The sequence below is a fragment of the Pseudomonas sp. REB1044 genome (assembly GCF_038813925.1).
Taxonomy (GTDB): Bacteria; Pseudomonadota; Gammaproteobacteria; order Pseudomonadales; family Pseudomonadaceae; genus Aquipseudomonas; species Aquipseudomonas boreofloridensis.
In genome coordinates this window covers 4,409,161-4,466,831 of sequence record NZ_CP046139.1, presented here as the reverse complement: position 1 = coordinate 4,466,831, position 57,671 = coordinate 4,409,161, and the positions used below count along the sequence as shown (strand labels likewise).

The following is a 57,671-nucleotide window of genomic DNA, read 5'->3' as shown; positions in this document are numbered from 1 at the left end:
AAATGTCCGCAAGTGCTGATCAATGTCCGCTATGGCGCAGGCGGTGCCGATCCGCTGGAAAACTCAGCGGTGCAAGAGGCCAGTGCCAAAGTGACCGAGGCGATGGCCGGTCGTGGTCGCGTGCTGTTGCGCAAGTCCGGGACTGAGCCGCTGGTGCGGGTGATGGTCGAGGGCGATGATGAAAACCAGGTGCGTGGCCACGCCGAGGCCTTGGCCAAGGTCGTCGCTGAAGTTTGTGCCTGAAAGACGCTTGCCAGCGCGATTCTGGTTGGGTAAGATCTGCGCCCACTTTGACCGACGAGGTAGAGCATGCGTCGCCCCATGGTAGCTGGTAACTGGAAGATGCACGGTACCCGCGCCAGCGTCGCTGAGCTGAGCCTGAACCTGAAGAATCTGGTTCTTCCGAGCGGTATCGAAGTGGCGGTGTTTCCTCCGGCGTTGTTCATCGGTCAGGTCATCGATGAATTGAGCGAGACGGAAATCATCGTCGGAGCACAGAATTCTGCAGTACAGCCCGAACAGGGTGCGTTGACCGGTGAAGTTGCGCCGAGTCAGTTGGCTGAAGTGGGTTGCAAGTTGGTGTTGATTGGGCACTCTGAGCGTCGTCAGATCATTGGCGAAACGAACGAAATCCTGATTCACAAGTTTGCAGCCGCTCAAGCAGGTGGATTAAAACCTGTGCTTTGTGTAGGGGAAACTCTCGCGGAGCGCGAGGCTGGCAAGACACTAGAAGTTGTAGGGCGGCAACTAGGTAGTATCATCGATGCCTTGGGTGTTGCGGTATTTGCCAATGCGGTCATCGCCTATGAGCCTGTATGGGCCATCGGCACGGGTTTGACGGCTTCGCCGCAGCAGGCTCAGGATGTGCACGCCGCCATCCGTGCTCAGTTGGCGTCGCTGGATGCCGAAGTTGCAGCGAATATGCAGCTTCTCTACGGCGGTAGCGTGAAGGCGGCCAATGCGGCCGAACTGTTCGGCATGCCGGATATTGATGGGGGCTCATTGGTGGAGCATCCCTGAACGCAGACGAATTCGGTGCAATTTGTCGCGCCGCAGGAAACTGAACATATGCTGGAAACAGTCGTAGTTGTTTTTCATCTGTTGGCTGCGCTGGCGCTGGTGGCGCTGGTACTGATGCAACAGGGTAAAGGTGCGGAAGCAGGTGCATCTTTCGGCGCAGGCGCTTCAAATACTGTGTTCGGAAGCCAAGGTTCTGCTACCTTCCTGAGTAAGTTTACTGCTATACTTGCCGCCACTTTCTTTTTGACTGCACTTGGGTTAGGATACTTCGCCAAGCAGCAGGCACACCAGCTGACTCAAGCTGGTTTGCCAGATCCAGCGGTGCTGGAAGTCAAAGAGCAAAAGCCGGCAGTAAATGATGATGTACCGGTGCTCCAGCAGCAGAAGAGTGAAGCCGCCCCAAAAGGTGACGTCCCTCCTCCAGCAGAAGAGCAGAAGTGACGGGTTTCAAGTTGTAATATTGCCGAGGTGGTGGAATTGGTAGACACGCAACCTTGAGGTGGTTGTGCCCATAGGGTGTAGGGGTTCGAGTCCCCTTCTCGGTACCAATTGAAGCATGAGAGCCCGCTTTGAGCGGGCTTTCTTGCAGGTGGAGGTCGGATTGACCCAGCATAGGGTTCGGTCTTATACTTCCGCCCCAGCTTTGTCGCGGGGTGGAGCAGCTTGGTAGCTCGTCGGGCTCATAACCCGAAGGTCGTTGGTTCAAATCCAGCCCCCGCAACCAGTTTCAGCGGAGCCCCTTTTCAGGGGCTTTTTGCTAGCTGAACAGTTCTTCGCGTCGTTGTTCAACGGCGCTTTCAGGGATGGGCGCTTTGCCCATTTTTTATTTGCACAGCATGCACGAGGGGGTTCAGGTGTCGAGCAAGCTAGAACAGTTGCAGGCCTTGTTGGCCCCGGTTGTCGAGGGTCTGGGCTATCAGTGCTGGGGGATCGAATACGTTTCCCAAGGCAAGCATTCGGTACTGCGCATCTATATCGACAAGGACGGAGGAATTCTGGTGGACGACTGCGAAGCGGTCAGCCGTCAGGCCAGTGCCATCCTCGACGTGGAAGACCCGATCAGCAGTGAATACACCCTTGAGGTTTCCTCTCCAGGCATGGATCGCCCGCTGTTCACGTTGGAACAGTTTGCTTTGCATGCCGGCGAACAAGTGAAGATCAAGCTGCGCACGCCTTTCGAAGGGCGTCGCAACTTCCAGGGCCTTCTCCGCGGTGTCGAGGATCAGGACGTGGTGGTCCAGGTGGATACCAATGAATTCCTGTTGCCGATCGACTCGATCGACAAGGCCAATATTATTCCCAGTTTTGACTGAGACGTGCCGGGGCCGGTGGACATTCCGGGCCTAATGGCTTGCGCAAGGCGAGGCGTACGATGAGCAAAGAAGTACTGCTGGTTGTTGAATCGGTATCCAACGAAAAGGGTGTACCGCCCGGCGTCATTTTCGAAGCGCTGGAAGTGGCTCTGGCCACTGCAACCAAGAAACGTTTTGAAGACGAAGTCGATCTGCGTGTGGAAATCAACCGCCACACCGGTAGCTACGAGACCTTCCGCCGTTGGACCGTGGTCGACGAAAATGACCTGGACGATCCGGCGATCGAGACCTGGCTGGACAAGATCAAGGACACGCATCCCGAAGCCAAGATCGGCGACGTGATCGAGGAAAAGATCGAGTCGATCGAGTTCGGTCGCATCGCCGCCCAGACCGCCAAGCAGGTGATCGTGCAGAAGGTCCGCGAGGCCGAGCGCGCTCAGGTGGTCGACGCTTACCGTGAGCGAGTCGGTGAGATCATTTCCGGCACCGTCAAGAAAGTGACCCGCGACAACGTCATCGTCGATCTGGGCAACAATGCCGAGGCGCTGCTGGCGCGTGAAGACATCATTGCGCGGGAAACCTTCCGTGTCGGCGTGCGCTTGCGTGCGCTGCTCAAGGAAATTCGTACCGAAAACCGCGGTCCGCAGCTGATCCTGTCGCGTACTGCGCCGCAGATGCTGATCGAATTGTTCCGCATCGAGGTGCCGGAAATTGCCGAGGGGTTGATCGAGGTGATGGCGGCGTCCCGTGATCCGGGTTCGCGTGCCAAGATTGCCGTGCGCTCCAAGGACAAGCGCATCGATCCGCAAGGCGCCTGCATCGGTATGCGCGGTTCGCGTGTGCAGGCTGTTTCCGGTGAATTGGGTGGCGAGCGCGTGGACATCGTCCTGTGGGACGAGAACCCGGCGCAATTCGTCATCAACGCCATGTCGCCAGCCGAGGTCGCTGCGATCATCGTCGATGAAGATGCCCATGCCATGGACATCGCCGTCGCCGAGGACAACCTGGCCCAGGCCATCGGTCGTGGCGGTCAGAACGTTCGCCTCGCCAGTCAGTTGACGGCCTGGACCCTGAACGTAATGACCGAGAAGGACATCCAGGCCAAGCAGCAAGCTGAAACGGGTGACATCCTGCGTAACTTCATCGAGGAACTGGAGGTCGACGAAGAACTGGCACAGGTGCTGGTCGACGAAGGCTTTACCAGCCTCGAAGAAATTGCTTACGTACCGTTGGAAGAAATGCTCAACATCGATGGCTTCGACGAGGATATCGTCAACGAGCTGCGTGCTCGTGCCAAGGACCGTTTGTTGACCAAGGCCATCGCTACCGAAGAAAAACTGGCAGACGCCCATCCGGCCGAAGACCTGCTCTCCCTCGAGGGTATGGACAAGGATCTGGCGGCGGAACTGGCGGTGCGCGGCGTGGTTAACCGCGAAGACCTGGCCGAGCAGTCGATCGACGACCTGCTCGACATCGACGGCATCGACGAAGAGCGTGCCGGCAAGTTGATCATGGCCGCCCGAGCCCACTGGTTCGAGTAATTAGGCGCGGCCTGAGGAGAGAAGTGCATGACGCAAGTCACGGTGAAAGAACTGGCCCAAGAGGTCGAGGCACCGGTAGAGCGCCTGCTGCAGCAGATGCGTGAGGCAGGTCTGCCGCACACCGACGCCGGTCAGGTAGTGACCGACAATGAGAAGCAGACCCTGCTGACTCATTTGAAAAGCAGCCACAAGAGCAAGGCGGAAGAGCCGCGCAAGATTACCTTGCAGCGCAAAACCACCAGCACCCTGCGTGTCGCCGGTAGCAAGAGCATTAGCGTAGAAGTACGCAAGAAGAAAGTATTCGTGCAGCGCAGCCCGGAAGAAATCCAGGCCGAGCAGAAGCGCGAGGCCGATGAGCGCCGCGCCGCCGAGAATGCTGCACGCGAGAAGGTCGAGGCCGAGACGCGTCAGCGTAACGAGGAACAGGCGCGTCGCCAGACCTCCGAGGCATCGGCTGCTGCACCTGCTGCGCGCACCGAGCCGACACCTGCCGCTGCTCAGCCAGTGGTCGCGGACGCCCCGGTGGCCGATGACGCGGCTGCCCGCGCCGCCGAGCGCAAGAAAGACGAAAACCGCCGCAACGAAAGCCGTGGCCGTGACGACGATCGTCGTAGCGGTGCGGGTGAGCGTCGTGGCGAGGCCCCTCGCGTGTCCATCAAGGTCAAGGTCAAGGAGAAGGAAAAAGCCCCGACTCCACGTGCTGCCCCGCGCACCACGGACGAAGAGAGCGATGGCGCACGCCGTGGCCGTGGCGGCAAGGGCAAGCTGAAGAAGCGCAACCAGCATGGCTTCCAGAGCCCGACCGGTCCGGTCATCCGCGACGTCAGCATCGGCGAGACCATCACCGTCTCCGAGTTGGCGCAGCAGATGTCGGTGAAAGCCGCTGAAGTGGTCAAGTTCATGTTCAAGCTGGGCACTCCGGTCACCATCAACCAGGTGCTCGACCGTGAAACCGCGCAGCTGGTCGCCGAAGAGCTGGGCCACAAGGTCACGCTGGTCAGCGACACTGCCCTGGAAGACTCCCTGGCCGAATCGCTGAAATTCGAAGGTGAAGTCGAGTCCCGTGCGCCGGTCGTGACCGTCATGGGTCACGTCGACCACGGTAAGACTTCGCTGCTCGACTACATTCGTCGCGCCAAGGTCGCGGCGGGCGAGGCGGGTGGTATCACCCAGCACATCGGTGCCTACCACGTGGAAACCGACCGCGGTATGGTCACCTTCCTCGATACCCCGGGTCACGCTGCGTTCACCCAGATGCGTGCCCGCGGTGCCAAGGCTACCGACATCGTTATCCTGGTGGTGGCAGCGGACGACGGCGTGATGCCGCAGACCCGCGAAGCCGTTCAGCACGCCAAGGCCGCCGGTGTTCCGCTAGTCGTCGCGGTGAACAAGATCGACAAGCCGGGTGCCGACCTCGATCGCATTCGTAACGAGCTGGCCGTCGAAGGCGTGACCTCCGAGGACTGGGGTGGTGACACGCCATTCGTCAAGGTTTCGGCGAAGATGGGTACCGGTGTCGACGAACTGCTCGAAGCCGTCCTGCTGCAGGCCGAGATTCTCGAGCTGACTGCCACCCCGACCGCACCTGGTCGTGGCGTCGTCGTCGAGTCGCGTCTGGACAAGGGTCGCGGTCCGGTGGCCACCATCCTGGTTCAGGACGGTACGCTGCGTCAGGGCGACATGGTCCTGGTCGGTTCCAACTATGGCCGCGTGCGTGCCATGCTCGACGAGAACGGCAAGCCTGTGAAGCAAGCCGGTCCATCGATCCCGGTCGAAATTCTCGGTCTGGACGGTACGCCGGAAGCCGGTGACGAACTGTCGGTGGTGGCTGACGAGAAGAAGGCGCGCGAAGTCGCCCTGTTCCGTCAAGGCAAGTACCGTGAGGTCAAGCTGGCCCGTGCTCACGCCGGCAAGCTGGAAAATATCTTCGAGACCATGGGTCAGGAAGAGAAGAAGACCCTCAACATCGTGCTCAAGACCGACGTACGCGGTTCGCTGGAAGCCCTCCAGGGCTCGCTGGGTGGACTGGGCAACGACGAGGTTCAGGTTCGTGTCATCGGTGGCGGCGTCGGTGGTATCACCGAAAGCGATGCCAACCTGGCGCTGGCTTCGAATGCAGTACTGTTCGGTTTCAACGTGCGTGCCGATGCGGGTGCTCGCAAGATCGTCGAGCAGGAAGGTCTGGATATGCGTTACTACAACGTGATCTACGACATCATCGAAGACGTCAAGAAAGCCCTGACCGGCATGCTGGGCAGCGATGTTCGCGAGAATATCCTGGGCGTTGCCGAGGTCCGTGACGTGTTCCGTTCGCCGAAGTTCGGCGCCATCGCTGGCTGTATGGTCATCGAAGGTACCGTGTACCGCAATCGTCCTATCCGCGTTCTGCGCGAGGACGTGGTGATCTTCGAAGGCGAACTGGAGTCCCTGCGTCGCTTCAAGGACGATGCCTCCGAAGTGCGTAATGGCATGGAGTGCGGTATCGGCGTGAAGAGCTACAACGACGTCAAGGTCGGCGACAAGATCGAAGTCTTCGAGAAAGTCCAGGTTGCTCGAACCCTTTAAGGTGCGGGTCTGGCCCAAGCCCCGCCGCTCTGCGGCAGGGCCGGCCTCTGCAGGCAGCGCCCGGTCAGGCATACCGTCTGACCGGGCGTTTGCCGCTTCAAGATACAGGTAGCAAGAATGGCAAAAGAATACAGCCGTACCCAACGTATCGGTGATCAGATGCAGCGCGAGCTGGCCGATCTGATCCGCCGTGAAGTCAAGGATCCACGTGTCGGCCTGGTGACCATCACCGCCGTCGACGTCAGCCGTGACCTCGGTCACGCCAAGGTCTACATCACCGTCATGGGCCAGGATGGCAGCGATGCCGTGGCTCAGACGCTCAAGGCCCTGAACAGTGCCGCCAGCTTCCTGCGGCTGCATCTGGGGCGAGCCATGCAACTGCGCAGCGTGCCGCAACTGCATTTCCATTTCGACGAAAGTGTCAGCCGAGGTGTTCACCTCTCTGCACTCATCGAGCGTGCGGTGGCCGAAGACCGCCTGCACCAGGATGTCGACGAGCCGGACACCAAGGAGTAAGCGGTGGCCCAGGTCAAACGCATCCGCCGCAACGTCAGCGGCATCATCCTGCTCGACAAGCCACTTGGCTTCACCTCCAATGCGGCCCTGCAGAAAGTGCGTTGGTTGCTCAACGCGGAAAAGGCCGGCCATACCGGTAGCCTCGATCCGCTGGCCACCGGCGTGCTGCCGCTGTGCTTCGGCGAGGCGACGAAGTTTTCCCAGTACCTGCTCGACTCCGACAAGGGTTACGAGACGGTCATGCAGATGGGGCAGACTACCAGCACCGGCGACGCTGAGGGCGAGGTCCTGCAGACACGCGAGGTGACCGTTGGTCGCACGGACATCGAGGCTGTGATACCGCGATTTCGCGGCGAGATCCGCCAGATTCCGCCGATGTATTCGGCGCTCAAGCGTGATGGTCAGCCGTTGTACAAGCTTGCCCGCGCCGGAGAGGTAGTGGAGCGCGAGGCGCGTTCTGTTACTATTGGCCGCTTGGAACTGCTCGAGTGTGAAGGCACGCGGGCGCGCTTGTCGGTCGGTTGCAGCAAAGGCACTTATATCCGCACGCTGGTGGAGGATATGGGTGAGGTGTTGGGCTGTGGGGCGTATGTCGCAGAACTGCGGCGAACCCAAGCCGGACCGTTCATGCTGGCACAGACCGTGACGCTCGAAGAACTTGAGCAAGCTCATGCCGAAGGTGGCAACGAAGCGCTTGATCGCTTCCTGCTGCCCTCGGACAGCGGGTTGCAGGACTGGCCGCTGGTGCTGTTGTCCGAGCACAGCGCGTTCTATTGGCTGCACGGCCAGGCAGTACGTGCACCGGATGCGCCGCAGTTCGGCATGGTGCGCGTACAAGATCACAATGGTCGCTTCATCGGTATCGGTGAAGTGAGCGAAGACGGGCGTATTGCGCCGCGTCGACTGATTCGGTCGGAATGACCGATACCGCCAGGACGGACTTCGGTCAGGTCGGGCGGGAACGAGGGTGGCTGTCAGTAGGCACGGTCACACCTTCTTTTATCCATACAGGGATTTAACGCCCTGGCCTATTGGACCCCGCTTGCGGGATCCGTTTATCAGGAGAAGCCACATGGCCCTCAGCGTCGAAGAAAAAGCTCAAATCGTTGCCGATTACCAGCAAGCCGCCGGCGATACCGGTAGCCCGGAAGTGCAGGTTGCTCTGCTGACCGCCAACATCAACAAGCTGCAAGGCCACTTCAAGGCCAACGAAAAAGACCACCACTCCCGTCGTGGTCTGATCCGTATGGTCAACCAGCGTCGCAAGCTGCTGGATTACCTGAAGGGCAAAGACACCACCCGTTACAGCGCCCTGATCGGTCGCCTGGGCCTGCGTCGCTAATAGCGGCCCGGCCAGTGGTGTGCGTGGCGTGTCGCAAGTTTGGGAAGCGTTGCCTGGCAGCGCGAACCCCGGACACGCCAGGCGTATCTTCGAGGTTGGCAGCCTGATGCCGTCGTGCGGATTATCCGCCCGACGCTCAGGCTCCCAGCCTCGTGTTGTATCTGGACGGTCGAAGGAGACGATACTCCCTGCCGCCCGAGCATTCGCAAGACCCCGTTTTCCAAGTTCCCCCAAGAGCCACTGAAAAGGTAGGAAACCGTGAACCCGGTAATCAAGACGTTCCAGTTCGGTCAGTCGACCGTCACTCTCGAAACGGGCCGCATCGCCCGTCAGGCCACCGGCGCCGTGCTGGTCACCGTCGACAACGATGTCACCGTGCTGGTGACCGTGGTCGGTGCCAAGCAGGCCGATCCAGGCAAGGGCTTCTTCCCGCTGTCCGTGCATTATCAGGAAAAGACCTACGCTGCCGGTAAGATCCCAGGCGGTTTCTTCAAGCGCGAAGGCCGTCCTTCCGAGAAGGAAACCCTGACCTCGCGTCTGATCGACCGTCCGATCCGTCCTCTGTTCCCCGAAGGGTTCATGAACGAAGTGCAGGTAGTCTGCACCGTGGTTTCCACCAGCAAGAAGACCGATCCGGACGTTGCGGCGATGATCGGTACCTCGGCTGCCCTGGCCATCTCCGGCATTCCGTTCGAAGGTCCGATCGGCGCTGCGCGCGTAGCCTTCCACGAGAGCACCGGTTACCTGCTGAACCCGACCTACGAGCAACTACAGGCTTCGAGCCTGGACATGGTCGTGGCCGGTACCGAAACTGCGGTGCTGATGGTCGAGTCCGAGGCCAAAGAGCTGACCGAAGACCAGATGTTGGGCGCTGTGCTGTTCGCCCACGACGAGTTCCAGACCGTGATCAAAGCGGTCAAGGAACTGGCCGCCGAAGCGGGCAAGCCGACGTGGGACTGGCAGCCGGTCGTTGCCAACACCGAGTTGCTCGACCGCGTGCGTGGCGAGTTCGGCGAGGCCATTTCGCAGGCCTACACCATCACTCAGAAAGCCGATCGCTACAACCGCCTGGGCCAACTGCGTGATGAGGCCATTGCCCGTCTGTCCAACGACGAAACCGGCCCGACTGCCGGTGCGATCAAGGAAATCTTCGGCGAGCTGGAATACCGCACCGTCCGCGAGAACATCGTCAACGGCAAGCCGCGCATCGACGGTCGTGACACCCGCACTGTGCGTCCGCTGAATATCGAAGTCGGTGTGCTGCCCAAGACTCACGGTTCGGCGCTGTTCACCCGTGGTGAAACCCAGGCCCTGGTCGTTGCGACCTTGGGTACTGCGCGCGACGCACAGCTGCTCGATACCCTCGAAGGCGAGAAGAAAGACGCCTTCATGCTGCACTACAACTTCCCGCCGTTCTCGGTCGGTGAGTGCGGTCGCATGGGCGGCGCTGGTCGTCGTGAAATCGGCCACGGCCGTCTGGCCCGTCGTGGCGTGCAGGCCATGCTGCCGAGCGACAGCGAGTTCCCGTACACCATCCGCGTGGTGTCGGAAATCACCGAATCCAACGGCTCCAGCTCCATGGCGTCGGTGTGCGGTGCATCGCTGGCACTGATGGACGCCGGTGTACCGATGAAAGCGCCAGTGGCCGGTATCGCCATGGGCCTGGTCAAGGAAGGCGACAAGTTCGCGGTCCTGACCGACATCCTCGGCGATGAAGACCACCTGGGCGATATGGACTTCAAGGTCGCGGGTACCGCCAAAGGCGTCACTGCGCTGCAGATGGACATCAAGATCAACGGGATCACCGAAGAGATCATGGAGATCGCCCTGGGCCAGGCCCTGGAAGCGCGCCTGAACATCCTCGGCCAGATGAACCAGATCATCGCTCAGTCGCGTACCGAGCTGTCGGCCAATGCGCCGACCATGATTGCGATGAAGATCGACACCGACAAGATCCGTGATGTCATCGGTAAGGGCGGCGCCACCATTCGCGCCATCTGCGAAGAGACCAAAGCGTCGATCGACATCGAAGACGACGGTTCGATCAAGATCTTCGGCGAGACCAAGGAAGCGGCCGAAGCGGCCAAGCAACGTGTTCTGGGCATCACCGCCGAGGCCGAGATTGGCAAGATCTACGTTGGCAAGGTCGAGCGTATCGTCGACTTTGGTGCCTTCGTCAACATCCTGCCGGGCAAAGACGGTCTGGTGCACATCTCCATGCTTAGCGATGCGCGTGTGGAGAAGGTTACCGACGTGCTCAAGGAAGGTCAGGAAGTCGAAGTGCTGGTGCTGGACGTGGACAACCGCGGCCGGATCAAGCTGTCGATCAAGGACGTCGCTGCCGCCAAGGCATCGGGTGTCTGAGCCTGATTGGCGTTAACTGAAAAAGGACCTCTGCGGAGGTCCTTTTTTTATGCCGGTGAAGAGCACGGCGGTACTTGCATCTTGCATGCAGTTTTTTTACGGTGCTTGCAAATTGCACGAGTCAGACAAGCGTCTTTATTTCGTAAGTTGCTGATTTAAAACGTTTTAATAGGTTTCTGAAATGTGGCACAACCCCTGCAATTACCTCTACACCTGCTGCCAGGAATCACGGCGCAGATTTTTCGATAAACAGGAGTGAACCACATGAAGAAGTTTGCCATTGCTGCCGCTACTGCTACTGCTCTGACTCTGTCCATGGCCAACGGTGTATTCGCCGCAGAAGCTACTCAGGCTCCAGTAATGCTGGCTTCCAATCAGCCGGTAGCTGATGCCAAGCAAGAAACCTCCGACACCTGGATCACCACCAAGGTGAAGGCTGATCTGCTGACCGAGAAAGGCATTCCAGGCTCCGATATCAAAGTTGAAACCGCTGACGGTGTAGTCGCTCTGTCCTCGAAGGATGGCGTGACCTTGACTTCGGCTCAGAAAGACACCGCTGTGAAGATCGCCAAGGAAGCCAAGGGTGTTAAGAGCGTTACCGCTGAAGCGCTGAAGACACATTAAGTCTTTGTGCTAGGCCCGACGGAACGGGCCAGTAGAACGAGAGCCCCGGCCATTGGCCGGGGCTTTTTGCTGTGTGGAGTACAAAGCTTGGGGCTCTGTTCAGGATTCACTCCGCATCCAGATGCATCGGTGTGATCACGCGTCCGTCAGCTTCGGCTTTGCCGAGTGTGGTATCGATGAAATACACCCGATCATCTTCGAGCTTACCTTGATCCACCAAGTAGTCCTTGATGCTGCTAGCGCGTTCCTGTGCCAGGGTGCGCAACAGGGCGGCGCTTTCTGCCCAAGACCTGATAACCGCCTCGCGCAGCTTGGTCGTGCGCTCGTCGCGACTCAGCTTCTCCCACTCGGCCGGCGGTTGCTGTTTGAGGCGAGTGCGATAGATGCCCTCGAGCATTGCCGGTTTGTCGCTGTCGTCGACCACCAGCATCGAGGCGTTGGCTGGAACCTTGTCGCCGCGGCGCTGGAGGATCTTGTACCAGATACTCTGGTATTCGCGCTCCAGGCGCTGCTGGGCAATCAACGGGCCATCGCTGGTCTGCGCGCTGGTGCCCTCGATTTCCAAGCGTAGCTCGGGCCTCTGCTTCAATGCAGCGGCCAGCTTGTCCAGATCGCCCTTGGCAGTGGTGCTCAGATCACTGGAGCCAGGCGCGAAGGCTACCGTGCCCAAGTCCTGCGAGCCGCCGCCAGCGATCAGTCCACCGATGAACTTGAACGGCGCCTGCGCTGCGCGAAGCACCAGATTGCGCATCGTTTGCCAGACAATCGGCATGACACTGAACTGAGGGTTGTTCAGGTCGCCGGAGACGGGCAGCTCGATTGAGATGCGGCCCTGGGTGTCCTTGAGCAATGCCACCGCCAGGCGAATCGGCAGGTCCACGGCATCAGGGCTGTCGACGCGCTCGCCCAGTTGCAACTGTTCGACCACCACCTTGTTCTCGGCCTTGAGTTGGCCCTTGGTGATCACGTAGTGCAGGTCGAGGTCCAGGCGCCCTTTGCGGATACGGTAGCCGGCGAATTTTCCCGAGTACGGCGTCAGCGTGGTGAGTTCGACGCGCCGGAAGCGCGTGGCGATGTCCAGACTGGCCATCGGATCGAACGGATTCAACGCGCCTTTGATGGTGACTGGCGCATAGCGGTCGACCTTGCCTTGGACATCGACTTTGGCTGGCTGCGACTGGCGATTGTCGATGGTGCCGATCTGGCCGTTGAGCTGCTGAACGGCCGTCGCGAAATTGGGTGTCAAGGTCAGGTCGGCGAAGTTGGCCGCACCGTCGTTGATGTCTATCTGGCCAATGCGGATGCCCAGCGGTTTTTCAGTGCTGGCGGTAGCCGGTTTGCGCTCGCCGCTGGACGAGCTTGGGCTGGTTTGCGGGATCAGCAGGTCGTCGATGCTGGTGGTGCGGTCTTCGTTGATGATGAAGCGCGCGTAGGGTTGCTGCAGGGTGACTTTGTCGATCGACAGGGCATTGCCATGCACGTAGGACAAGCCATCGACGTTGACCTGCTGCCACTTGACGAAGTCTCGGCCCTTGATGGTGTCGAGGGTGTGCAACTGATTGACCTGCGCCTTGCCGGTGACGCTGAAGGCCAGTGGCTCTGTACCCTTGAGGTCGACGTCGAGATCGCTGGCGAGCATGCCGCTGCGCAGTTCCAGGCGAATGAAGGGACTGATGTAGGCCTGGGCCACGCGCAGGTCGATGTCGCGGGTACTGACGTTCAGCTTGGCCGTGACTGGCGCGAGGTTGACTTGACCCGCGGCCTGCAGCTTGCCCTGACGGCCGACACCGGTGTCCAGTTTCAAGGTGAAAGGCGACTTGTTCAGGCTGTCGAAGCCTTTGAGGTCGAGATTCAGCGGGCCTACATCGAGCTCTACGGGGTCCTGTTGGCTGCGATCTGCCAGATGGATCAAGTAATCGCGTGCCTGCACGTCCTTGAGCAGTACCTGCCAGGGCTTGCTTGGCGCCGTTGCGGCTTGTTCGCGGGCAACGGGCTCGGCGGTGGCTGGCTCGGCCTTTTGCTTGGGTGTGACCTTGGCCGGCTGGCTGGCGAACAGTTTCTGCCAGTCGAGCTGACCGTCGCGCTCAAGCGCCGCCCAGGTTTCGAGCTTTTGGCTGCGGACCTTGCCAATGCTGATCCGTTGCTTGGCGAGATCGACCGAGGTGTCGCTGATTTCCAGCTTCGCCAGACGGGCCAGTTTACGGCCATCCGGCGCCTTAATGGCGAACGGTGCGATGCGCAACCAGGCGTTGTCCAGTAACAGTTCGGTCTGTTTGGACAGGTTGAGCTTGTAATGCGTGTCGAGGCTGAGCTTGCCGTCCTCGAGCACCAGCGGCACGGCGTCTCGCACATAAGGCCAGAACAGCTTCATTTTGCCGTCGGTGATTTTCAGGGTGCCTTCGGAGGCGATCGGGGACAGGCTGAGGTTGCCACTCCAGTCGATCCGACCGCCATTGGGGCCGTTGGCCACCAGTGTCATATCCGCGCTGTCGTCGGGCAGGGTGCTGAGGTTCTTAAGCTCCAGGTTCATCGAGTTGTAGAGAAACTCGATGGGCTCGCTCGGGCGCAGATCCTGGAAGTGCAGGTAGCCTTCGTTGAGCTTGATGCGGGCGATGCGCAGTGGGAAGGGGGCGCTTGGCGTTTCGTCCGCCTTGGGCTCGCTTGGCGGCAGCGTGAACAGGTGTGAGAGGTTGAGGCTGCCATCCTTGGCGAACAGCAGTTCGGTGCGCGGCTTGTCCAGCTCGATGGCGTCCAGATGCAGGGCTCCGGTCCACAGACTGTCGAGTGAAAGATTGGCATAGAGGCGCTCGAACCCGACCTGCTCCTTCCCTGGCTCGCCCACCTGCAGGCCCCACAGGGTCAATTCGAGGGTGAAAGGATTGAACTCGATGCGCTGCAGGTGTGCCGACACGGTGGCGTAGTGGGCCAACTGCTGGTTGGCGATGCGCAGAGCGACGCCGGGGAGGATGAAGAAACCCATGAGGCTGTAGAGGGCCACGATGGCTAGCAGGGCGCCGATGGCGCGGATCAATCCTTTGGGCATGTGCGGCGTCGTCTGTCGCGAACGGAGGTGCCTTGGAGTATGGCACGGCTGATCGGTTCCGAAACATCGGACAAACCCTAGATCAGGTCCATTCGCCTGCGGGCACGCTGAGCCGAGCCATTGCGCATGGCCCAGCGCAGTATCGGCGCGATCTGCTTCACCCCGAGACGTACCAAATGGCGCTTGAGCGGACTCTGATGTTGCCCGAGGAGGTCGTTGGCCCATAAAGGCAGCAGGTCGATGCCCGCCTGCAGCATGAGTGTGCCAACCGGTTGCGCCACCCGGCTGGGCGCCGGCGCAGCGAGCAGGATGTGCACGACTTCCAAGCTACGGTCATCACAGCACAATTGCGGGCGCATGCCTTGCAGATAGTCTTGCACTTGCCTGCAGGAGCGCGGCACATCGCGCGCACCTAGTCGCTCGGCGACGAGGGCGATTTCCGCGTAGTAGGCGTCCTGGTCGTCAGCGGACATCTGCGGGTTGCGGTAGCGAAGATGTGCGGCGAGGAAGCTGCTCACCTCGGCGACGTGCACCCAGGTGAGCAGGTTTGGGTCGCTGGCTGCGTAGGGGCGTCCATCGGGCGCGATGCCGACGACCTGAAGGTGAATCTTGCGGACTTTTTCGATCAGCCACTGCGCATCCTGGGTCGAGCCGAAGGTCGTGCCGGAGATGAATTGGCTGGTCCGACGCAGGCGTCCGAGCAAATCTTCACGAAAGTTGGAATGGTCCCACACCCCGGCCAGCGCCAGGGGTGGAGCAGTTGCAGCATCAGCGCACTGATGCCGCCGATCAGCATGCTGGGAAAGTCGCCATGGACCCGCCAGCTCACGCTGTGTGGGCCAAACAGGCCCGGATCGCCCTTGGGCGACTCCAGGTCGAGTTGACCGAGCGCAAGCCCGGTCATGCTCATCAGCTGAGTTTCGATACGGCGACGCAGTGCTTCCACGGGCGTGTGGATCAACCGCGGTGACGTCCGCGGAAGTAGTTGATCAGACCTTGGGTCGAGCCATCCTCTGCGCTGTCCTCAAGGCTGCCCACCAGACGCTGGTACACGCCTTTGCCTAGCTCCTTGCCCAGTTCGACGCCCCACTGGTCGAAGGCGTTGATGCCCCAGATCACGCTCTGCACGAAGACCTTGTGTTCGTACATCGCCACCAGCGCGCCCAGGCGCCGCGGGCTGATGCGCTCGACCACCAACGTGTTGCTCGGACGGTTGCCCGGGATGACCTTGTGCGGCGCAAGCGTTTCCACGTCCGCCTCGTTGAGCCCCTTGGCGCGCAACTCGGTTTCTGCTTCTTCGCGCGTCTTGCCGAGCATCAGGGCCTGGCTTTGCGACAGGCAGTTGGCGTAGAGCCACTGGTGGTGGTCGGCCACTGGGTTGAAGCTGACCACCGGCACGATGAAGTCGGCCGGGATCATCTGGGTGCCTTGGTGGAGCAACTGGTGATAGGCGTGCTGACCATTGCAGCCCACGCCGCCCCAGATCACCGGGCCGGTCTCGGTCTTCACCGGCGAGCCATCGGTCAGCACGCTTTTGCCGTTGGACTCCATGTCCAACTGTTGCAGGTGCTTGGTGATGTTACGCAGGTAGTGATCGTAGGGCAGGATGGCGTGGCTACTGGCGTTCCAGAAGTTGCCGTACCAGACGCCCAGCAGGGCGAGCAGCACCGGCATGTTCTTCTCGAACGGTGCCGTCTGGAAATGCTGGTCCATGGTATAGGCCCCGGACAGCAGTTCCTTGAAGTTGGCGGTACCGATGGCCAGGGCAATCGGCAGACCGATGGCCGACCACAGCGAATAGCGCCCGCCGACCCAGTCCCACATCGGGAAGATGTTCTCTTCGCGGATACCAAACGCCACGGCCGCAGTCTTGTTGCTGGAGACAGCAATGAAGTGACGGTAGAGCTCGGCTTCAGAACCGCCCTGGGCCAGGTACCAGGTGCGAGCAGCCTGGGCATTCTTCAGCGTTTCGAGGGTGTTGAACGATTTCGAAGAAACGATGAACAAGGTGGTCTCGGCGCGCAGCTTGGCCGACAACTCATGGAATTCGCTGCCGTCGATATTGGCCAGGTAATGGCAGCGCACGCCGCGCTGGGCGTACGGCAGCAGCGCCTCGGAGACCAACTCCGGGCCCAGGAAGGAGCCGCCGATACCGATGTTCACCACGTCGGTGATCGGCTTCTCGCTGTAGCCGCGCCACAGTCCGTCATGGATGCGTCCTACCAGTTCGGTGATCTGGTTGAGCACCTTGTGCACTTCCGGCATCACGTTGACGCCGCCGACATTGAGCTTGTCGCCGACCGGGCGGCGCAGGGCGGTGTGCAGCACAGGACGGCCTTCGGAGCCGTTGATGATCTCACCGCTGAACATGGCCTTGATTGCCTCTTCAAGGCCCACTTCCCGCGCCAGGTCGACCAGCAGGTCGCGGGTCTGCTCGGTAATCAGGTTCTTCGAATAGTCCAGGAACAGGCCGCAGCTGCTGAGCGAGAACTGCTCGAAGCGCTTGGGGTCGGCGGCGAAGGCTTCTCGCATGCTGAACCCCTGCATGGCGTCGCGGTGCTGTTTGAGCGCTTGCCAGGCGGGCAGGGCCGTCACGTCGTGGGGAGTGCGGTAATACGCCATTGCGGGTGGTTTCCTTGGGGCATGGTCTGGCTTGGACACTGGCAGTCATTGCCAGTTGCAAGAAAAGGCCATTATAGGCATTGGTCCGATGGCGGGAATGGGAGCGGTGCTGCGGGGGATGAAATTTTTGCGAGAAATGCGGCAAGGTGCTGCGAGCAGGCTCTGCGCGTTTGTCTGCGCAGAGCCTGCAAGGTCTTATGCAGCAGGCTCTTCAAGGTGCAGGTAGAGGTTGTCGATCAACCGCGTAGTGCCCAGATAAGCCGCCGCGAGAATGACCAGGTCTCGGTCGTCGATCACGGCTGGCTTGAGCGTCAGCGCATGGCGGATTTCCAGATAGTCCGGGCGCAGTCCCGCATTGATCAGGTGCGCCTGACCTTCGGCGAGCAGCGTCGAGAAATCGCGCCGACCGCGACCCAGTCCTTCGGCCAGCGCTCGCAGGACCTGATACAGCACCGGCGCCGTAGCGCGCTGGTCCGGACTCAGGTAGCCGTTGCGCGAGGACAGCGCCAAGCCGTCCTCGGCACGCACGGTCGGCTCGCCGATGATCTGGATCGGCATGTTCAGGTCGCGCACCATGGCGCGAATGACTGCCAGTTGCTGGTAGTCCTTCTCTCCGAACACCGCTAGATCCGGCTGAACCATGTTGAACAGTTTGCTCACCACGGTCGCTACACCTTCGAAGTGGCCCGGGCGGCTGGCGCCGCACAGTCCCTCTGACAGATGTGGCACGCTGACTCGGGTCTGCACGCCCATGCCATCGGGATACATCTCCTCGACCGCTGGCGCGAACAGCAGGTTACAGCCTGCCTGCAGCAGCGTTGCCTGATCGGCGACCAGGGTGCGCGGGTACTTGTCCAGATCTTCGCCGGCGCCGAACTGCAGCGGGTTGACGAAGATGCTGGCAACCACGAAGTCGGCGCGCTGGGCCGCCTTGACGACCAGAGCGGCATGGCCGCTGTGCAGGTTGCCCATGGTCGGGACGAAGGCGATACGCTTGCCTTCGCCGCGCGCGCGCGCTACTGCAGCGCGTAGTTCACGGACGGTCTTGACGGTATTCATGCGCTGAACCCATGTTCAGGTGCCGGGAAGGAGATGTCCTTGACCGCCTTGACGTAGGCCGCCAGGGCGCTGTCGATGCTGGGCTGACCCGCCATGAAGTTCTTCACGAACTTCGGCACGCGACCGCTGAGGGACAGGCCGAGCATGTCGTGCAGGACCAGCACCTGGCCATCGGTCCCGCTGCCGGCACCGATGCCGATCACTGGAATGCTCACAGCCTGGGCGATGTCCGTAGCCAGCGCGCTGGGTACGCATTCGAGCAATAGCATGGCCGCGCCTGCCTGTTGCAGGGCGAGGGCATCGGCGCGCATCTGCTGCGCCTGGGCCTCTTCGCGGCCTTGGACCTTGTAGCCGCCCAGTACATTGACTGTCTGCGGTGTCAGGCCCATGTGCGCACAGACCGGAACGCCACGGTCGGCCAGCAAGCGGATAGTGTCACCCAGCCAAGCGGCGCCCTCGACCTTGATCATGTGCGCCCCCGCACGCATCAGCGTGGCGCAGTTGCTGAACGATTGTTCGAGGGTGGCGTGGGCCATGAACGGCAGATCGGCGAGGATCAGCGCACCCTGGTTGCCGCGTTTGACACAGGCGGTGTGGTAGGCCATCTCGGCGGTGGTGACTGGCAGTGTGCTGTCATGGCCTTGCAGGACCATGCCCAGCGAGTCGCCGACCAGCAGTACTTCGACGCCGGCCTGGCTTGCGGCCTTGGCGAAGGTAGCGTCGTAACAGGTCAGCATGGTGATTTTCTCACCCTTGGCCTTCAGGCTATGCAGGGTGGTGAGGGTAACTTCAGGCATGTAGCGAGATCCTCGTTCAGGCGCTGTGAAAAACGACTGCGTACAACGCGTGTATTCATCTTCCGGAGCGGCACATCATCGTGCGTGATGTTCGGGTCACAGGGCTGTCCGGGCCTAAATGGGTAGAGAGCGGCTGACGGGCGCCGCGGGACGCCTATAGTCGTGAGCGAGGTGGGGGAAGTCAATGACCCTGTTACCGCATTGTTACGCCCTGAGTGTTACTGCCGTTACCGATGGCAGAAGTGCCCGGATTACAGGCGCTCCAGCCCCACGAAGGGGCAGGCCTGAAGCAGTTGCGCGAGGCGACGACCGTCGGCCAGGGTGAAGTCGGCGGGTACCAGTTCGGCCAGCGGGTAGAGCACGAACGGGCGGGCGTGCATATGGTAATGAGGCACTTTTAGCCGGGGGATATCGATGACGTCGTCGCCGAACAGGAGTATGTCCAGGTCGAGCGTGCGCGGTCCCCAGCGCTCCTTGCGCACTCGGCCATGGTCGTTCTCTATACCTTGCAAGGCGTCGAGCAGCGCTAGCGGCGCCAGGCGGGTGTCGAGTGCCGCGACGGCATTGGTGTAGCGGGGCTGGCCGGGCAGCAAGGATTCACTGCCATACAGGCCCGAGGCTGCGACCAGGCGTGTCGCGGGGATGCGGTCCACGGCCTGGAGCGCACTGCGCAATTGCTCGTCGGGGGCGTCCAGGTTGCTGCCCAGGCCGATGTAGGCGCGAACGGTCATGCTCAGTCGAAGCTGCCTTCGCCACCGGACTTGCGCTTGCTGCCACTGCGCTTGCGCTTGCGCGTGGTCGAGGCGCCGTCATCGCGGCTGCCCAGTTCGCGAATCATGTCGCGGCGTTCGCTGTCGTGGGCATCCTGGTAGTCGGTCCACCACTGGCCAAGGTCGTCGGTTTCCTCGCCGGCGCTTTCGCGCAGCAGCAGGAAATCGTAACCGGCCCGGAATCGAGGGTTCTCCAGCAGCATGTCGGCGCGTTTACCACTGCGCCGTGGCAGGCGCTCCTGCATGTCCCAGATCTCGCGGATCGGCAGGGTGAAGCGCTTGGGAATCGCGATGCGCTGGCACTGCTCGGCGATCAGGTCGTGGGCGGCTTCGTTCATCGCCGGGATCGGCGGCACTCCCTGACTCTGCAGGAACAGCGAGCGCGCCGGGAGGGCAGGCCAGAGCAGAGCAGCGAACAGGAAGGCTGGGGTGACCGGCTTGCCTTGCTTGACGCGCAGGTCGGTGTTGCTCAACGCCTGGCTGATCAAGGTGTGGGTGTAGCTCGGGCGTTCGTCCAGCGCTTGGGCGCTGGCTGGGAACAGCGGCTCGAACAACTGCAAATCGACCAGCATCTCGAAGGCAATCGCCCCGTGGCCGGACAGGAACAGCTTCAACACTTCCTCGAAAAGGCGTGCTGGCGGGATCTCGCGCAACAGCTTGGCCAGGTCGCGGATGGGCTGAACGGTATGTTTTTCGATGCCGAAATCCAGCTTGGCGGCGAAACGCACCGCCCGCAGCATACGGACGGGATCTTCCTGATAGCGATGGGTGGGATCGCCGATCAGGCGCAGTAAACGGTTGCGGATGTCGTGCACGCCATTGGCGTAGTCCAGGATGCGCTCGCTGACCGGATCGTAGTACAGCGCGTTGATGGTGAAGTCGCGGCGCTGGGCATCGTCTTCGAGCGTGCCGTAGACGTTGTCGCGCAGAATGCGTCCGCTGGAGTTGTGCGACGAACGGTGGGTGTCGCCTTGGTCTTCCTCGCTGTGGTGGGCACGGAAGGTGGCAACCTCGATGATTTCGCGGCCGAAATGGATATGCACCAGCTTGAACCGGCGACCGATGATCCGCGCATTGCGAAACTCGGCGCGGACCTGCTCGGGTGTGGCGCTGGTGGCGACATCGAAATCTTTGGGGGCGATGCCCAACAGCAGGTCACGCACGCAGCCGCCGACCAGATAGGCCTGGTACCCAGCGCTCTGCAGGCGCTCGACGATGCTCACGGCGTGGCGGCTGAACTGGCTGCGCTGGAGCGAGTGCTGGCTCTGATTGATCACCTCAGGCGTGGTGCGCCTGTGCTGACCACGGAGGGGAGGACGGAACGACTGGAACAGCTTCTTCAGCATGGGATGCACTGTATGAAGGAATGTTCGGCCAAGACTAGGAGAATGGCCGCATGATGGCGGGGGATTCTAGCATTTACTGTCGGGATGGTGTAGGCGGTGCCGCGAAGGGATTCTGATGGGGGTAGAAACGACAAGGGGAGCCTAAGCTCCCCTTCAAGTCGTTGCGTGCTCTTATTGTTTTTTTATCGGGCTTCTTGTTTTTGTTGAGTGCTCTGTCCACCGATATTTACGCTGTGGACGACCCCATGTTCGGGGTGAAGAGCAAACGGATTGCTTTGGTCGCTGAGTCATGCTGATCATTCGATCCAACCAGTTCAGGCGCTGCTTTAGTGCAGTGTTGTTATTCTCAGCCTGGTTGTGGGGCAAGCCCAAACACAACGCCTCTCCAAAAGAATCAGTTAGCTGCGCCTCCGCCGTCTTGTTCTTGTTATGCGTGAGTCGTTTCGTCTTGTTCTTATTCTGAATTGCCGTGCTTGTTATTGTTCTTGTACGAAAGATATAGCAGGTGCCGTGCCAACTCTGTGAGGTCCAGTGAAATCGGGGGTTTGGGCGATTTTAGGCGTGAAGCTTGTCGGCGAAATGATGAGATTTCGTTACCGTATGCCTCGGTTTGTTACGCCAGGGGCGGACGAGGTAACAGATTTTTCACGTCGGAGGGGCGCTACTGGATGGCACGGTGAAGGCGGGGGCTCTGCGGGACACGTCCGGTGCTACACGTTGGGCGTGTCCCGCGTCGCGAATGATCAGTTTTCGCTGGCCACGTTACTCTTACGTCGCGGGATGCCCAGGCGCTGGCGCCGTTCCCACAAGCATTTGCGACTGACGCCGAGTTTTCGTGCCAGTTCGGTTTCGGTCATGTGGTCCTGATGCTCGAGTACGAAATGCTGGAAATAGTCTTCCAGCGACAGGTCCTCGGTAGGTTCGTGGCTGGCGTTGCTGGTGCTGACGCCACCTGCTGCGTGAAGACCTTCGAGCATGTCGTCGTCCAGGTCGGCCAACTCGATATCGATGCCCAACAGATCGGCCGATATTTCCGGACTTTCGCTGAGGATGACTGCCCGCTCGACCGCGTTTTCCAGTTCACGCACGTTCCCGGGCCAATGGTAATGACGAATGGCCTGCTCGGCATCGGCCGCGAAATGCAGGTCGTCGCGGCCGATGCGTGCGCTCTGGCGAGCGAGGAAAGCATCGGCGATCTGGTTGACATCGCTCCCGCGCTCGCGCAGGGCCGGCAACTTGAGGGCGATGACATGCAGGCGGTAGTAGAGGTCTTCGCGGAACTGTCCTGCTTTGGCTAGGTTCTTCAGGTCACGGTGGGTAGCGGCGATCAGGCGCACATCGACCTTCTGCGACTGCACCGATCCGACCCGGCGGATCTCGCCCTCCTGAAGCACACGCAACAGGCGAGCCTGGGCCTCTAGCGGCAACTCGCCGATTTCGTCGAGGAACAGAGTGCCACCGTCTGCCGCCTCCACCAGGCCGGCGCGGCCGGCGCTGGCACCGGTGAAGGCGCCTTTTTCGTGGCCGAACAGCTCGGACTCGATCAGGGTCTCCGGGATCGCCGCGCAGTTGACGGAAATCATCGGCGCCTTGGCGCGGCGCGAGAGGTTATGCAGCGCGCGCGCCACCAGCTCCTTGCCGGTGCCGGACTCGCCCTGGATCAGCACATTGGAGTCGGTGGGCGCGACTTTGCGGATTTTACTGAACAGGTCCTGCATGGGCGCACAGGCGCCGATGATGCCGATCTCGCCATTGGCCGGGGCATTCATGGGCTTTTCGGCTGCCCCACCCTTGCTGGCGCGGCTTGGTTCGGCGGCAGGCGTGGCGCTGGCGAAAGCACTTTGGCGGTCGCGTAGAATCCGGGCGACGGCTTGCAGCATTTCATCGTGGTCGAACGGTTTGGCGATGTAGTCCACCGCGCCCATCTTCATCGAATCGACTGCCGAGCGCAGGCTGGCATAGCTGGTCATGATCAATACCGGCTTGCCTTCTCCGAGCTTGATCAGTTCGGTCCCGGGAGCGCCGGGCAGGCGCAGGTCGCTGACGATCAAATCGAAGGAGGCAATGCTGAAGCGCTCCTGGGCTTCCTGTACCGAGCCGGCTTCGCTGACCTGATACTGGTTGCGTTCCAGCAGTCGGCGTAGGGCCGAGCGAATGATGGTTTCGTCTTCGACGATCAGAATATGCGGCATTGATTCAATTCTCTCGACGGTCTCGAATGTCAGGGGACGTCGCTACGACATGCCGGGGCAGGGTCACGCGGATCCGTGTGCCACATTGCCGATCAGGATCGGCCGGGCTGTCGATGGTGATTTGCCCATAATGCTCTTCCACGATGGAATAGACCAGCGCAAGCCCCAGTCCGGTTCCTTCGCCTGGATCCTTGGTGGTGAAGAACGGCTCGAACAGGCGATCCATGATGTTTTTCGGAATGCCGCTGCCTTCGTCTTCGACGATCAGGTCCACGGTGTGTTCGCTCGCTTCGCTACGCACACGCACCGCACTGCCCGGTGGCGAGGCATCGCGGGCGTTGGACAGCAGGTTGATCAGTACCTGGGCCAGGCGCTGCGGATCGCCTTCGGCCCAATGGTCGGGGTCACACAGGTTGAAGAACTGCACCTCGAAATTGCGCCGGTTCAGGGCCAGCAGCCCGATCGCATCCTGCGCCACCTCGGCCAGGGCCACCGGTTCTTCGTTGTTCTGATGGCTGCCACCGGCGTGGGCGAAGCTCATCAGTGACTGGACAATGCGTGACACGCGCTTGGTCTGCTCAAGGATCTGGCTGGACAGCTCGATGATCTCACCGTCGTCTTCGCGTTCCTCGCGCAGGTTCTGCGCCAGGCAGGCGATGCCGGTGATCGGGTTGCCGATTTCGTGGGCCACGCCCGCCGCCAGGCGACCGATGCTGGCCAGGCGTTCGGAGTGCACCAGCTTCTCCTCCAGCGCCTGGTTTTCGGTGAGGTCTTCGACCAGCAGCACCAGGCCGCTGTTGCCCGGAGCCAGCGGTTCGTCGATCGCCGCCTTGTGCAGGTTCAGCCAGCGCGGCTGGCCGTCGAGCGCCAAGCGTTGTTTGTGCAGGTGCTCGTCAGGCAGGTTGATGAAGCCTTCGAGCAAACCGCGCCAGGGTTCAGCGATGGTGATCAGGCGCGACCCCACCACATGCTTGGCGGCGATTCCGGTCAGTTCCTCCATGGCCTTGTTCCACATCAGGATCTCTTGATCCTTGGCCAGCGAGCAGACGCCCATGGGCAGTTCCTGAAGCGTCTGGCGGTGATAGCGGCGCAGGGCGTCGAGCTCGGCGGCAAGGCCGGTCAAGCGCGAGTGGTAGTCTTCCAGCCGGCTTTCGATGAAGTGGATGTCTTCGGTGACGTAGTTCTCGTTCCCGGACTTGTAGGGCAAGAAGGTCTCGACCATGTCTTGGGCCACGCTGGGACCCATGAGTCCCGAAAGGTTGGCTTCGATGCGATCACGTAGTCGACGCAGGGCGTAGGGACGGCGCTCGTCGAACGGCAGGTAGAGATCGCGCAGGGCCTGCTCGACCTCTTTCTGTGCGGCCTTGGCCCCCAGCGGCTTGGCCAGTTGGGTGGCGAACTCCTGGGGTGAGGCAGCGTGCAGTTCGCGACGCTGTGGGCGGCGCACGTTGTCCACGGCACAGGCCTCGGCGGCGCTGACTTCCTCGCTGCTGGCATTGGTGAACAGCGATATCAAGGTAAACAGCAGGACGTTGGCGGCCAGCGAAGCGATGGCTGCCATGTGCCAACTGGTGTCGTCCAGTACGTAGATCATGTCCAGCAAGGGAATGTAGAAGCCTTGCACGTTGCCCAGCAGTGGCAGCAGCATGGTCACCAGCCAGACCAGGGTGCCAGCCAGCAGGCCCGCGATGAAGCCGCGGCGGTTGGCGGTCGGCCAGTACAGCACCGAGAGCACGCCGGGCAGGAACTGCAGGGTGGCGACGAAGGCGACGATACCTAGGTTGGCCAGGCTCTGGTGGGTATTCTGGGTCAGGTAGAAGACGAAGCCCGCGGTGATGATCGCCACGATCAGGGCGCGACGGGTCCACTTCAGCCAGCGGTAGATATTGCCCTCGGCCGGTGGCTGGTACAGCGGCAGCACCAGGTGATTGAGCGCCATGCCCGACAGCGCCAGGGTGGTGACGATGATCAGGCCGCTGGCGGCGGAAAGCCCGCCGACATAGGCCAGCAAGGCCAGCGCTTCGTTATTGGCGGCGATGCCCAGGCCCAGTGTGAAGTACTCTGGATTGGTGCTCGCGCCCAGGCGCAGACCAGCCCACAGCACCAGCGGCACCGCCAGGCTCATCAGCAGCAGGAACAGCGGCAGGCCCCAACTGGCACTGACCAGGGCGCGGGGGCTGAGGTTCTCGGTGAAGGCCATGTGGTACATGTGCGGCATGACGATGGCCGAGGCGAAGAACACCAGCAACAAGGTGCGCCATGGGCCTTCCTGCAGCGGGGTATGCAAGGCTGCCAGTGCGGTCTGGTTCTGCAGCAGCCAGACTTCCAACTCGTGCGGGCCTCCGAACACGCCGTACAGCGCATACAGGCCGATGCCGCCCAGTGCCAGCAGCTTGATCACCGACTCGAAGGCGATAGCGAACACCAGGCCTTCGTGTTTTTCGCGGGTAGCGATGTGCCGCGAGCCGAAGAAGATGGTGAACAGCACGATCAGCACACAGAAGGCGAAGGCGACCCGTGCCTTGACCGGCTCGCCGGTGAGGATGCTGATGGAGTCGGCCACCGCCTGTATCTGCAGGGCCAGCAGCGGCAGCACGCCGATCAGCATGATCACCGTGGTCAGGGCGCCGGCCCAGGTGCTGCGAAAGCGAAAGGCCAGCAGGTCGGCCAGCGAAGAGAGCTGGTAGGTGCGGGTGATCTTGAGGATCGGATAGAGCAGTACTGGGGCCAACAGAAAGGCGCCGGACACGCCCAGGTAGCAGGCAAGGAAACCATAGCCGTATTGGTAGGCTAGACCTACCGAGCCGTAGAAGGCCCAGGCGCTGGCGTAGACGCCCAAGGACAACGTGTAGGTCAGGGGATGGCGGATGACCGAGCGCGGGATCAGCCCGCGCTCGCTGATCCAGGCCACGCCGAACAGCACCAGCAGGTAGGCGGCGCTGATCAGGATCATCTGGGTCAGGCTAAAGCTCATCGGCATCTCGTTGGCTCTGCAGGATGAAGGTGACGACGATCAGGATCAGCCAGAGCAGGTAAGGGCGATACCAGGCTCCGGTCGGTTCGATCCACCAGTCCATGATGGCCGGGGAGAACAGGTAGATCCCCACGACCAGAAGCAGGACCAAGCGATAGATATACATGCGGGCCTCGATAGCAAGGTGCTGCGCAAGTGAGCTTCTTATTATTGGCGCAAATGTCCGGGGCGATGCTAGCGGGATTCGCACTCGTTCGCCAAGGATTTGAATTGGCTGGGCTTTTTATCACCCAGAAAGGCGCGGTGGCCGGCGGGTGCGCCGTGGCCTCAGCTCAGTTCGGCCTCGGGTAACGAGGGCCGCGCCGGGATCGCGTCGGGGCGCCATTGCGCGATCGCCTGGGCCAGCACCTCACTGGGGGGCGCGCTCGACAGCGTTGCCGGTGCCTGCTGACCCAGCGCTCGAAGTGCTCGTAGCAGCAGCGGTGTGGCCTGTTCGGCCGGCAGCGGCGGCGAGCGGTAGGTCTTGCCCAGTTTGTGCCCGTCAGGTTGGGTGATCAACGGGATGTGCAGGTAGCGCGGCTGCGAGAAGCCGAGCAATTCCTGGAGGTACAGCTGGCGCGGCGTGTTGTCGAGCAGGTCGGCGCCACGCACGATGTCGGTGACTCCCTGCCAGGCATCGTCCAGGACCACCGCCAGTTGATAGGCGTACAGTCCGTCGCGACGCTGGATGACGAAATCGCCCACCTCGCGGCCCAGATGCTGCTCGAAGCGACCTTGCACGCGGTCGTCGAAGCGGTAGATCAGTTCAGGGACCCGGATGCGGATGGCCGCGTTTTCGCGAGCATGGCCCGCGTTGCGACAAAAGCCGGGATAGAGGCCGCCATGCTCCTCGAGCTGCTTGCGCGAGCAGGTACAGGCGTAGGCCAGGCCCATGCTGAACAGCCGATCGACCACGACGGCATAAGCGTCGTGGCGCTGACTCTGGAAGACCACCTCGCCGTCCCAGTGCAGGCCGTAGCGCTCCAGCGTCTGCAGAATGGCGTCGCGCGCGCCAGGCATCTCACGGGGCGGGTCGGTGTCTTCCATGCGAAGCAACCATCGGCCGCCTGCGGCGCGTGCGTCGAGCCAGGAGGCCAGGGCAGCGACCAGTGAGCCGAAGTGCAGGAAACCGCTGGGAGTGGGGGCGAAGCGGCCTATGTAGCGGGAGTCTTTCATGGGCATGTCAGGCATATAAATGAAATGGGGCGCTAAATGCGCCCCATTCGGATGAAGTCAGGATCAGCCTTTTCCGGCTGCTTTTTCCTTCTTCTCGGCAATTTCCTTGCAGTCGAAGCACAGGTCGGCTGTTGGGCGAGCTTCCAGCCGGCGCAGGCCGATCTCGATACCGCAGGTGTCGCACCAGCCGTAGTCTTGCTCTGTGTCCTGAATCTTCTGCAGGGTCTTGTCGATCTTCTTGATCAACTTGCGTTCGCGATCGCGGTTGCGCAGTTCAAGCGCGAATTCTTCTTCCTGGCTCGCACGGTCTGCCGGGTCCGGGAAATTCGCCGCTTCGTCCTTCATGTGGTCCACAGTGCGGTCCACACTGATCATGAGCTCGCCTTTCCAGGCACTGAGCAGCTTGGTGAAGTGCGCGCGCATGGGAGCGCCCATGTATTCCTCACCCTTGGTTTCGACATAGGGCTCGACACCGTACATGGTCTGACCGGTTTTTTGCTTTTCTACGGTGGACATGAATAGACCGCCTCTCACTCATCTGATCCAATGCGCAGGATGCTCCATTTCCGGCGACCGCCGGCCCTGCGACTGCGAGCCGCCGAACTTACCAGATAGGTCGGGGGTTGCGCTAGCCCGCCCGATCCGAGGTATTGACAACGGCCCGCCGCGTCCGTTCTGTGTCGGTCGACAGTAGAATCATCAGTCTAGTCCCAAACGAGAGAAGGTCATGGCCTATCCCTACAGCGCGCGCAGTCGCGCCATCGAACCCTTCCATGTCATGGCCCTGCTGGCACGGGCCAATGAGCTGCAAGCGGCAGGTCATGATGTGATTCATCTTGAGATCGGCGAGCCGGACTTCACCACCGCCGCGCCGATCGTCGAGGCCGGTCAGGCCGCGCTGGCCGCAGGCCACACCCGCTACACCGCCGCCCGCGGTCTGCCGGCGTTGCGCGAGGCGATCGCCGGCTTCTATGGCCAACGCTACGGCGTGTCGGTCGATCCCGAGCGTGTCCTGATCACCCCCGGAGGCTCCGGTGCACTGCTGCTGGCCAGCAGTCTGCTGGTGGACCCAGGCAAGCATTGGCTGTTGGCCGACCCTGGATATCCGTGCAATCGCCATTTCCTGCGTTTGGTGGAGGGCGGCGCGCAACTGGTACCGGTGGGGCCGGAAGTGAATTACCAGCTCAACGCCGACCTGGTGCAGCGCCACTGGGACCAGGACACCGTCGGTGCCTTGGTGGCCTCACCTGCCAATCCGACCGGCACGGTGCTGGATCGCAACGACTTGGCCAGCCTGTCTCAGGCCACGCGCGAGCGCCATGGGCATCTGGTGGTGGACGAGATCTATCATGGCCTGACCTACGGCATGCAAGCGCCCAGCGTGCTGGAGGTCGATGACGAAGCCTTCGTGCTGAATAGTTTTTCCAAGTATTTCGGCATGACCGGTTGGCGCCTCGGCTGGCTGGTCGCGCCGCCCTCGGCGGTGGCCGATTTGGAGAAACTGGGCCAGAACCTCTACATCAGCGCCCCGAGCATGGCCCAGCATGCGGCGCTCGCCTGTTTCCAGCCCGACACCCTGGCGATTCTCGAAGAGCGCCGTGCGGCGTTCGCCCGCCGCCGTGATTATCTGCTACCTGCCCTGCGCGGGCTGGGCTTCGGAATCGCCGTAGAGCCGCAAGGCGCTTTCTATCTATATGCCGACATCAGCGCCTTTGGCGGCGATGCCTTCGCGTTCTGCCGGCATTTCCTCGAAACAGAGCATCTGGCCTTCACGCCCGGCCTGGATTTCGGTCGCCACCAAGCCGGCCACCATGTGCGCTTTGCCTACACCCAGAGCCTGCCGCGTCTTGAGCAGGCGGTGCAGCGCATCGAGCGCGGTCTGCGGAGCTGGCAAGGCTGATGCGCTTCGATCCTCCACTCGAACGGGCGCGCCTGCTGCGCCGCTATAAGCGCTTCCTTGCCGATATCGAACTGGACAGTGGCGAGCACTTGACCATTCACTGCCCGAACACCGGCTCCATGCTCAACTGCATGCGTGAGGGGGACAGGTATGGTTCAGCCGCTCCAACGACCCGAAGCGCAAGCTGCCCGGCACCTGGGAGATCAGCGAGACGCCGCAGGGGCGCCTGGCCTGCGTCAACACCGGTCGGGCCAACGCCTTGGTCGACGAGGCCCTGCGCGCTGGCGTCATCGCCGAACTGGCCGGCTTCACCGCGCTGCGGCGCGAAGTGGCGTATGGCGAGGAGGGCAGTCGCATCGATTTTCGGCTCGAATTCGCCGAGGGCCCGGCCTACGTCGAAGTCAAGAGCGTCACCCTGGGCTATCCCGACAGCACGGTGGCTGCCTTTCCGGATGCCGTGACCCAGCGCGGCGCCAAGCACTTGCGCGAGTTGGCGGCATTGGCGCGCCAGGGCATTCGCGCGGTGCAACTGTATTGCGTCAATCTCACAGGGATAGAGGCGGTACGCCCGGCCGAGGAAATCGATGCGGCCTACGCCAAGGCGTTGCGCGCTGCGGTGGCTGACGGCATCGAAGTATTGGCTTATGGCGCGCGCCTGGATGCCGAGCAGATCGTGCTCGAACGTCGCTTGCCGGTGCTGCTCAATCCTTGAGCCAGATGCCGCTGCTGTCCTCATGACAGTCCAGTGCGTGCAGGGCTTCGCCTTCGCAAGGCCCGGCGATGCACTCGCCGGATTCGATCAGGAACAGTGCCCCATGATGGGCACAGTGGATCAGGCTGGCGCTGTCGTCGAGAAAGGCCTGCTCATCCCAATTCAGCGCGATGCCGCGGTGTGGACAGCGGTTTCGGTAGAGATAGACACGACCCTGACGGCGCACGCCGAACAGCGATTGACCGGCTACGCTGAAGGCGCGGCTGCTGCCCTCGGCTAGTGATTCGGTGGGGCAGAGGAAATGCATGGTAGGCGTCACTCTCGAAAGCGGTAGTCGCTTGACGCATCAATGCGAATAATTATCAAATTGATCGTATTCACTGCGTCAGCCTTCCTATGGTGCGTAGTTCTGCCGAGGGCCTCAAGGTGCTCGGCTGTCTTCTGCGAGGTAACCCGATGATGCGTCGTACGGCTGCTCTATTCGTCCTCTTGGCCAGCTTTACGCTTTCGACCCAGGCGTTGGCTGACGCTCCCGCCCAGCGCTGGGTCAGCGCGGGTGGTGCGCTGAGCGAATGGATCAGTGCCCTGGGGGGGAGCCGCGTCTGGTCGGCGTCGACACCACTAGCCAGCATCCGCCGTCGCTCAAGGCCTTGCCGAGCATTGGCTATCAACGCCAACTGTCGGCCGAAGGCATTCTGAGCCTGCGTCCCGATGTGCTGGTGGGCACTGAAGAAATGGGGCCGCCGCCGGTGTTGGCGCAGGTCCGTGCGGCGGGCGTGCGTGTCGAATTATTTTCCAGCGCAGCCGATCTGGTAGCAGTGGACCAGAATCTTGCGCACCTGGGTGTGTTGCTCGGAGCCCAGCAACAAGCCCGCGAGCTGACGACCCGCTACCATCGTGAGCTCGAGGCACTGAGCACCAAGATCGAACAGGCCCAGGCTCACCAGCGCGCGCCAGGCGTACTGCTGCTGGTCGGGCATGCCGGCGCCAAGCCGCTGATTGCGGGGCAGGGCACGGCAGGCGATTGGCTATTGCGTCAAGCGGGTGCGCGCAACCTGGCCGATCATCAGGGCTACAAGAATTTTTCCGTCGAAGCGCTGGCTGGGCTGGACCCGGATGTGGTGGTGTTCTCTGACCGTGCGCTGGCGGGTGACCAGGCGCTCGCTGCTTTGCTCAAGGAGAATCCGGGGCTTGCTGCGTCGCGTGCGGCACGCGACAAGCGCCTGTTGTCGCTGGATCCCACCTTGCTTGTCGGTGGTTTAGGGCCACGCCTCCCAGCCACACTGCATGAGCTGGCAGCGGCGTTCTATCCGGCAGACAAGGCCAGCCTTGCCCCATGAGGCAACGCGTCCGCCCGCGCGCGCTGTTCATCGGTCTTACCCTCCTGTGCGTGCTGGCGGTGTGGTTGTCGCTGGCGCTGGGGCCGGTTAGCCTGCCGTTGCTCGACGTCCTGCGCGCAGGCGCACGATTGCTGGGGTTGCCGCTCCAAGGCGCGGGGCTTGAGCAGGCCGAGTTGATTCTCGGTCAGATTCGCCTGCCGCGCACGTTGTTGGGACTGGCGGTTGGTGCCGTGCTGGCACTGTCCGGTGTGGCCATGCAGGGGCTGTTTCGCAATCCGCTGGCCGACCCCGGCTTGGTCGGTGTCGCCAGTGGCGCGGCGTTCGGTGCCGCCGTCGCCATTGTCGGTGGAAGCTGGGTGGGTGGCTTACCCGACCTCCTGGCGCCCTACTTGCTATCGTTCTGTGCGTTCATAGGTGGGCTCGGCGTCACTGCGTTGGTCTATCGCCTGGGCCGACGTGACGGGCAGACGGACGTCGCCACCATGCTGTTGGCCGGTATTGCCATGACCGCGCTGGGTGGATCGGCAGTCGGGCTGTTCACTTATCTGGCGGATGACGCCACTTTGCGGACCTTGACCTTCTGGAACCTGGGCAGTCTCAACGGCGCCAGCTATCAGCGCCTGTGGCCGCTGCTGCTCGTGGCCCTGGGCGTGAGTCTGTGGCTGCCGCGTAGGGCGCGGGCGCTCAATGCCTTGTTGCTGGGTGAGTCGGAGGCTCGTCATCTGGGTATCGAAGTCGAGACACTCAAGCGTGAACTGGTGTTCTGCACGGCGCTGGGCGTGGGTGCGGCGGTTGCCGCGGCGGGGTTGATCGGATTTGTCGGACTGGTGGTGCCGCACTTGGTGCGACTGCTCGCAGGGCCGGATCACCGGGTACTGCTGCCAGCCTCGTTGCTGGCTGGCGGCGCGCTGCTGCTGTTCGCCGACTTGGTGGCGCGGCTGGCGCTGGCGCCTGCCGAGTTGCCCATCGGTATCGTCACGGCATTCATCGGTGCACCCTTCTTTCTGTTCCTATTGGTCAGGAGGAACCGCTGATGCTCGAAGTCGAGGGTTTGTCGCTCAGTCGAGGCGGTGCCGAAGTCCTGCGGGATATCAACCTGCAGTTGCGCGCAGGGAAGGTGTTGGGCGTCCTGGGACCCAATGGTGCAGGCAAAAGCAGCCTGCTAGGGGCCTTGAGCGGTGAGCTAGCGCCCAGTCAGGGTCAGGTCAGGCTGCATGGGAGGGACCTCGCGCAGTGGTCGGGCCCAGAGCGTGCTCGGCGCCTGGCGGTGTTGCCGCAAGCGTCCAGTCTCGGATTCGCTTTCAGCGTCGAAGAGGTGGTGGGCATGGGGCGCTTACCTCACGACAGCGGGCAACAGTCTGACCGGCAGATCATCGACGCGGCGCTGGAGGCCGCCGATGTCTTGCATCTGAGCGCGCGCAACTACTTGGCACTGTCTGGTGGCGAGCGCCAGCGCGTGCACCTGGCGCGGGTACTGGCCCAGTTGTGGCCCGGTAACGAAGGCGCGATTCTACTGCTCGACGAACCCACCTCGGCGCTGGATCCGCTGCATCAGCATACGACCCTGCAAACGGTGCGGCGATTCGCGGATTGCGGAGCGTCCGTTTTGCTGATTCTGCACGATCTGAATCTGGCAGCGCGCTACTGCGACCATATCCTGTTGCTTGAGCAGGGCAGGACCCATGCCTACGGAGCGCCGACCGAGGTGCTCACACCCCAGGCGCTGAAGTCGGTATTTGGCATCGATATGCTGGTGCAGGCGCATCCAGAATTGGGACATCCGCTGATCATCGCCCGTTGACGATGTTAGCACGGGTGTGTTCGATCAACGAGCGTTGTCCAGGCAAAAAAAGACCCGGCAAATTGCCGGGTCAATAACCGTGATTAGCCTGATGAGGAGATAATCTGAGAGTCCGAACCAGGGGCTTTCAGTTTATCCAACCAGTCTCGCGACCAGTTGTGATAATCATAACGATTCTCATTTCGTGGTCAACCTCTTTTTTACACTCATCACGATTTTTTTTGCGGGACTGTCTTGGCATCCAACTGCTGGTTCAGCGCTTGTTTGCGCTCGGCCGGCAGGTCATTCCAATGCATGTCCAGCAGTGCGGCTTCTATGGCGTACAGCAATACCTTCGAGGCACGGAACCCTCGGGTCTTGACTGCCTGGTACGCGCCGACCGCACCCAGGCGGCGCAGGTCGGATACGCTGTGGATGCCGGAGGCATGCAACCACTGCGCAGAGGTCTTGCCCAGATTCTTCAGATGCTGCAACTCATCATTCATCGAGCCTCCTTGCGCTGGCCGATCGGTTCTGTGGATAAATCGCGAACGGTCAGACTGGAGTGTAGCGGGGCTTGGCACAGGCGCGGCCTTTCGCCATCGGATGACGACGGACTGCCCATGTGCCACTTCGATCACCCCGCGCTTGTCACAAACCCGGCAGGCGCTGGCGGATCTGCTCGATCAACTGGTCCATGCTGGCGCTTTCATGGGTATCGACACGCTTGCCGTGTACCGCCTCCTCGTCGTCCAGTGGCTCGCGACTGGCTTGCTGGGCCTTGACGACCTCCAGCGTGGCGTCGGATGGATCGACATTTTCCGTCTGACGCTGCTCAAGCCAACTGATGATGACCGCCTCGGGGGCTTGGCAGTCGAGGATCAGGAAAGGCACGCCTGTGCTACTGGCCACATTCGCTACGGCCTTGCGCTGTTCGCGCTTGAGGTAGGTGGCGTCTAGCACGACGGGGAAACCGGCGCGCAGGATGGTGTCTGCCAGAGCGTTCAGGCGCTGGTAGGTCGCTGTACTTGCTTCCTGGTCGTAGATCCCGGCTTGCAGCTCGCCGGTACTGTGTACGGGCTGTTCACCGAATAGACGCTTGCGCTCCACATCCGAGCGTACGCGAATCGCTCCCAGCGATTCCACCAAGCGCATGGCCACGTGGCTCTTGCCCACCGCCGAGACGCCATGGGTAATGGCCAACAGGCGCGAAGGAATGGCGCTGTAGCTTTCAGCCAGATCGGCGTACTTGCGGTAGGTGCGCAGGGTGGTGGCGCGTTGCATGCCGTCGGCGTCAGGCGCCATGCTGAACAAGGCGACCTTGGCCCGCACCAGGGCCCGGTAGGCCTTGTAGAAGTTCAGCAACTCCAGGCCCTGGTAATCGCCGGTCAGCTCCAGGTACTGACTGATGAAGCGGCGAGCCAGACACTTGAGGCCACGGTCTTCCAGGTCCATGGCCAGGAATCCGACGTCGGCGTAGACGTCGGTGAGGCGAAACGGCTCGTTGAACTCGATGCAGTCGAAGATCACCACCTTGCCGTCGATCACGGTGGCATTGCCCAAGTGGATGTCACCGTGGCATTCACGAATGAAGCCGTCGCGTTTGCGCGCTTGCAGTAGGCCGTGCAGCCGCTCGAAGCTGCTGCGCGCCCAGGCTTGCAGGGCATCGAGCTGCTGCAGGTCGGCCTTGTCGGTGAGGAAAGGGCGGATCTGCTCGAAATTCTGCTCGACCGGCGCCATCACTGATTCGGGTGTGCCCAGGGGGTGCTCGACCGGCACCTGCGGCGCCTGCAGATGGAATTCGGCGATCTGCCGGGCCATCTGGTCGATATGTCCGGCGTTCAGTTCACCGTTGGCCTGCAGCGTGCCGAGCATCTGGCCTTGGGGGAACTGGCGCATTTTCAGGGCGTATTCGATCGCCTTGCCCGTGCCGCCGATCTGTGGCGCATCGGCGCTGCCCGTGATCGGCAGCACTTCCAGGTAGAGGCCGTCGGTCAGGCGCTGATTCAGGCGCAACTCTTCGTTACAGAAATGCTGGCGTTGCTCCAGCGTGGTGAAATCCAGAAACCCGAAGTTCATCGGTTTCTTGATCTTGTAGGCATATTCGCCCGTGAGCAGCACCCAGGAGATGTGCGTCTCGATGAGCTCGAAACCCTCGACGGCGTGAGGGTAGAGGGCGGGGTTCTGCAGCGCGCTGATCAGGGCTTGGCTCACGGAGATCCTTCCGGGGGTCAGGGAATTCGAAGCTCACATTATGGTCAATGCAGCCGCCCCTGCCTACCGCCGCAGGCCGACCCCAGCCTTCGCAAAGTGCGTATAATCCGCCGCCATGACTCGAACTCGAAATCCCCGAACTCCGAAAAAACGTCCGCCCAGCCGCTCCCGCGTCTGGCTGGGCTGGGCGCTGAAGCTCAGCCTGGTCGGCCTGGTGGTGATCGCCGGCTTTGCGGTGTATCTCGACGCTGTCGTCCAGGAGAAGTTCTCCGGCAAGCGCTGGACCATCCCGGCCAAGGTCTATGCTCGGCCGCTGGAGCTCTTCACAGGCCAGAAGCTGAGCAAGGACGACTTCCTCACCGAACTCGATGCCCTGGGCTATCGCCGTGAAACCGCCGTCAATGGTCCTGGTGAAGCGTCGATCAACGGTGGCACGGTGGACCTCAACACCCGTGGCTTCCAGTTCTACGAAGGCATGGAGCCTGCGCAGTTCGTGCGCGTGCGCTTCTCCGGCGATTATGTGGCCGGGCTGGCGGGCGCCAACGGCGCCAAGCTCGATGTGGTGCGGCTGGAGCCGCTGATGATTGGCGGCATCTACCCGAAAAATCTCGAAGACCGCATTCTGATCAATATCGATCAGGTGCCGCCGTACTTGCTGGAAACCCTGATCGCGACCGAAGACCGCGATTTCTACAGTCACCATGGTGTGTCGCCCAAGTCGATTGCACGGGCCATGTGGGTCAATACTTCGTCCGGCGCCATGCGCCAAGGCGGCAGCACCTTGACTCAGCAGTTGGTGAAGAACTTCTTCCTGACCAACGAGCGCAGCCTTAGCCGCAAGCTGACCGAAGCGATGATGGCCTTGCTGCTGGAACTGCACTACGACAAGCGCGAGATCCTCGAAGCCTATTTGAACGAAGTGTTCGTCGGTCAGGATGGTCAGCGTGCGGTACACGGATTCGGTCTTGCCAGCCAGTTCTTCTTCAGCCAGCCGCTGTCCGAACTGAAGCTGCACCAGATCGCGCTGCTGGTGGGCATGGTCAAGGGGCCGTCCTATTACAATCCTCGGCGATATCCGGAGCGCGCATTGCAGCGTCGCAACCTGGTGCTCGACCTGCTGGCCCAGCAAGGTGTGGCCAGTCAGGAGGTCGTCGATGCCGCGAAGAAGATGCCGTTGGGTGTCACCAAGCGCGGCAGCCTTGCAGACAGCTCCTTCCCGGCGTTCCTCGACCTGGTCAAGCGTCAACTGCGCCAGGACTATCGCGACGAAGACTTGACCGAGGAAGGCCTGCGGATTTTCACCAGTTTCGATCCGATCCTGCAAATGAAGGCTGAAACGGCCATGACCGACACCTTCAAGCGTTTGGCCGGCCGCAAAGGCGCTGATGAGGTCGAGTCGGCGATGGTGGTGACCAACCCGGAAACCGGCGAAGTGCAGGCGCTGATCGGCAGTCGGCAATCGGGCTTCGCTGGCTTCAATCGGGCCATCGATGCCGTGCGCCCGATCGGTTCCCTGGTCAAGCCCGCGGTTTACCTGACCGCGCTCGAACAACCGAACAAGTACACCCTGACCAGTTGGGTGCAGGACGAACCGTTCTCGGTCAAGGGCGCCGATGGTCAGGTCTGGCGTCCGCAGAACTACGACCGTCGCCCGCACGGCACCATCTACCTCTATCAGGGCTTGGCCAACTCCCTCAACCTGTCCACGGCCAAACTCGGCCTGGAGGTGGGGGTGCCCAACGTACTCAAGACCATCGGCCGCCTCGGTGTGCAGGTGGACTGGCCTGCATTCCCCTCGATGCTGCTGGGGGCCGGTGGCATGTCGCCGATGCAGGTTGCGACCATGTACCAGACCATTGCCAATGGCGGCTTCAATACGCCGATGCGCGGTATTCGCAGTGTGCTGACCGCCGAGGGCGAGCCGCTCAAGCGCTACCCGTTCCAGATCCAGCAGACCTTCGACCCCGGCGCCATTTACCTGGTGCAGAACGCCATGCAGCGGGTGATGCGCGAGGGCACCGGACGCTCGGTGTACAACGTGCTGCCGAATAACCTGACCTTGGCAGGTAAGACCGGCACCAGCAACGATTCGCGCGACAGTTGGTTCTCCGGGTTCAGCCAGGATCTGCTGGCGGTGGTCTGGCTTGGCCGCGACGACAACGGCAAGACGCCCTTTACGGGTGCTACCGGTGCGCTGCAGGTGTGGACCAGCTTCATGCGCAAGGCCGATCCGCTGCCGTTGGACATGCCGCAGCCGGACAACGTGGTCCTGGCCTGGATCGACCCGCACAGCGGCCAGGGCTCGGATGCCAGCTGTCCGGGAGCGGTGCAGATGCCGTATATTCGCGGCAGCGAACCAGCGCCCGGCACGGCCTGTGGCGGCGAGCAGAATCCTGCCGAGTCGGTCATGGATTGGGTCAAGGGCTGGATGAATTGAGTGGCTGTATTGAAGAGGGTATGACGTGAACAAGTGGTGGTTTCCTGCCTTGACCGCGCTGGCCGTGTTGCACGGTTGCGCCAGCGTCCCGCGTGGCGCCATACCGGTGGTGGATTCGAGCACCCGGGTCTCGAACAGCGAGCGCGTGACCGCCAATCGGGGTGCGCCGGTGCGGGCACCGAGCGGCGGCACGTCCCAGGCTCAGTCGCTGCCTGAAGACTCGGGCGTCACCGTGATGATCCCGCAAGGCGCGGGCTCGGCGCCGATCCAGACCTACCCGGCACAGACCGGTGCTGCGCCCTTGAGCACCGGCCCGATCACCACCAGCCCTAACCCGGCCGGTGATGAGCCGTTCGATATCGCCGCCATGAACAATGCGCCAGCGGCCAGCAATGCGCCGACCGGCATCCCGCGCAGCAGTGCCGGTGGGCTGTCGGCGGACGAGCAGCTCGATGGGCCGGTACTCGCCTTGCTCACCACTGCCCAGCAGCAGCAGGGCGGCGGCGATTTCAATGGCGCCGCGTCGAGCCTCGAACGTGCCCAACGTATCGCCCCGCGTGAGCCACAGGTGCTGTTCCGCCTGGCCCAGGTGCGACTGTCCCAGGGTGATGCCGCGCAGGCCGAGCAACTGGCTCGCCGGGCGTTGACCTATGCCAACGGCCGTCCTGATCTGCAAGCCGAGTTGTGGAACGTCATCGCCCAGGCCCGTGACAAGCAAGGTGACAGTGCTGGCGCGGCGTCGGCCCGTCAGAAGGCGCGGACCGCGTCGTGATGGAGCAGCGTATCCTCGAAATCGCCGATCATCTGCTGCTGATCGAGCGGGAGCTGCAGATCCAGGGTTGGTGGGATGAGCATCCGCCCAGCCCTGAGTCACTTGCCAGCAACGTCCCCTTCGCAGTCGACAGCCTAACGTTCGAGCAATGGCTGCAATGGATTTTCCTGCCACGCATGAAGTTGATTCTCGAGCATGGGCATCCCCTGCCCAACGCGTCGGGGATTCTGGTCATGGCCGAAACCGTGTTTGCTCATCGCCCTGAAGAAAGTCGTGAGCTTCGGCGGCTGCTGGCCGCATTCGACGAATTGATCACGCCATCTGCCTGATTTTCTCTGTTTTTGCTTCCGGGGCCGCAGATTGTGGCCCTTTTTTATGGAAATCTTTATTTTCCTGCTGCGTCACTGCTTTTTAGTGGTGGATGAAATTGAACTCTTGGAAAAACTGGCAATAATTTTTCTTGACTTGCACGCGCTGAATCAGAAGAATCCAGTTTCCGCTGTAGGGGGACTGCCAGAAGCAGACCCGCTAGGCAGATCATGAGGCGCACACCCGCGCCGACTCGCTACACCCCGCAACGCGTTACCTCGCGCTGGGTGGGAAAACCCCGCAACACTCTGGGGCGCTCCCAATACTTGCTCAGTCAGTGCTGACGTTCGCTCATGCTCTGCTTGGCAGTAAACCTATTAAGACCCGCCCGGATGGGGCGGTATTCTGGCGTTTTAGAGGTGAACAACGTGGAGCTTTTATCTGGCGCTGAGATGGTCGTCCGCTTCTTGCGTGACGAAGGCGTTAAGCACATCTACGGGTACCCTGGCGGTGCTCTCCTGCATGTTTACGATGCCCTGTTCAAGGAACCGGAAGTCGAACACATCCTGGTTCGTCATGAACAGGCGGCCACCCACATGGCCGACGGCTACGCCCGTGCCACCGGCAAGGCGGGTGTGGTGCTGGTGACCTCTGGTCCCGGGGCGACCAATGCCATCACCGGCATCGCCACCGCCTATATGGACTCGATACCGATGGTCATCCTGTCGGGCCAGGTGCCGAGCACCATGGTCGGCACCGATGCCTTCCAGGAAACCGACATGATCGGGATCTCGCGGCCGATCGTGAAGCACAGCTTCATGATCAAGCACCCGACCGAGATCGCCGAGACGCTGAAGAAAGCCTTCTATCTGGCTCAATCCGGCCGTCCGGGCCCCGTTGTGGTCGACATTCCGAAGGACATGACCAACCCGGCCGAGAAATTCGAATACGTCTACCCGAAAAAGGTCAAGCTGCGCTCCTACAGCCCAGCCGTACGTGGTCACTCCGGGCAGATCCGCAAGGCGGCCGAGATGCTCGTGGCCGCCAAGCGCCCCATCATCTATTCCGGTGGCGGCGTGATTCTGGGTGGCGGTTCTGCGGCGCTGACCGAAATCGCCAAGTCACTGAACCTGCCGGTGACCAATACCCTGATGGGATTGGGCGGCTTCCCGGGCACTGATCGCCAGTTCCTCGGCATGCTCGGCATGCACGGCAGCTACACCGCCAACCAGGCGATGCACAATGCCGATGTCATCCTTGCGGTCGGCGCGCGCTTCGACGACCGTGTGGTCAATGGACCGGCCAAGTTCTGTCCGAATGCCAAGATCATCCACATCGACATCGACCCGGCGTCGATTTCCAAGATGATCAAGGCCGATGTGCCGATTGTCGGCCCAGTCGACAGCGTGCTCAGCGAGATGCTGACGATCCTCAAGGAAATCGGCGAGAAGCCTGAGAAGGGCGCGCTGGAGGCCTGGTGGAAGCAGATCGACGAATGGCGCGGTGATCGCGGTCTGTTCCCTTACGACAAGGGTGACGGCAGCGTGATCAAGCCCCAGCAGGTAATCGAGACGCTGTGCGAAGTGACCCGAGGCGATGCCTTCGTCACGTCCGACGTGGGCCAGCACCAGATGTTCGCAGCGCAGTACTACCGGTTCAACAAACCCAATCGCTGGATCAACTCCGGTGGCCTGGGCACGATGGGCTTCGGTTTCCCGGCCGCCATGGGTATCAAGCTCAACTTCCCGGATCAGGACGTGGCCTGCGTGACGGGTGAAGGCAGCATCCAGATGAACATTCAGGAACTGTCCACCTGCATGCAGTACGGCCTGCCGGTGAAGATCGTCAACCTGAACAACGGCGTGCTGGGCATGGTTCGCCAGTGGCAGGATATGGCCTACAACGGCCGTCACTCCCACTCCTACGTCGAGTCGCTGCCTGACTTCATCAAGCTGGCCGAGGCTTATGGCCATGTGGGTATTCGCATCACCCGCCTGGAAGATCTCAAGCCGAAGCTGGAAGAGGCCTTCGCGATGAAGGACCGCCTGGTGTTCATCGACATCGCGGTGGACCGGTCCGAGCACGTCTATCCCATGCAGATCAAGGATGGCTCGATGCGTGACATGTGGCTGAGCAAGACGGAGCGTACCTGATATGCGGCACATCATTTCCCTGCTGCTGGAAAACGAACCCGGTGCCTTGTCGCGCGTGGTTGGTCTGTTCTCCCAGCGCAACTACAACATCGAAAGCCTGACCGTGGCACCGACCGAGGACCCGACGTTGTCGCGCCTCACCTTGACCACCGTGGGCCATGACGAAGTGATCGAGCAGATCACCAAGAACCTGAACAAGCTGGTGGAAGTGGTCAAGCTGGTCGACCTCTCGGAGAGCGCCCACATCGAGCGCGAACTGATGTTGGTCAAGGTCAAGGCCACCGGCGCCCAGCGTGCCGAGATCAAGCGCACCACGGACATTTTCCGTGGCCAGATCGTGGACGTCACCGCCAGCGTGTATACCGTGCAACTGAGCGGAACCAGCGACAAGCTGGACAGCTTCATTCAGGCGATCGGCACCGCATCGATTCTCGAAACCGTGCGCAGTGGCGTCACCGGCATTGCCCGTGGCGACAAAGTCCTCAGCATCTAACTTCATCCAATTAGCGATGGCCCTGCGGGGCCGAGATATAACCAGGGGTATTTCCATGAAAGTGTTCTACGACAAAGACTGCGACCTCTCCATCATCCAGGGCAAGAAAGTCGCCATCATCGGTTACGGCTCCCAAGGTCACGCCCAGGCGTGCAACCTGAAGGACTCCGGTGTAGACGTCACCGTCGGTCTGCGTAAAGGTTCGGCCACCGTCGCCAAGGCAGAAGCCCACGGCCTGAAAGTGGCTGACGTGGCCTCGGCCGTCGCCGCTGCCGACCTGGTCATGATCCTGACCCCGGACGAATTCCAGGGCACCCTGTACAAAACCGAGATCGAGCCGAACATCAAGAAAGGCGCTACCCTGGCCTTCTCCCACGGCTTCGCCATCCACTACAACCAGGTCGTTCCGCGTGCCGACCTCGACGTGATCATGATCGCGCCGAAAGCGCCGGGTCACACCGTTCGCTCCGAGTTCGTCAAAGGCGGCGGTATTCCTGACCTGATCGCTGTTTACCAGGACGCCTCGGGCAACGCCAAGAACGTCGCGCTGTCCTACGCCGCAGGTGTCGGTGGCGGCCGTACCGGCATCATCGAAACCACCTTCAAGGACGAGACCGAAACCGACCTGTTCGGCGAGCAGGCCGTTCTGTGCGGCGGCACCGTTGAGCTGGTCAAGGCCGGTTTCGAGACGTTGGTCGAAGCCGGTTATGCGCCGGAAATGGCCTACTTCGAGTGCTTGCACGAGCTGAAGCTGATCGTCGACCTCATGTACGAAGGCGGCATCGCCAACATGAACTACTCGATCTCCAACAACGCCGAGTACGGTGAGTACGTCACCGGCCCTGAAGTCATCAACGAAGAATCCCGCAAGGCCATGCGCAATGCCCTCAAGCGCATCCAGGACGGCGAGTACGCGAAGATGTTCATCAGCGAAGGTGCTACCAACTATCCGTCGATGACCGCCAAGCGTCGCAACAACGCAGCCCACGGTATCGAAGTGATCGGCGAGCAACTGCGCTCGATGATGCCTTGGATCGCGGCCAACAAGATCGTCGACAAGACCAAGAACTGAGTCTTGCTCGAATAGATGAAAACGCGGCTTCGGCCGCGTTTTTTCGTTTAGGCCGCCCGCATCTGGTATAAAGCGACCAGAGGTCGGCTGTCAGAACCTGTTTCGCCGGCCCATGTCGAATCTATTCCACCCCGTTGCAAGGTACTTTTCATGACCGAACGTCCCGAAGAGCCGAACAAGCCCTCCGACGCCGAAAGCCTGCTACCTGTCGATGAGCATGTCGAAGAAGGTCACGATGCCGAAGGGCGCAAGGTCCGGCACCGCGGTATCTACCTGTTGCCCAACCTGTTCACCACCGCCAACCTGTTCGCCGGTTTCTACTCGATCATCAACTCCATCAGCGCGCAAAGCGCTTTGAGCGCGGGCGATCCGCGCGAAGCGAGCAAGTATTTCGCTTTCGCGGCCATCGCCATCTTCGTTGCCATGGTGCTCGACAGCCTCGATGGCCGCGTGGCACGCATGACCAACACCCAGAGCGCCTTCGGCGCCGAGTATGACTCGCTTTCCGACATGGTCGCCTTTGGTGTGGCGCCCGCCTTGCTGGCCTTCGGCTGGGCACTGGGTGACATGGGCAAGGTCGGCTGGATGGTTGCCTTCATCTATGTGGCGGGCGCCGCACTGCGTCTGGCCCGTTTCAATACTCAGGTTGGCACGGCCGACAAGCGCTACTTCATCGGCCTGGCCAGTCCGGCAGCGGCAGGCGTGGTGGCCGGTACTGTCTGGGCTTTCAGCGATTACGGCATCCAGGGTTCGAAATTGTCCTTCCTGGTCGCGCTGCTGGTTGCGGCCGCCGGCATGCTGATGGTCAGCAACATCAAGTACAACAGCTTCAAGGAACTCGACCTGAAAGGCCGTGTGCCGTTCGTTGCCATCCTGGCCGTGGTGTTGGTGTTCGCCGTGGTATTCAGTGATCCGCCACGCATCCTGCTGCTGATCTTCCTCGGTTATGCGATCTCCGGTCCCGTGCAGTACTTGCTGCGCACCCGTCGGCGCAAGAACTGAAAAATAGTTAATGCTGGAATAACCTCCCGGCTCCAGAGTCTTACTGGTACATCCCTCACCAGTGCTTTGGAGCCGTCATGCTCATCAAGCTGCCTAGATCGTCCGATTGCCACGAATCGGAGGTCACCCCTGAAAGCCTCTACGTCTCACGCCGCTCCCTGTTAGGGGGCTCGATGGCCGGTTTGGCGTTGTCGGCGTTGCCGCGGCTCGGCCAGGCTGCACAGGTCTCGCGTTATGCCGATGTCGATGATGGCGCCGCGCCCGCATGGCTTAAGGACAAGCTTGAGCATGCACGCTGGCAGGCAGTGACGGTTAAGGACGAACCCGTCACGCCTTTCAAGGACGCTACCCACTACAACAATTTCTATGAGTTCGGGCCTGACAAAGGGATCCTGCTACCAATGCAGGCAGTCTGAAAACCGAGCCCTGGAGCTTGGTCGTCGATGGTGAGGTCGGTAAGCCGGGACGCTATGCGCTGGAAGACTTCGTCAAGCCACTGCATTTGGAGGAACGGATCTATCGGCTGCGTTGCGTCGAGGCCTGGTCGATGGTGATCCCTTGGCTGGGGTTTCCATTGGCCGATGTGCTCAAGCAGGTTGAGCCCACCACCAAGGCTCGCTACGTCCGCTTCGAAACGCTGCAGGATCCCCAGAGCATGCCAGGGCAACGTTCCGGCTTCGCCTTGATCGACTGGCCTTACGTGGAAGGGCTGCGTCTGGATGAGGCGATGAATCCGCTGGCGATATTGGCGGTGGGCATGTACGGGCGCGAGCTGGCTAACCAGAATGGGGCTCCGCTGCGCTTGGTGGTGCCGTGGAAGTATGGCTTCAAGAGCATCAAGTCGATCGTGCGGATGAGCCTGGTGAGTGAGCAGCCCCACACGACTTGGCAGGGCTTGGCGCCCAGTGAGTACGGCTTCTATGCCAACGTCAATCCGCAGGTCGATCATCCGCGTTGGAGCCAGGCGCGTGAGCGGCGTCTGCCCAGTGGCCTGTTCAGCCCTAACGTGCGTGCCACCCAGATGTTCAATGGTTATGAAGAAGAAGTCGCATCGCTCTATAGCGGCCTCGATCTGAGGAAAAACTATTGATGCGCTATCCCTGGTTTCGCCTGGCGATTTTTCTCATCGGTTGCTCGTTCCCGCTTTGGTGGCTGTATGAAGCGGCCGTGAGTCTGTTGGGGCCTGATCCGGGGAAGGTCATGATGGACCGTCTGGGGCTTGGCGCGCTGATTTTCCTGCTGATCAGCTTGTGCATGACGCCTTTTCAGAAGCTGACGGGATGGCCTGGCTGGATCGTGGTTCGACGCCAGTTGGGGCTGTGGGCGTTTGCTTACATCGTGCTTCACGTCCTGGCCTACCTGTTCTTTATTCTGGGGCTGGATTGGGGGCAGTTGGCGATCGAGTTGCGTAAGCGGCCTTATATCATTGTGGGGGCGTTGGGCTTGCTTGGGTTGCTGGTGTTGGCTGTCACCTCGAATCGCTACAGTCAGCGGCGACTGGGGGCGCGGTGGAAGAAGTTGCACCGTCTGGTGTATGGCGTGTTGGCCCTTGGGTTGCTGCATTACCTGTGGATTGTTCGCTCGGACCTGGAAGAATGGGCGTTCTATGCGGCCCTTGGGGTGCTTTTGTTGGTGCTGCGAGTTCCGGTGGTGGCTCGGGGTTTGGGGCGGGTAGGTCGCAGGCGGATAAATGCACGGTAAGTACGCATGAGGCGACGACGCGGGGTAGGGGGCTCAATCGCCTTAGCGACCAACTTGTTTCAACTATTTGAATTTATTTGAAATTAAGCCTTGACCGCCGTTCAGATCCCCTTATAATGCGCCCCACTTCCGCAGCAAACGGAACGCGAAACTCCTTGAGAATCAACGAGTTAAGCGAGTTCGTTGCGGTGCGAAGGGCTTCGATCCTCGGGTTGAAAGCGGTGAAAAAGGCAGTTGACAGCATCGAATGGTGCTGTATGATTCGCCTCCCGCTACGAGAGATCGCAGCGAGTCAAGTGTTTGAAGCTAAACGAGTTTCTCGGAAAGAACTTCAAAATAAACGCTTGACACGAAGTAAGGCTGCTGTAGAATGCGCGGCCTCGGTTGAGACGAAGCGCTCTTAGCCAAACGCTCTTTAACAAATCGAATCAAGCAATTCGTGTGGGTGCTTGTGAGTATGGACTGATCGTCGCCTAGATTATCAGCATCACAAGTGGCCATGCGAGAAATCACATAGTCATTTGAGATTGCTGAGTCAAGTTTAGGGTTTCTTAAAAACCCAAGCAGTATTGAACTGAAGAGTTTGATCATGGCTCAGATTGAACGCTGGCGGCAGGCCTAACACATGCAAGTCGAGCGGATGAGAGGAGCTTGCTTCTCGATTCAGCGGCGGACGGGTGAGTAATGCCTAGGAATCTGCCTGGTAGTGGGGACAACGTTTCGAAAGGAACGCTAATACCGCATACGTCCTACGGGAGAAAGCAGGGGACCTTCGGGCCTTGCGCTATCAGATGAGCCTAGGTCGGATTAGCTAGTTGGTGAGGTAATGGCTCACCAAGGCGACGATCCGTAACTGGTCTGAGAGGATGATCAGTCACACTGGAACTGAGACACGGTCCAGACTCCTACGGGAGGCAGCAGTGGGGAATATTGGACAATGGGCGAAAGCCTGATCCAGCCATGCCGCGTGTGTGAAGAAGGTCTTCGGATTGTAAAGCACTTTAAGTTGGGAGGAAGGGTTGTAGATTAATACTCTGCAATTTTGACGTTACCGACAGAATAAGCACCGGCTAACTCTGTGCCAGCAGCCGCGGTAATACAGAGGGTGCAAGCGTTAATCGGAATTACTGGGCGTAAAGCGCGCGTAGGTGGTTTGTTAAGTTGGATGTGAAAGCCCCGGGCTCAACCTGGGAACTGCATCCAAAACTGGCAAGCTAGAGTACGGTAGAGGGTGGTGGAATTTCCTGTGTAGCGGTGAAATGCGTAGATATAGGAAGGAACACCAGTGGCGAAGGCGACCACCTGGACTGATACTGACACTGAGGTGCGAAAGCGTGGGGAGCAAACAGGATTAGATACCCTGGTAGTCCACGCCGTAAACGATGTCAACTAGCCGTTGGAATCCTTGAGATTTTAGTGGCGCAGCTAACGCATTAAGTTGACCGCCTGGGGAGTACGGCCGCAAGGTTAAAACTCAAATGAATTGACGGGGGCCCGCACAAGCGGTGGAGCATGTGGTTTAATTCGAAGCAACGCGAAGAACCTTACCAGGCCTTGACATGCAGAGAACTTTCTAGAGATGGATTGGTGCCTTCGGGAACTCTGACACAGGTGCTGCATGGCTGTCGTCAGCTCGTGTCGTGAGATGTTGGGTTAAGTCCCGTAACGAGCGCAACCCTTGTCCTTAGTTACCAGCACGTTATGGTGGGCACTCTAAGGAGACTGCCGGTGACAAACCGGAGGAAGGTGGGGATGACGTCAAGTCATCATGGCCCTTACGGCCTGGGCTACACACGTGCTACAATGGTCGGTACAGAGGGTTGCCAAGCCGCGAGGTGGAGCTAATCTCACAAAACCGATCGTAGTCCGGATCGCAGTCTGCAACTCGACTGCGTGAAGTCGGAATCGCTAGTAATCGCGAATCAGAATGTCGCGGTGAATACGTTCCCGGGCCTTGTACACACCGCCCGTCACACCATGGGAGTGGGTTGCACCAGAAGTAGCTAGTCTAACCTTCGGGGGACGGTTACCACGGTGTGATTCATGACTGGGGTGAAGTCGTAACAAGGTAGCCGTAGGGGAACCTGCGGCTGGATCACCTCCTTAATCGAAGACATCAGCCTGCTGATGAGCTCCCACACGAATTGCTTGATTCATTGTGAAAAGACGATGCTGTAACGCGACCCTGTTATAGGTCTGTAGCTCAGTTGGTTAGAGCGCACCCCTGATAAGGGTGAGGTCGGCAGTTCAAATCTGCCCAGACCTACCAATTACTTGGTGCGGCCTACGAGATGTAGCAGATACACGGGCCATAGCTCAGCTGGGAGAGCGCCTGCCTTGCACGCAGGAGGTCAGCGGTTCGATCCCGCTTGGCTCCACCACCTTTGTACAGCACTGTTAGAACTCAGAAATGAGCATTCGCGCGTCGTGTTGACGCCGCGTTGGAATGTTGATTTCTGGCTTTTGCCAGATCGTTCTTTAAAAATTCGGATATGTGATAGATACAGACTGATGACCAGTTTCACTGCTGGACATCAGGCTGAGGTAAAATTTGTGAGTTCTGCTCGAAAGAGCGACGTGCGAATTTTCGGCGAATGTCGTCTTCACAGTATAACCAGATTGCTTGGGTTATATGGTCAAGTGAAGAAGCGCATACGGTGGATGCCTTGGCAGTCAGAGGCGATGAAAGACGTGGTAGCCTGCGATAAGCTTTGGGGAGTCGGCAAACAGACTGTGATCCAGAGATCTCTGAATGGGGGAACCCACCTAGGATAACCTAGGTATCTTGTACTGAATCCATAGGTGCAAGAGGCGAACCAGGGGAACTGAAACATCTAAGTACCCTGAGGAATAGAAATCAACCGAGATTCCCTTAGTAGTGGCGAGCGAACGGGGACCAGCCCTTAAGTTGATTTGAGATTAGTGGAACGCTCTGGAAAGTGCGGCCATAGTGGGTGATAGCCCCGTACACGAAAGTCTCTTTTCAATGAAATCGAGTAGGACGGAGCACGAGAAACTTTGTCTGAACATGGGGGGACCATCCTCCAAGGCTAAATACTACTGACTGACCGATAGTGAACCAGTACCGTGAGGGAAAGGCGAAAAGAACCCCGGAGAGGGGAGTGAAATAGAACCTGAAACCGTATGCGTACAAGCAGTGGGAGCCTACTTTGTTAGGTGACTGCGTACCTTTTGTATAATGGGTCAGCGACTTATATTCAGTGGCGAGCTTAACCGAATAGGGGAGGCGTAGCGAAAGCGAGTCTTAATAGGGCGCTTAGTCGCTGGGTATAGACCCGAAACCGGGCGATCTATCCATGGGCAGGTTGAAGGTTAGGTAACACTGACTGGAGGACCGAACCGACTACCGTTGAAAAGTTAGCGGATGACCTGTGGATCGGAGTGAAAGGCTAATCAAGCTCGGAGATAGCTGGTTCTCCTCGAAAGCTATTTAGGTAGCGCCTCATGTATCACTGCTGGGGGTAGAGCACTGTTTCGGCTAGGGGGTCATCCCGACTTACCAAACCGATGCAAACTCCGAATACCAGCAAGTGCCGAGCATGGGAGACACACGGCGGGTGCTAACGTCCGTCGTGAAAAGGGAAACAACCCAGACCGTCAGCTAAGGTCCCAAAGTCATGGTTAAGTGGGAAACGATGTGGGAAGGCTTAGACAGCTAGGAGGTTGGCTTAGAAGCAGCCATCCTTTAAAGAAAGCGTAATAGCTCACTAGTCGAGTCGGCCTGCGCGGAAGATGTAACGGGGCTCAAACCATGCACCGAAGCTACGGGTATCACCTTTGGTGATGCGGTAGAGGAGCGTTCTGTAAGCCTGTGAAGGTGAGTTGAGAAGCTTGCTGGAGGTATCAGAAGTGCGAATGCTGACATGAGTAACGACAATGCGAGTGAAAAACTCGCACGCCGAAAGACCAAGGTTTCCTGCGCAACGTTAATCGACGCAGGGTTAGTCGGTCCCTAAGGCGAGGCTGAAAAGCGTAGTCGATGGAAAACAGGTTAATATTCCTGTACTTGCAGTTATTGCGATGGAGGGACGGAGAAGGCTAGGCCAGCCTGGCGTTGGTTGTCCAGGTTTAAGGTGGTAGGCTGAAATCTTAGGCAAATCCGGGATTTCAAGGCCGAGAGCTGATGACGAGTTGCCTTTAGGCGACGAAGTGGTTGATGCCATGCTTCCAAGAAAAGCTCCTAAGCTTCAGATAACTGGGAACCGTACCCCAAACCGACACAGGTGGTTAGGTAGAGAATACCAAGGCGCTTGAGAGAACTCGGGTGAAGGAACTAGGCAAAATGGCACCGTAACTTCGGGAGAAGGTGCGCCGGCGAGGGTGAAGGACTTGCTCCGTAAGCCCATGCCGGTCGAAGATACCAGGCCGCTGCGACTGTTTATTAAAAACACAGCACTCTGCAAACACGAAAGTGGACGTATAGGGTGTGACGCCTGCCCGGTGCCGGAAGGTTAATTGATGGGGTTAGCGCAAGCGAAGCTCTTGATCGAAGCCCCGGTAAACGGCGGCCGTAACTATAACGGTCCTAAGGTAGCGAAATTCCTTGTCGGGTAAGTTCCGACCTGCACGAATGGCGTAACGATGGCGGCGCTGTCTCCACCCGAGACTCAGTGAAATTGAAATCGCTGTGAAGATGCAGTGTATCCGCGGCTAGACGGAAAGACCCCGTGAACCTTTACTATAGCTTTGCACTGGACTTTGAGCTTGCTTGTGTAGGATAGGTGGGAGGCTTTGAAGTGGGGACGCCAGTTCTCATGGAGCCATCCTTGAAATACCACCCTGGCAACCTTGAGGTTCTAACTCAGGTCCGTGATCCGGATCGAGGACAGTGTATGGTGGGTAGTTTGACTGGGGCGGTCTCCTCCCAAAGAGTAACGGAGGAGTACGAAGGTGCGCTCAGACCGGTCGGAAATCGGTCGTAGAGTATAAAGGCAAAAGCGCGCTTGACTGCGAGACAGACACGTCGAGCAGGTACGAAAGTAGGTCTTAGTGATCCGGTGGTTCTGTATGGAAGGGCCATCGCTCAACGGATAAAAGGTACTCCGGGGATAACAGGCTGATACCGCCCAAGAGTTCATATCGACGGCGGTGTTTGGCACCTCGATGTCGGCTCATCACATCCTGGGGCTGAAGCCGGTCCCAAGGGTATGGCTGTTCGCCATTTAAAGTGGTACGCGAGCTGGGTTTAGAACGTCGTGAGACAGTTCGGTCCCTATCTGCCGTGGACGTTTGAGATTTGAGAGGGGCTGCTCCTAGTACGAGAGGACCGGAGTGGACGAACCTCTGGTGTTCCGGTTGTCACGCCAGTGGCATTGCCGGGTAGCTATGTTCGGAAGAGATAACCGCTGAAAGCATCTAAGCGGGAAACTTGCCTCAAGATGAGATCTCACTGGGATCTAGAATCCCCTGAAGGGCCGTCGAAGACTACGACGTTGATAGGTGGGGTGTGTAAGCGCTGTGAGGCGTTGAGCTAACCCATACTAATTGCCCGTGAGGCTTGACCATATAACACCCAAGCAATTTGAGCGTGAGCGCCGAATTGTGGTGGTGAAGACGAAAGAACCGAAAGTTCGCGACGAATCACAGAATCACATATCCGAATAGGCTGGGGTGTCCGCAGGGGCGCACTGGCAACCGAATTTCTTGACGACCATAGAGCATTGGAACCACCTGATCCCATCCCGAACTCAGCAGTGAAACGATGCATCGCCGATGGTAGTGTGGGGTTTCCCCATGTGAGAGTAGGTCATCGTCAAGATTCATTTCGCAAAACCCCTATCTGCGTGAGCAGGTAGGGGTTTTGTCTTTTCTGGTGGGTGATAATTTCCGACAGGATAGGATCGAGGACGGTTCTCACGACGAGCTCAGACGTGCCTGTCCTCTGCAATCAATGGTAACTGTGCCTGTAACGCACCATCTCCCACATTTTCGGTCGGAACACTAGAATAGAGCCGACTTTCCTACCAGACCCCCCTATGCCTAACGTCGCCGACCCTGAAGCGCTGGCCGATCTGCCGCTGGATGACCTCGTGGCTTGTCATGAGTGCGACCTGCTGCTACGCAGACCCGTTTTGAAAAACGATGAGAAAGCCCTATGCCCGCGTTGCGGCTATGAGCTCTACGCGCATCGACATAATGTGGTCAATCGAAGTCTGGCATTGGTCCTGACCGCCCTGTTGCTCTACGTTCCGGCCAACTTCCTACCTATCATGCAGCTTCACTTGTTCGGCCAGACCTCCGACGACACCGTCTGGAGCGGCGTGCTAGGCCTGTATCATTCCGATATGCGAGGAGTCGCCGTGGTGGTGTTCCTCTGCAGCATGGCTATTCCGCTGCTCAAGCTGCTATGTCAGTTGCTGGTACTGTTGAGTATTCGCCTGAATGTCGGTCGCAGTCATGGCTTGCTGGTCTATCGCATTTATCACCACCTGCGTGAGTGGGGCATGCTTGAGGTCTATTTCATGGGCGTACTGGTGGCGATCGTCAAACTGGTCGATCTTGCGCAATTGACGCTGGGACTGGGGCTGTTTTGCTTTATCAGCCTGTTGCTGGTCCAAGTCTGGCTCGAGGTGGTGATGTCCCCGCATCAGATCTGGGTCGCGCTGTCGGGGGAGGACACCCATGCGGGCCATTGATGCCGGTATTCTGGTGTGCAACGAATGTCATGCGTTAAACCGTCAGCGTCATGGCCACGACTCGCAGACCTGTAGCCGTTGTGGCGCTGTGGTGCATGCCCGGCGCCCTAATAGCATCGTCTACACCTGGGCTTTGCTCATCACGGCGATGATTCTCTACATTCCGGCCAATCTGCTGCCGATCATGACCGTCAGCACACTGGGGCAGGGCAGTCCGGACACCATCATGTCCGGGGTCATTACATTGATGAAGCATGGCATGTTGCCGATTGCCGCCGTGGTCTTCACCGCCAGTATTCTGGTGCCTACCTTCAAGCTGATCGGTATAGGGCTGTTGCTGTACTCGGTTCAGCGCCACCAGCCTCTTTCCGCACGGCAGCGGATTTTGATGTACCGGTTCATTGAGTTCATCGGTCGCTGGTCGATGCTGGATATCTTCGTCATCGCCATCTTGGTGGCCGTGGTGAAATTCGGCCGTATTGCCAGTGTCGAACCCAATCTCGGCGCCGTTGCTTTCGCTGCCGTGGTGATTTTGACGATGCTTGCTGCCTTAACTTTCGATCCCCGACTGATCTGGGACAACACGGAGTCGGATGACGACCATGAGTGATCTGCCAACGGCAAAAACCCGCCCAGCTTCCAATTGGTCGGCCATCTGGATCCTTCCCTTGATTGCGCTACTTATCGGCGGTTGGCTTGCCTGGCAGGCTTATCGTGATGCGGGTGTGGAGATCCAGGTGCGCTTCGAAACGGGTGAGGGGATCGTCGCCAACAAGACTGAGGTCATCTTCAAAGGGATGTCGGTCGGTAAGGTCAAGTCATTGGTGCTGGATGCCGAAGGCAGCAATAAAGGCGTGATCGCGACCATCGAGATGAATAAGGCAGCCGAAGTACACCTGACCACAGGCACACGCTTTTGGCTGGTCAAACCGAGCGTGAGCCTTGCTGGCATATCGGGACTCGAAACGCTGGTCTCCGGCAACTACATTGCAGTCGATCCGGGACAGGGTGAGCCTACCAAGCGGTTCAAGGCCTTGGCCGAGGCGCCGCCGCTGTCCGATAAGGAGCCAGGCTTGCACCTGACCCTCAAGGCTGACCGTCTGGGGTCGCTGAACCGTGACAGTCCGGTGTTCTATAAACAGATCCAAGTCGGCAAGGTGAAGAGCTACAAACTGTCCGATGATCACGATACGGTCGAGATCAAGCTGTTCATCGAACCTGAATACGCGAACCTGGTGCGCAAACATACGCGCTTCTGGAATGCCAGCGGTATCAGCATCGACGCCAACCTGTCCGGCGTGAAGGTGCGCAGTGAGTCGCTGTCGAGCATCATCGCGGGCGGTATCGCCTTCGCCACGCCTGAGCATCGCAAGGACAGCCCGCCCACCGACCCGAATCTCCCGTTCCGGCTGTACGAAGATTTCGATGCTGCTCAAGCCGGTATCCGGGTCAAGGTGCACCTGACCGACTATGACGGTTTGCAGGCTGGCCGTACGCCTGTGATGTACAAGGGGATTCAGGTCGGCTCGATGAAGACCCTGAAGATCGACGACGACCTCACCGGTGCAATGGCAGAACTGACGCTCGATCCGCTGGCCGAGGACTACCTGGTCGAGGGTACGCAGTTCTGGGTAGTCAAACCGTCCATTTCCCTGGCCGGTATCACCGGTATCGAGGCGCTGGTCAAAGGTAACTACATCGCCATTCGGCCGGGCGAGAAAGGGGCGCGTCCGCAGCGCGAGTTTGAAGCCCGCCCCAAGGCGCCGCCACTCGATCTCAGGGCACCCGGCCTGCACTTGGTGCTGTTCGCCGATACGCTAGGTTCGCTGGAGGTGGGCAGTCCGGTGACCTACCGCCAGGTCCGGGTCGGCAGCGTGCAGAGCTATCAGTTCGCTCGCAACAGCAAGCGTATTCTGATTGGCGTTCATATCGAGAAGGAGTACGCCAATCTGGTCAATGGTTCTACACGTTTCTGGAATGCCAGCGGCATCACGCTCACCGGCGGTCTATCGGGTATCAAGATCAAGAGTGAGTCGCTGCAAACGCTGATGGCTGGCGGGATCGCATTCGATACGCCGCAGCCAAACGTGCCTTTGAAACGGCATATCCCGCGCTTCCGCCTGCTGGAGAACGAGGAGGCCGCCAATCGAGCTGGCAGCCTGATTACCATTCGCGTGGATCGCGCCGATGGTCTGAAGCCCGGTACGCCGATCCGCTTCCGTGGTCTTGAAGTCGGCAGCCTCGAAAGCGTCGACCTCACTGCCGACCTGCAGGCTGTGCTGCTGCGTGCGCGGATTACCGAGTCGGCAGACCGTATCGCTCGTGTAGGGACTCAATTCTGGGTGGTGAAGCCGGCGCTCGGGCTGGTTCGCACCGAGAACCTGGATACCTTGGTCAGTGGGCAGTACCTGGAGGTGCAGCCTGCCTCGAACAATCGAGGGCCGCAGCGCGATTTCATCGCCTTGAGCGAGGCCCCTGAAGTGAAAGGTCCTGAACTTGGCCTGCCGCTGACACTCAGCGCATCGAGGCGCGGCTCCATCAAGCCTGGCGTACCGGTCACTTATCGAGAGGTGCAAGTAGGCAAGGTCACCGGCTATGAGCTGGGCCAGAGTGCCGATCGTGTGTTGATCCACATACTCATCGAGCCTCGTTATGCGGCCTTGGTGCGCGGCGGTAGTCGTTTCTGGAACAGCAGCGGCTTTGGTTTCGACTGGGGCCTGTTCAAGGGCGCCACAGTGCGTACCGAATCGTTGGAAACTCTCATTGACGGTGGTATCGCCTTCGCGACGCCAGACGGGGAGCAGATGGGCAATCCTGCACGTGCGCAGCAGACTTTCCCGCTGTTCGACAAGCCAGACGACGCCTGGTTAGTGTGGGCGCCCAAGATTCCGCTGGGCAAATAGAACAACTGCCGGGCTGCCAAGCGCAGCCCGTTCTTGTGAACGCACGTTGACTACAAAGCATGCTCAAATTTCAGGCAACAAAAAACCGACCCTAAGGTCGGTTTTTTTGTTCAAGCGCGTCGCTTAGGCAACTGCAGCTTCTTTCAGCGCCTTGATGTGGCCATTCAGACGGCCTTTGTGGCGAGCAGCCTTGTTCTTGTGGATGATGCCTTTGTCGGCCATACGGTCGATGACAGGCACAGCCAGAGTGTAGGCAGCTTGCGCTTTTTCGGCGTCTTTAGCGTCGATGGCCTTGACTACGTTCTTGATGTAGGTACGGACCATGGAACGCAGGCTGGCGTTGTGGCTGCGACGCTTCTCAGCCTGTTTTGCACGTTTCTTGGCGGAAGGTGTGTTGGCCACCGTCGAGCTCCTCGAAAGACTTTTGGGTAAATAGCAAACAAATAAGGCCGCGAATCATGCCGATGACTCGGACGGATGTCAAGGCCAGTTGCAAGGATCTGCCGAGTGGCATGCGAGCGCGGAAGGAGAGATTCCTTTCTGCGCAACGACCTGTAAACTCGGAAGTTTATTGCACCCCTGCAGAGAAGCGGGATTATCGCATACTCCAGCGCCATCTGGCAGCGCTCTCAAGTCTCAGGCGTAAAACTTTTCGATGAACCTGCTCAAATCCCTGGCTGCAGTCAGTTCGATCACCATGATTTCCCGGGTGCTCGGCTTTGTGCGCGACACCATACTGGCGCGCATTTTCGGCGCTGGCGTGGCCACCGACGCCTTCTTCATCGCCTTCAAACTGCCCAATCTGTTGCGACGTATTTTTGCCGAAGGCGCGTTTTCCCAGGCATTCGTGCCTATTCTGGCCGAGTACAAATCCCAACAAGGCGAGGAGGCGACGCGAACTTTCATCGCTTACGTCAGCGGCCTGCTCACACTGGTGTTGGCATTGGTCACGGCACTGGGGATACTGGCTGCGCCCTGGGTGGTGTGGGTCACCGCGCCAGGTTTCGTCGACAGCGCCGAGAAGTACGCGCTCACCACTGCGCTGCTGCGAGTGACCTTTCCTTATATATTGCTGATCTCGCTGTCGTCGCTGGTAGGAGCGATTCTCAACACCTGGAACCGCTTCACGGTACCGGCGTTCACGCCCACGCTGTTGAACGTGGCGATGATCGGCTTCGCCGTGTTTCTCACGCCTTATTTCGACCCGCCGATCATGGCGTTGGCCTGGGGTGTGCTGGCCGGCGGCCTTGCGCAGTTGCTCTACCAACTGCCCGCGTTGAAGAAAATCGGCATGCTCGTACTCCCGCGCCTGAATTTGCGCGATACAGGTGTATGGCGCGTGCTCAAGCAGATGCTGCCAGCAATCCTCGGGGTGTCGGTGAGCCAGATTTCTTTGATCATCAACACCATCTTCGCCTCGTTCCTGGTCGCCGGGTCGGTGTCCTGGATGTACTACGCCGACCGTCTCATGGAGTTACCCTCGGGGTGCTGGGCGTGGCGCTGGGAACCATTCTGTTGCCTACGCTGGCCAAGACCTACGCCAATCGGGATCGTGAAGAGTACTCGCGAATTCTCGACTGGGGCCTGCGCCTGTGCTTCCTGCTGGTATTGCCCTGCACCTTGGCCCTGGCGATCCTCGCCGAACCCCTGACGGTAGCGCTGTTCCAGTATGGCAAGTTCACCGCGACCGATGCCGCGATGACCCAGAGAGCACTGATCGCCTACTCCGTGGGACTGCTGGCGATCATTCTGGTCAAGGTGCTGGCTCCAGGCTTCTATGCCCAGCAGAACATTCGTACCCCGGTCAGGATCGCGATCTTCACGCTGGTCTGCACCCAGTTGTTCAACCTGGCGCTGGTCGGTCCGCTGCAGCATGCGGGCCTGGCCCTGGCCATCAGCCTGGGTGCGTGCCTGAATGCCGGACTGCTGTTCTGGAAGCTGCGCAGCCATCAGTTGTTCCAGCCACAGCCTGGCTGGATGCTGTTCCTCGGCAAACTGGTGCTGGCGGTGACGCTGATGTCGGCGGTACTGTTGCTGGGCATGCACGTTATGCCGGCCTGGGAGCAGGGCAACATGCTCGCGCGCTTCCTGCGCCTGGGGGCGTTGATCGTCGCTGGCGTGGTGACTTACTTCGGCTGCCTGCTGCTGTGCGGCTTCCGGCCACGGCATTTTGCCCGCAAGGCGCTGCACTGAGGCCCTCCGTCGCCCTGGCGTCGATTTTTCCAACTCCATGGCCCGCCAAGGCGTTGCTGCCTGTCACCAGCGCCCTGGTGTGGTTATAATCGACCACTTTATGAGCAAGAAGCGCGTTATGCAGTTGGTTCGAGGTCTTCACAACCTGCGCCCCGAGTACCGGGGCTGTGTCGCCACCATTGGCAACTTCGACGGAGTGCACCGGGGCCACCAGGCCATCCTGGCGCGCCTGCGCGAGCGTGGACAAGCGCTCGGGCTGCCGACGTGCGTGGTGATCTTCGAGCCCCAGCCGCGCGAGTACTTCGCGCCGGATACTGCGCCGGCCCGCCTGGCGCGTCTGCGCGACAAGGTCGAGTTGCTGGCCGCCGAGGGCATCGACCGAGTGCTGTGCATGGCCTTCAACCAGCGCTTGAGCGAGCTGAGTGCCGAGCAGTTCGTCGAGACGATCCTGGTCGACGGCCTGGGTGTGCGTCATCTCGAAGTGGGCGACGATTTCCGCTTCGGCTGCGATCGCGCCGGCGACTTCGCCTTTCTGGTCGAGGCTGGCAAGCGCCATGGATTTACCGTCGAGGCCGCGCAAACCGTTGTTCAGGACGGTCTGCGGGTCAGCAGCACGCAAGTGCGCACGGCCTTGGCCAATGCTGACTTCGCCTTGGCTGCGCACCTGCTGGGCCGTCCCTACACCATCAGCGGACGCGTCCTGCACGGCCAGAAACTGGCTCGCCAGCTAG

40 protein-coding genes, 3 tRNA genes, 3 rRNA genes and 6 pseudogenes (2 of these 52 only partly in view) are annotated in these 57,671 nt (G+C 60.3%); 36 read left to right on the top strand and 16 right to left on the bottom strand.

All coding sequences use genetic code 11. The features are described from left to right. The 13 genes and pseudogenes from glmM to GKC70_RS20300 all read left to right on the top strand — a co-directional run. A protein-coding gene (glmM, locus tag GKC70_RS20360; protein WP_342649730.1) for a phosphoglucosamine mutase crosses the window boundary here: on the top strand, nt 1–243 show its final stretch. It extends 1,098 nt beyond the left edge of the window; 243 of the gene's 1,341 nt are visible here — the last part of the coding sequence; its start codon lies off the left edge, out of view; the stop codon is at nt 241–243. A gap of 66 nt (nt 244–309) precedes the next feature. Then, a pseudogene (gene tpiA / locus GKC70_RS20355) lies at nt 310–1,064 on the top strand (triose-phosphate isomerase). 4 nt (nt 1,065–1,068) lie between these two features. Further along, nucleotides 1,069–1,461 (top strand): preprotein translocase subunit SecG, encoded by a 393-nt coding sequence (gene secG, locus GKC70_RS20350; RefSeq protein ID WP_029613926.1) that lies wholly within the window; start codon nt 1,069–1,071, stop codon nt 1,459–1,461. Between the two features lie 21 nt (nt 1,462–1,482). Beyond that, nucleotides 1,483–1,568: transfer RNA gene (locus GKC70_RS20345), tRNA-Leu, on the top strand. 99 nt (nt 1,569–1,667) lie between these two features. Further along, nucleotides 1,668–1,744: transfer RNA gene (locus GKC70_RS20340), tRNA-Met, on the top strand. Between the two features lie 130 nt (nt 1,745–1,874). Then, nucleotides 1,875–2,333, top strand: a complete 459-nt coding sequence (gene rimP, locus GKC70_RS20335) for a ribosome maturation factor RimP (RefSeq protein ID WP_029613927.1) — start codon at nt 1,875–1,877, stop codon at nt 2,331–2,333. 59 nt (nt 2,334–2,392) lie between these two features. Then, nucleotides 2,393–3,874 (top strand): transcription termination factor NusA, encoded by a 1,482-nt coding sequence (gene nusA, locus GKC70_RS20330; RefSeq protein WP_029613928.1) that lies wholly within the window; start codon nt 2,393–2,395, stop codon nt 3,872–3,874. A gap of 27 nt (nt 3,875–3,901) precedes the next feature. After that, nucleotides 3,902–6,439, top strand: a complete 2,538-nt coding sequence (gene infB / locus GKC70_RS20325; RefSeq protein ID WP_342649729.1) for a translation initiation factor IF-2 — start codon at nt 3,902–3,904, stop codon at nt 6,437–6,439. 117 nt (nt 6,440–6,556) lie between these two features. Next, the gene (gene rbfA, locus GKC70_RS20320; RefSeq protein ID WP_029613929.1) at nt 6,557–6,955 is read left to right on the top strand and encodes a 30S ribosome-binding factor RbfA; all 399 of its coding nucleotides are present in this window, start codon (nt 6,557–6,559) and stop codon (nt 6,953–6,955) included. Between the two features lie 3 nt (nt 6,956–6,958). After that, entirely contained in the window at nt 6,959–7,876 is a 918-nt protein-coding gene (truB, locus tag GKC70_RS20315; protein ID WP_342649728.1) for a tRNA pseudouridine(55) synthase TruB, read from the top strand. Nucleotides 7,877–8,027: 151 nt separating this feature from the next. Then, entirely contained in the window at nt 8,028–8,297 is a 270-nt protein-coding gene (gene rpsO, locus GKC70_RS20310; protein WP_029613930.1) for a 30S ribosomal protein S15, read from the top strand. 258 nt (nt 8,298–8,555) lie between these two features. Beyond that, a complete protein-coding gene (gene pnp, locus GKC70_RS20305) occupies nt 8,556–10,661 on the top strand; it encodes a polyribonucleotide nucleotidyltransferase (protein WP_342649727.1) in 2,106 nt (701 codons plus the stop codon). Nucleotides 10,662–10,925: 264 nt separating this feature from the next. Further along, a complete protein-coding gene (locus tag GKC70_RS20300; protein WP_342649726.1) occupies nt 10,926–11,285 on the top strand; it encodes a BON domain-containing protein in 360 nt (119 codons plus the stop codon). Between the two features lie 106 nt (nt 11,286–11,391). Here GKC70_RS20300 and GKC70_RS20295 read toward each other — a convergent pair whose 3' ends face one another. The 12 genes and pseudogenes from GKC70_RS20295 to dksA all read right to left on the bottom strand — a co-directional run bounded on the left by GKC70_RS20295 (nt 11,392) and on the right by dksA (nt 27,819). Next, nucleotides 11,392–14,328, bottom strand: a complete 2,937-nt coding sequence (locus GKC70_RS20295) for a DUF748 domain-containing protein (RefSeq protein ID WP_342649725.1) — start codon at nt 14,326–14,328, stop codon at nt 11,392–11,394. A gap of 77 nt (nt 14,329–14,405) precedes the next feature. After that, a pseudogene (locus GKC70_RS20290) lies at nt 14,406–15,274 on the bottom strand (oxygenase MpaB family protein). Nucleotides 15,275–15,285: 11 nt separating this feature from the next. After that, on the bottom strand, nt 15,286–16,950 hold the full coding sequence (gene pgi / locus GKC70_RS20285; RefSeq protein ID WP_342649724.1) for a glucose-6-phosphate isomerase: 1,665 nt from the start codon (nt 16,948–16,950) through the stop codon (nt 15,286–15,288). Between the two features lie 195 nt (nt 16,951–17,145). Beyond that, complete coding sequence (gene panC, locus GKC70_RS20280; protein WP_039575144.1) at nt 17,146–18,009, bottom strand: pantoate--beta-alanine ligase; 864 nt, start codon at nt 18,007–18,009, stop codon at nt 17,146–17,148. Further along, a complete protein-coding gene (gene panB / locus GKC70_RS20275; protein ID WP_342649723.1) occupies nt 18,006–18,806 on the bottom strand; it encodes a 3-methyl-2-oxobutanoate hydroxymethyltransferase in 801 nt (266 codons plus the stop codon). The genes panC and panB overlap by 4 nt, the downstream gene beginning before the upstream one ends. 251 nt (nt 18,807–19,057) lie before the next feature. Further along, nucleotides 19,058–19,537, bottom strand: coding sequence for a 2-amino-4-hydroxy-6-hydroxymethyldihydropteridine diphosphokinase (folK, locus tag GKC70_RS20270; RefSeq protein ID WP_342649722.1), 480 nt, complete (start codon nt 19,535–19,537; stop codon nt 19,058–19,060). Nucleotides 19,538–19,539: 2 nt separating this feature from the next. Further along, on the bottom strand, nt 19,540–20,922 hold the full coding sequence (locus GKC70_RS20265; RefSeq protein ID WP_342649721.1) for a polynucleotide adenylyltransferase PcnB: 1,383 nt from the start codon (nt 20,920–20,922) through the stop codon (nt 19,540–19,542). A gap of 743 nt (nt 20,923–21,665) precedes the next feature. Continuing rightward, entirely contained in the window at nt 21,666–23,114 is a 1,449-nt protein-coding gene (locus GKC70_RS20260) for a sigma-54 dependent transcriptional regulator (protein WP_342649720.1), read from the bottom strand. Nucleotides 23,115–23,118: 4 nt separating this feature from the next. Beyond that, nucleotides 23,119–26,094, bottom strand: a complete 2,976-nt coding sequence (locus tag GKC70_RS20255; protein WP_162889489.1) for a sensor histidine kinase — start codon at nt 26,092–26,094, stop codon at nt 23,119–23,121. Beyond that, nucleotides 26,078–26,254, bottom strand: a complete 177-nt coding sequence (locus GKC70_RS20250) for a hypothetical protein (protein WP_003250005.1) — start codon at nt 26,252–26,254, stop codon at nt 26,078–26,080. The genes GKC70_RS20255 and GKC70_RS20250 overlap by 17 nt, the downstream gene beginning before the upstream one ends. Before the next feature lie 161 nt (nt 26,255–26,415). Next, entirely contained in the window at nt 26,416–27,303 is an 888-nt protein-coding gene (gluQRS, locus tag GKC70_RS20245; RefSeq protein WP_342649719.1) for a tRNA glutamyl-Q(34) synthetase GluQRS, read from the bottom strand. A 63-nt stretch (nt 27,304–27,366) separates the two neighbouring features. Then, complete coding sequence (gene dksA / locus GKC70_RS20240; RefSeq protein ID WP_342649718.1) at nt 27,367–27,819, bottom strand: RNA polymerase-binding protein DksA; 453 nt, start codon at nt 27,817–27,819, stop codon at nt 27,367–27,369. 211 nt (nt 27,820–28,030) lie between these two features. Between dksA and GKC70_RS20235 the strand changes: the two genes are divergently transcribed. After that, a complete protein-coding gene (locus GKC70_RS20235; protein ID WP_342649717.1) occupies nt 28,031–29,203 on the top strand; it encodes a pyridoxal phosphate-dependent aminotransferase in 1,173 nt (390 codons plus the stop codon). Next, a pseudogene (sfsA, locus tag GKC70_RS20230) lies at nt 29,203–29,915 on the top strand (DNA/RNA nuclease SfsA). The gene GKC70_RS20235 and the pseudogene sfsA overlap by 1 nt, the downstream one beginning before the upstream one ends. Here the strand turns inward: sfsA and GKC70_RS20225 are convergent. Next, nucleotides 29,905–30,222: a Rieske 2Fe-2S domain-containing protein gene (locus tag GKC70_RS20225; protein ID WP_029612661.1), complete on the bottom strand. Its 318-nt coding sequence runs from the start codon at nt 30,220–30,222 to the stop codon at nt 29,905–29,907. The pseudogene sfsA and the gene GKC70_RS20225 sit on opposite strands and share 11 nt — an antisense overlap. Before the next feature lie 149 nt (nt 30,223–30,371). Between GKC70_RS20225 and GKC70_RS20220 the strand changes: the two are divergent. From GKC70_RS20220 to GKC70_RS20210, 3 genes and pseudogenes are all read left to right on the top strand, one after another. Further along, nucleotides 30,372–31,255, top strand: a pseudogene (locus GKC70_RS20220) (ABC transporter substrate-binding protein). A gap of 50 nt (nt 31,256–31,305) precedes the next feature. After that, nucleotides 31,306–32,289 (top strand): iron ABC transporter permease, encoded by a 984-nt coding sequence (locus GKC70_RS20215; RefSeq protein ID WP_342651556.1) that lies wholly within the window; start codon nt 31,306–31,308, stop codon nt 32,287–32,289. Beyond that, nucleotides 32,289–33,056: a heme ABC transporter ATP-binding protein gene (locus tag GKC70_RS20210; protein WP_342649716.1), complete on the top strand. Its 768-nt coding sequence runs from the start codon at nt 32,289–32,291 to the stop codon at nt 33,054–33,056. Before GKC70_RS20215 ends, GKC70_RS20210 begins: the two co-directional genes overlap by 1 nt. 209 nt (nt 33,057–33,265) lie before the next feature. Here the strand turns inward: GKC70_RS20210 and GKC70_RS20205 are convergent, their stop codons facing one another. Beyond that, entirely contained in the window at nt 33,266–33,541 is a 276-nt protein-coding gene (locus GKC70_RS20205; RefSeq protein ID WP_029612657.1) for a TfoX/Sxy family protein, read from the bottom strand. 145 nt (nt 33,542–33,686) lie between these two features. After that, entirely contained in the window at nt 33,687–35,249 is a 1,563-nt protein-coding gene (locus GKC70_RS20200; protein ID WP_317871417.1) for a bifunctional aminoglycoside phosphotransferase/ATP-binding protein, read from the bottom strand. A 115-nt stretch (nt 35,250–35,364) separates the two neighbouring features. On the opposite strand from GKC70_RS20200, the gene mrcB reads away from it, so the two are divergent. From mrcB to GKC70_RS20120, 16 genes and pseudogenes are all read left to right on the top strand, one after another. Then, a complete protein-coding gene (gene mrcB, locus GKC70_RS20195) occupies nt 35,365–37,686 on the top strand; it encodes a penicillin-binding protein 1B (RefSeq protein ID WP_342649715.1) in 2,322 nt (773 codons plus the stop codon). A gap of 25 nt (nt 37,687–37,711) precedes the next feature. Continuing rightward, nucleotides 37,712–38,458: a tetratricopeptide repeat protein gene (locus GKC70_RS20190; RefSeq protein WP_342649714.1), complete on the top strand. Its 747-nt coding sequence runs from the start codon at nt 37,712–37,714 to the stop codon at nt 38,456–38,458. Then, nucleotides 38,455–38,787 carry a YqcC family protein gene (locus GKC70_RS20185; protein ID WP_342649713.1) on the top strand — a complete coding sequence of 111 codons (333 nt, stop codon included), beginning with the start codon at nt 38,455–38,457 and terminating at the stop codon, nt 38,785–38,787. Before GKC70_RS20190 ends, GKC70_RS20185 begins: the two co-directional genes overlap by 4 nt. Before the next feature lie 408 nt (nt 38,788–39,195). Further along, on the top strand, nt 39,196–40,920 hold the full coding sequence (locus tag GKC70_RS20180) for an acetolactate synthase 3 large subunit (protein WP_342649712.1): 1,725 nt from the start codon (nt 39,196–39,198) through the stop codon (nt 40,918–40,920). A 1-nt stretch (nt 40,921) separates the two neighbouring features. Further along, entirely contained in the window at nt 40,922–41,413 is a 492-nt protein-coding gene (gene ilvN / locus GKC70_RS20175) for an acetolactate synthase small subunit (protein WP_003250040.1), read from the top strand. Between the two features lie 55 nt (nt 41,414–41,468). Continuing rightward, complete coding sequence (ilvC, locus tag GKC70_RS20170) at nt 41,469–42,485, top strand: ketol-acid reductoisomerase (protein WP_039575260.1); 1,017 nt, start codon at nt 41,469–41,471, stop codon at nt 42,483–42,485. Between the two features lie 150 nt (nt 42,486–42,635). After that, nucleotides 42,636–43,487 carry a CDP-diacylglycerol--serine O-phosphatidyltransferase gene (pssA, locus tag GKC70_RS20165; protein ID WP_029612651.1) on the top strand — a complete coding sequence of 284 codons (852 nt, stop codon included), beginning with the start codon at nt 42,636–42,638 and terminating at the stop codon, nt 43,485–43,487. A gap of 77 nt (nt 43,488–43,564) precedes the next feature. Beyond that, nucleotides 43,565–44,577: pseudogene (gene msrP / locus GKC70_RS20160) on the top strand (protein-methionine-sulfoxide reductase catalytic subunit MsrP). Then, nucleotides 44,577–45,188, top strand: coding sequence for a protein-methionine-sulfoxide reductase heme-binding subunit MsrQ (msrQ, locus tag GKC70_RS20155; protein ID WP_342649711.1), 612 nt, complete (start codon nt 44,577–44,579; stop codon nt 45,186–45,188). The pseudogene msrP and the gene msrQ overlap by 1 nt, the downstream one beginning before the upstream one ends. A gap of 571 nt (nt 45,189–45,759) precedes the next feature. Continuing rightward, nucleotides 45,760–47,294: ribosomal RNA gene (locus tag GKC70_RS20150) — 16S ribosomal RNA — on the top strand. Nucleotides 47,295–47,380: 86 nt separating this feature from the next. Beyond that, nucleotides 47,381–47,457: transfer RNA gene (locus GKC70_RS20145), tRNA-Ile, on the top strand. A gap of 365 nt (nt 47,458–47,822) precedes the next feature. Further along, a 23S ribosomal RNA gene (locus GKC70_RS20140) occupies nt 47,823–50,714 on the top strand. 137 nt (nt 50,715–50,851) lie between these two features. Then, nucleotides 50,852–50,967: ribosomal RNA gene (gene rrf / locus GKC70_RS20135) — 5S ribosomal RNA — on the top strand. Together the 16S, 23S and 5S rRNA genes with 1 tRNA gene alongside form the textbook arrangement of a ribosomal RNA operon. 217 nt (nt 50,968–51,184) lie before the next feature. Then, a complete protein-coding gene (locus GKC70_RS20130) occupies nt 51,185–51,844 on the top strand; it encodes a paraquat-inducible protein A (RefSeq protein ID WP_342649710.1) in 660 nt (219 codons plus the stop codon). Then, on the top strand, nt 51,831–52,454 hold the full coding sequence (locus tag GKC70_RS20125) for a paraquat-inducible protein A (protein ID WP_342649709.1): 624 nt from the start codon (nt 51,831–51,833) through the stop codon (nt 52,452–52,454). Before GKC70_RS20130 ends, GKC70_RS20125 begins: the two co-directional genes overlap by 14 nt. Beyond that, entirely contained in the window at nt 52,447–54,747 is a 2,301-nt protein-coding gene (locus tag GKC70_RS20120; protein WP_342649708.1) for an MlaD family protein, read from the top strand. Before GKC70_RS20125 ends, GKC70_RS20120 begins: the two co-directional genes overlap by 8 nt. 123 nt (nt 54,748–54,870) lie before the next feature. Here GKC70_RS20120 and rpsT read toward each other — a convergent pair whose 3' ends face one another. Continuing rightward, nucleotides 54,871–55,149 (bottom strand): 30S ribosomal protein S20, encoded by a 279-nt coding sequence (rpsT, locus tag GKC70_RS20115; protein ID WP_342649707.1) that lies wholly within the window; start codon nt 55,147–55,149, stop codon nt 54,871–54,873. 253 nt (nt 55,150–55,402) lie between these two features. On the opposite strand from rpsT, the pseudogene murJ reads away from it, so the two are divergent. Both murJ and ribF read left to right on the top strand, forming a co-directional pair. Next, nucleotides 55,403–56,940, top strand: a pseudogene (gene murJ / locus GKC70_RS20110) (murein biosynthesis integral membrane protein MurJ). 118 nt (nt 56,941–57,058) lie between these two features. Further along, nucleotides 57,059–57,671 carry the 5' portion of a bifunctional riboflavin kinase/FAD synthetase gene (gene ribF, locus GKC70_RS20105; protein WP_342649706.1) on the top strand. Its footprint extends 338 nt past the window's final position, so the window shows 613 of its 951 coding nt (coding positions 1–613); it begins with the start codon at nt 57,059–57,061; the stop codon falls past the right edge of the window.

Excerpts from the sequence above, each read along its gene's own strand:
- secG (WP_029613926.1), top strand. The coding sequence starts at position 1,069 with ATGCTGGAAACAGTCGTAGTTGTTTTTCATCTGTTGGCTGCGCTGGCG.
- nusA (WP_029613928.1), top strand. The coding sequence starts at position 2,393 with ATGAGCAAAGAAGTACTGCTGGTTGTTGAATCGGTATCCAACGAAAAG.
- infB (WP_342649729.1), top strand. The coding sequence starts at position 3,902 with ATGACGCAAGTCACGGTGAAAGAACTGGCCCAAGAGGTCGAGGCACCG.
- rbfA (WP_029613929.1), top strand. The coding sequence starts at position 6,557 with ATGGCAAAAGAATACAGCCGTACCCAACGTATCGGTGATCAGATGCAG.
- rpsO (WP_029613930.1), top strand. The coding sequence starts at position 8,028 with ATGGCCCTCAGCGTCGAAGAAAAAGCTCAAATCGTTGCCGATTACCAG.
- GKC70_RS20300 (WP_342649726.1), top strand. The coding sequence starts at position 10,926 with ATGAAGAAGTTTGCCATTGCTGCCGCTACTGCTACTGCTCTGACTCTG.
- GKC70_RS20295 (WP_342649725.1), bottom strand. The coding sequence starts at position 14,328 with ATGCCCAAAGGATTGATCCGCGCCATCGGCGCCCTGCTAGCCATCGTG.
- pgi (WP_342649724.1), bottom strand. The coding sequence starts at position 16,950 with ATGGCGTATTACCGCACTCCCCACGACGTGACGGCCCTGCCCGCCTGG.
- panC (WP_039575144.1), bottom strand. The coding sequence starts at position 18,009 with ATGAATACCGTCAAGACCGTCCGTGAACTACGCGCTGCAGTAGCGCGC.
- panB (WP_342649723.1), bottom strand. The coding sequence starts at position 18,806 with ATGCCTGAAGTTACCCTCACCACCCTGCATAGCCTGAAGGCCAAGGGT.
- folK (WP_342649722.1), bottom strand. The coding sequence starts at position 19,537 with ATGACCGTTCGCGCCTACATCGGCCTGGGCAGCAACCTGGACGCCCCC.
- GKC70_RS20265 (WP_342649721.1), bottom strand. The coding sequence starts at position 20,922 with ATGCTGAAGAAGCTGTTCCAGTCGTTCCGTCCTCCCCTCCGTGGTCAG.
- GKC70_RS20260 (WP_342649720.1), bottom strand. The coding sequence starts at position 23,114 with ATGCCGCATATTCTGATCGTCGAAGACGAAACCATCATTCGCTCGGCC.
- GKC70_RS20255 (WP_162889489.1), bottom strand. The coding sequence starts at position 26,094 with ATGCCGATGAGCTTTAGCCTGACCCAGATGATCCTGATCAGCGCCGCC.
- GKC70_RS20250 (WP_003250005.1), bottom strand. The coding sequence starts at position 26,254 with ATGTATATCTATCGCTTGGTCCTGCTTCTGGTCGTGGGGATCTACCTG.
- gluQRS (WP_342649719.1), bottom strand. The coding sequence starts at position 27,303 with ATGAAAGACTCCCGCTACATAGGCCGCTTCGCCCCCACTCCCAGCGGT.
- dksA (WP_342649718.1), bottom strand. The coding sequence starts at position 27,819 with ATGTCCACCGTAGAAAAGCAAAAAACCGGTCAGACCATGTACGGTGTC.
- GKC70_RS20235 (WP_342649717.1), top strand. The coding sequence starts at position 28,031 with ATGGCCTATCCCTACAGCGCGCGCAGTCGCGCCATCGAACCCTTCCAT.
- GKC70_RS20225 (WP_029612661.1), bottom strand. The coding sequence starts at position 30,222 with ATGCATTTCCTCTGCCCCACCGAATCACTAGCCGAGGGCAGCAGCCGC.
- GKC70_RS20210 (WP_342649716.1), top strand. The coding sequence starts at position 32,289 with ATGCTCGAAGTCGAGGGTTTGTCGCTCAGTCGAGGCGGTGCCGAAGTC.
- GKC70_RS20205 (WP_029612657.1), bottom strand. The coding sequence starts at position 33,541 with ATGAATGATGAGTTGCAGCATCTGAAGAATCTGGGCAAGACCTCTGCG.
- mrcB (WP_342649715.1), top strand. The coding sequence starts at position 35,365 with ATGACTCGAACTCGAAATCCCCGAACTCCGAAAAAACGTCCGCCCAGC.
- ilvN (WP_003250040.1), top strand. The coding sequence starts at position 40,922 with ATGCGGCACATCATTTCCCTGCTGCTGGAAAACGAACCCGGTGCCTTG.
- ilvC (WP_039575260.1), top strand. The coding sequence starts at position 41,469 with ATGAAAGTGTTCTACGACAAAGACTGCGACCTCTCCATCATCCAGGGC.
- pssA (WP_029612651.1), top strand. The coding sequence starts at position 42,636 with ATGACCGAACGTCCCGAAGAGCCGAACAAGCCCTCCGACGCCGAAAGC.
- msrQ (WP_342649711.1), top strand. The coding sequence starts at position 44,577 with ATGCGCTATCCCTGGTTTCGCCTGGCGATTTTTCTCATCGGTTGCTCG.
- GKC70_RS20130 (WP_342649710.1), top strand. The coding sequence starts at position 51,185 with ATGCCTAACGTCGCCGACCCTGAAGCGCTGGCCGATCTGCCGCTGGAT.
- GKC70_RS20125 (WP_342649709.1), top strand. The coding sequence starts at position 51,831 with ATGCGGGCCATTGATGCCGGTATTCTGGTGTGCAACGAATGTCATGCG.
- GKC70_RS20120 (WP_342649708.1), top strand. The coding sequence starts at position 52,447 with ATGAGTGATCTGCCAACGGCAAAAACCCGCCCAGCTTCCAATTGGTCG.